Below are 57,671 nucleotides of genomic sequence, written 5' to 3'. Positions count from 1 at the left end.
CGGTGGCCACCAGGGCCTCGGCGATGCCGGGCGCCACGGTGGCCAGCGTGACCTGCTGCACGTTGGACAGGCCCACGAACGCATGCATGATGCCCCACACCGTGCCGAACAGGCCCACGTACGGGCTCACCGAGGCCACCGAGGCCAGGAAGCCGACATTGCCCTCGATCACGTCGAGCTCGCGTTGCAGGCTGGCGCGCATGGCGCGGCGGGCGCCGTCGAGCTGGGCCTGGCCATCGAGCCGGCGCTCGCGCAGCTTCAGAAACTCGCGCATGCCGCTGGCAAACAGCCGCTCCATCGGCGACGAGTTGAGCTTGTTGGCCACCGCGTTGTACAGGTCCGAGAGGTTCTTGCCGGCCCAGAACTCGCGCTCGAACTCCTCGTTGCCCTGGCGCACCGCGCGCAGGCCGATCAGCTTGCCGAAGATCACGGTCCAGCTGGCCAGCGAGGTGAGCAGCAGCCCGGCCATCACGAGCTGCACCACCAGGCTGGCGTGCAGCACGAGGGTGATGATGGAGAAATCCTGGTTCATGGCGTCGACAGCGGCGCAAGCCGTTCGGTGATCTGGGTGGGAAAGCGGCGGGGGCGGAAGCTGACGGCGTCGATGCAGCCGATGCGGATCGTGCCCTCGCACAGCAGCAGGTCGCCGCGCCAGGCCTGTTGGGCCAGGACCATCGAGGCGCGGCCGATCTCGGTGGGTGCCACGGTGATCTCGAGCAGGTCATCCAGCCGCGCCGGCGCGCGGTAGCGCAGGGCGGTGTCGCTGACGATGAAGATCGCGCCGGTGGCCTCGCGCAGCAACTGCTGGCCCAGGCCGAGCGCGCGCAGCCATTCGGTGCGTGCGCGCTCGAAAAACTTCAGGTAGTTGGCGTAGAACACCACGCCGCCGGCGTCGGTGTCTTCCCAGTACACGCGCACGGCGTGGCGGTGCACCACCGCGGGGGATGCGGCTGCAGCGTCGGACATCAGCGGGCCAGCACGCGCTGCAGCCGGTGCAGGGCCTCGTCGAGCAGCGGCGTGGCGGTGGCGAACGACAGCCGCAGCCAGCGCTGCGGATCGTGGCGGCCGAAGTCGCGGCCCGGCGTCAGCGCCACATGGGCCCGGTGCATCAGCTCGAACGCGAAATCCCAGCTGTCGGCATGGTGGGCGCTGCAGTCGGCCCAGGCGTAGAAGGCGCCATCGGGCGTCACCGGCACGGCCAGGCCCAGGGCCTGCAGCGCCGGCACCACGCGGTCGCGACGCTCGCGAAACACCTGGCGGCGGCGCTCGTATTCGGCAATCGATTCGGGGTGGAAGCAGGCCAGCGCCGCCTGCTGGGCCAGCGTGGACGCGCAGATGAACAGGTTTTGCGCCAGCCGCTCCACCGGTGCCACCAGGGCTTCAGGCAGCACCATCCAGCCCAGGCGCCAGCCGGTCATGTTGAAGTACTTGGAGAAGCTGTTGACGCTGACCAGGTGCTCGCCGAACTCGGCATCCAGCGCCAGCGCGCTGCGGCCGAACTGCGCGTCGTAGCTCAGGCCGAGGTAGATCTCGTCGACGATGGCCACGCCGTCGCGCGCCTTCACCACCTGGGCGATGCGGCGCATCTCGTCGGGGTGGATCGAGGTGCCGGTGGGGTTGGACGGCGAGGCCAGCAGCACGCCGCGCGTGGCCGGGCCCCAGGCCTGCGCCACCGCGTCGGCGTCGAGCTGGAAGCGGTGCTCGGCCGACGCCGGCAGCAGCCGTGCCACGGCATCGGCCGCGGCCACGAAATGCCGGTTGCAGGGGTAGCTGGGGTCGGGCATCAGCACCTCGTCGCCGGCCTCGAACAGGGCCAGGCAGGCCAGCTGCAGGGCGGCCGAGGCGCCGGCGGTGATGACGATGCGCCGTGCCGGCACCTGCAGCCCGAAGCGGCTGGCATACCAGCCCGAGATGGCCTCGCGCAGCTCGGGCAGGCCCAGCGCCTGGGTGTACTGGCTGCGGCCGTCGCGGATGGCGCGGGCGGCCGCCTCCTGCACCAGCGGCGGGGCGGTGAAGTCGGGCTCGCCGATGTTCAGGAAGATCATGCGCTCGCCGCCGCGGGCGGGGTCGCACTCGGGGCTGGCGGCGATCTGCTGTGCGGCCTTGGCGCACTCCATCACGTAGAAGGGTTCGATCCGATCAAGGCGCTGGGCCAGCTTCACGCAGTGTCGTCCTGGGCAGGGTGGGGGGAGGGATGGGGCCGCCAGCGGGTGCGGCGAGCCCGGTGCCTGGGCAGGCCGTGCCATTCTAGGAGCCCGCACGCCGCGGGCCGTGGCGCGGCGCGGTGGCTCAAGTCGGGCCCGAAGTGGCCGAAAGCCCGGATGCGGGTTGCGGCGCAGGCGCTATCGTTGCGCCTGTTGCCGACGGCCACCCAAGAAAGACGAGCAGCATGCATCAGCCGATGAACCGACGGATGTGGATGGGCACCCTGCTGGCCGGGGGCGCGGGCCCGGTGCTGGCCCAGACCGGGCTGACGCCGGTGTGGTCGCTCGCCGTGGTGCCGCAGTTTCCGCCCGCCAAGCTGCAGCGCGACTGGTCGCCGCTGCTCGACCGCATCGAGCGCGACAGCGGCATCCGCCTGGCGCTGCGCCTGCAGCCCAGCATTCCGCGCTTCGAGGCCGAAGTGCTGGCCGGCCAGGTCGACCTGGCCTACATGAACCCCTATCACCAGCTGATGGCGCGGCGCGCCCAGGGCTTTGTGCCGCTGGTGCGCGACCGCCAGGCGCTCAGCGGCATCCTGGTGGTGCGCCAGGACAGTCCGGTCACCAGCGTGCGCGCGCTCGACGGCCAGCCGCTGGCCTTTCCGGCGCCCAATGCCTTTGGCGCCTCGCTGTGGATTCGTGCGCTGCTGGCCGAGCGCGAAAAGATCCAGATCCGGCCCACCTACGTGCAGTCGCACAGCAACGTCTACCGCCAGGTGGCCAGCGGGCGCTTCGCCGCGGGTGGCGGCATTGCCCACACGCTGGCGCAAGAGCGCGACGAGGTGCGGCAGGCCCTGCGTGTGCTGCTGGAGACGCCCGGCGCGCCCTCGCACCCGGTCAGCGCGCATCCGCGTGTGCCGGCCGAGGTGCGCAAGGCCGTCACCGAGGCCTTGCTGCGGCTCACCGCCGACGCCGAGGGCCGCGAGCTGCTCAAGGCCGTGCAGCTGCCCGAACCGGTGGCCGCCGACCATGCCCGCGACTACGCGCCGCTGGCGCAGTACCGGCTCGAGAGCTATGTGGTGAGCGGCGAAGCGGCGCCGTCATGAACGGGCCGCTGGGAGGCCTGCGCGGCCAGCTGGTGGCGCTGATGGCCGGCTCGATGCTGGTCACGCTGGCGGCGCTGGCCTGGTACATGGTTCACCAGCAGACCGGGCTGGCCCGCGACGCGCTGGTGGGCCAGGTCAGCGCGGCGGCGCGCAGCATTGCCAATGGCAGCGAGAACGACCTGGTCACCGGCCGCCTGGACATGATCGAAGAACTGCTGCTGCGCACGGCCGACCTGCCCGATGTGCGCGGCGCGATGCTGCTGGAGCCCTCGGGCCGCGTGCTCGCCCAGGTGGGGCGCGGCGGCCCCAGAGACCGGCTGCGGCCGGTGTACCCGGCGCCGGGCACGCAGCTGGCGGTGCCGGCGCGGCCGGCCGAGACGCTGGAGGAAGGCCCGGGCGAGCGGCTCAGCGCCTGGCAGCCCATCGTGGTGGGTGGCCTGATCGCCTGGGTGCGGGTGGATGTGGGCACCGAGAGCCTGGCCTCGATCCGCCGTGGCATCTGGGCCGGCACGCTGGCCGCCTGCGGCCTGGCGCTGGCCGGCAGCCTGGTACTGCTGCTGGTGCTGCTGCACCGGCCGATGCAGGCGGTGCAGCGCGCCAGCGCCTTTGCCGCCGACCTGAGCCAGGCCAACGGCCGCCAGATGGACGACGAGGCCGGCGCGCGCGAGCTGCGCGATCTGCTGGGCGCGCTGAACCGTGCCTCCACCCAGCTGAGCGAACAGCGGCTGGCCATCCGCTCGCAGCTGCACCAGCTGCGCGAGCACGAACATGCGCTGGACGAGCGCAACCAGCGCCTGGCAATGCTGATCACGATGTGCCCCGACGGCATCGTGACCTTCAGCGCCGACGGCCTGATCGATCTGGTCAACCCGGCCTTTGCCCGCCTGCTGGAACGCCAGCCCGAGCACCTGGTGGGCCGCAGCCTGAGCTGGCTGGACGACACCATGCGCTCGGTGAGCGTGCAGCCCCAGGCCTGGACGCCGCTGGCCAGCCTGTTTGATGCCACCGGCAGCCACGACAAGGGCACACGCGCCACCGCCAGCCTGACGCGGCCCTGCGCGCTCGATCTCAGCCTGCACGGCGTGCGCAGCGAGGCGCCGTCGGCGGTGCGCCTGCTGTATGTGCGCGACGTGACTCACGAGGCCGAGGTCGACCGCATGAAGAGCGAGTTTCTGTCGATCGCCGCGCACGAGCTGCGCACGCCGATGGTCAGCATCTACGGCTTCAGCGAGCTGCTGATGCGGCGCGACTTCAGCGCCGAGCGACGCCAGGAGCTGGTGAGCACCATCCACCGCCAATCCGGGGCCATGATCGACATCCTGAACGAGCTGCTCGACCTGGCGCGCATCGAGGCCCGCGGCGGGCTGGACTTCGAGATGGTCGACGCCGACCTGGCTGCCGTGGTGCATGCCGCCATCGACGACTTTGCGCTGCCCACCGGCCGCCAGGCACCGCGCGTGCAGGCCGGGGCCGACACGCTGCCGGTCAGCGCCGACCTGGGCAAGCTGGCCCAGGTGTTGCGCAACTTGCTGTCCAACGCCTACAAGTACTCGCCGCAGGGTGGCGAGGTGCGGCTGGCCTGGCGGGCCGAAGACGGCAATGCGCTGGTGGAGGTGATCGACCAGGGCATCGGCATGACCGAAGCGCAGCTGGCGCGGGTGTGCGAGCGCTTCTACCGCGCCGATGCCAGCGGCGCCATTCCGGGCACCGGCCTGGGCATGAGCATCGTGCGCGAGATCGTCGAGATCCACGGCGGCAGGCTGGCGCTGCGCAGCGCGCCCGGGCAGGGCACGCAGGTCATCGTGAGCCTGCCGCTGCGCAGTGCGGCGGCGCCAGCGCCGCTGGCCCTGGCCGCACCCGCGGCCGTGCAGGCCGAGGCGCCGGAGCAGTCGCAGGCGGCCTGACGCAGCCTGGCCGGCCTCGAGCCGGTACGCCATCCAGCCCGCGGGTCGGGGCCTGGTTCAGTCGCGGGTCAGGCCGGTGATCAGGCGCTGGCGCGCCGCGCCGCCACCTCGGCCGGGCGCAGATCACCGGCGGCCTTGTCGAGCACGCCGTTGACGTACTTGTGGCCGTCGGTGCCGCCAAAGGCCTTGGCCAGCTCGATGGCCTCGTTGACCGCCACGCGGTAGGGGATGTCGATGCAGTGGGTCAGCTCGTACACGCCGATCATCAGCACGCCATGCTCCACCGGCGACAGGTCGCGCGTGGCGCGGTCGGTGTGGCGGGCCAGCACCGCGTCGATGGCCACCGCCTCGGCAATGCAGCCGTGCAGCAGCGCGTCGTAGTGCACCCGGTCGGCCTTGTCGTAGCCGTCCTGCTCGCGCAGGTGGGCGTCGATCTCGCCACCGTCGGCACCGCCCACCAGCCACTGGTAGAGGCCTTGCAGCGCCAGCTCGCGCGCACGGCGGCGGCCCGACTTGGCCTGCGGCTTGCGCGGCGCGGTCTTGCCGCCCTTGGCCGCGGGCTTGTGGCCTGCCGCGGGGCTGGCGGGGGCACTGGCCGGGGCGCCGGCAGCGTCGGCCGCCGGGTTGCCAGGAAGCTCGCTGGGGTGGTCGCTCGGGTGGTCGATCACGTCAGTGCATCCAGCAGATTGGCCATCTCCACCGCCACGCGGGCGGCGTCGCGGCCTTTTTCCTCGACACGGGCCCAGGCCTGGGCCTCGTTCTCGACGGTGAGGATGGCGTTGGCCACCGGCAGCGTGCAGTCGAGCGCCACGCGCGTGACGGCGGCGCCGCTTTCGTTGGCCACCAGCTCGAAGTGGTAGGTTTCGCCGCGGATGATGCAGCCGAGCGCGATCAGCGCATCGAACTCGTCGCTTTCGGCCATGGCCTGCAGCGCCACCGCCACTTCCAGCGCACCGGGCACGGTGACATGGCGCACATGGGCGTCGTGCACGCCCAGCGCGGCCAGTTCGGCCAGGCAGTGTTCGGCCAGCTTGCCGGTGATGTCGGCATTGAAGCGGGCCTGCACGATGCCGATGTGCAGGCGGTGACCGTCGAGTTGGGGCGCTTCGCCCTGGTTGGCATGTCGCATCGTGTGCTCCGATCAGGCTTGCGCCGGCTGGAAGCCGGTGACTTCAAGGCCGTAGCCCACCATGCTGGGCATGCGCCGCGGGCTGCCCAGCAGCTTCATGCGCGAAACGCCCAGATCGCGCAGGATCTGCGCGCCCACGCCATAGGTGCGCAGCGCCTGCTGCGTGGTGCGCACCGGCACCGTGTCGGCGCCCAGCAGCTGCGGCACCAGCACGTCGGCGTCGTGGCCGCAGTTCAGCAGCACGGCCACGCCGGCCGGCGCCGCCTGCAGCGCCGCCAGCGCGGCCGGCAGCGGCCACGAGTGCAGCGTGCGGCCGGTGTCGAGCAGGTCGAGCGCGGTGAAGGGCTCGTGCACGCGCACCAGCACCTCCTGGCCCGGCAGCCACTGGCCATGCCGCAGCGCCAGGTGCACGCCACCCGAGCGGTCGCGGAAGGTGACGCACTCGAAGTCGCCCTGCGCGGTGGTGAGGGTGCGGGCGCCGACGCGCTCGATCAGGGTCTCGTTGTGGCTGCGGTGGGCGATCAGGTCGGCGATGGTGCCGATCTTCAGGCCGTGCTCGCGGGCAAACACCTCGAGATCGGGCAGACGGGCCATGGTGCCGTCGTCGTTCATGATCTCGCAGATCACCGCGGCGGGCGTCAGCCCGGCCATGGCCGCCATGTCGCAGCCGGCCTCGGTGTGGCCGGCGCGCATCAGCACGCCGCCGTCCTGGGCCTGCAGCGGAAAGATGTGACCGGGTTGCACCAGGTCTTGCGGGCGCGCGTCGCGGGCCACGGCGGCCTGCACGGTGCGCGAGCGGTCGGCGGCGCTGATGCCGGTGGTGACGCCCTCGGCCGCCTCGATCGACACGGTGAAGGCGGTGCTGTGCGGCGTGCCGTTCTTCAGCGCCATCGGCGGCAGCGCGAGGTGCTCGCAGCGCTCGCGGGTGAGGGTCAGGCAGATCAGGCCACGGCCGAACTTGGCCATGAAGTTGATGGCCTCGGGCGTGACGTGATCGGCGGCGAGCACGAGGTCACCCTCGTTTTCGCGGTCTTCCTCGTCGACCAGGATGACCATGCGGCCGGCGGCCAGTTCGGCGACCAGCTCGGGAACGGGGGAAATAGGCATGCACCGATTGTAGGCGGGGCCTGCCCGCCAGAGCGTCACCGGGGCGATGCGCCGGCCGGTGCCTCGTGCCAGCCCTCGGGGCCCAGCAATTCGTGCGGGCGGAACTGGGCCTTGTAGAACATCTTGTCGCTCTCGGCGATCCAGTAGCCCAGGTACAGGTGCGGCAGCTTGAGCTGGCGCACCTGCTCGATCTGCCACAGGATGCCGAAGGTGCCCAGGCCGCCCAGGTGGTCGGGGTCGTAGAAGGTGTAGACGGCCGAGATGCCGTCGTTGAGCACATCGACGATGGCCACCATGCGCAGCGTGCCCAGCGCGCCGGTGTCGCGCGCGTCGCCGCCGGGCTCGGTGCCGGCATCAGCGCGGGCGTGGCCGCCGCCGGGTGCAGCGGCTTCGCCCGGCGCCGGCCCGGCGTGCCCCGCCGGCACCGCGTCGCGAAACTCCACCAGCCGCGTATTGACCCGGCTTTGCAGCAGGAACTGGGTGTACTGGTCGACGCTGTCGTGGTCCATGCCGCCGCCGGCGTGGCGGGTGCTCTGGTAGCGCAGGTAGAGCTGGTAGTGCTCGGGCACGAAGCACAGGCGCAGCACCCGTGTCGTGAGCCCCTGGTGCGCGGCCCAGGCGCGGCGCTGGCTGCGCGAGGGCGCAAAACGTGCCACCGGTATGCGCAGCGGCACGCAGGCGCGGCAGCTGTCGCAGTAGGGCCGGTAGGTGAACATGCCGCTGCGCCGGAAGCCGTTGGCCACCAGGCCCGAGTAGGCGTCGGCGTGGATCAGGTGGCTGGGCGTGGCCACCTGCGAGCGCGCCAGGCGATCGGGCAGGTAGCTGCAGGGGTAGGGCGCCGTGGCATAGAACTGCAACGACGACAGCGGAATTTCCTGGGGCTTGGTCACGCGCGCTGGGCTGGGGCCGACGCGGCCGGCACCGGCAACTCGATGCCGGCGTCCAGCTGCGCCCACAGGGCCGGATCATAAAACCATCGCGTCGGGGCGGCGGCCGGCACCACCTGGGCGAGGTGGGCCTCGAACAGCGCACGCGGCAACTCGCGCGCGCCAAACGAGGCCAGGTGCCGGGTGTGCTGCTGGCAATCGATCAGCGCGATGCCATGGCCGCGGCAAAAGGCCACCAGCGCGGCCAGCGCCACCTTGGAGGCGTCGGTGCGCAGCGCGAACATCGATTCGCCGAACACCATGCGGCCCAGGTTCACCAGGTACAGGCCGCCGGCCAGCTCGCCGTCGATCCAGGTTTCGACGCTGTGCGGGCGGCCGGCGGCGGCCTGCGCATCGTCGGCCGCGTGCCAGGCGACATAGGCGTCGATGATCTCGGGCACGATCCAGGTGCCGGACTGGCCCTCGCGAGGCGTGGCGGCGCAGTGCTGCATCACGCGGCGAAAGTCATGGTCGATGCGGATCTCGCAGCCCGGCGTGCGCGCAAAGCGCCGCAGCGTCTTGCGCATCGACGCGCTGAGCTGAAATTCGGCCACCGGCAGCAGCATGCGCGGATCGGGCGTCCACCACAGCGGCGGCTGGCCGGGGCTGAACCACGGAAAGACGCCGCGGCCATAGGCCTCGCGCAGCCGCGCCACGGTGACGGCACAACCGGCGGCCAGCAGGCCCGGCGCGTCGGTGTCATGGCCCAGCGCCAGGCGGCTGGGCGGCAGGGGGGTGTGGTCGTCAATCCAGATCAGGCCCATGCCGCCGATTGTGGCGGCCTTGGGCCGGGGGGCTCAGATCGTCACGCCGCCGTCGATCACCAGCGTCTGGCCGGTCATGTAGCGGCTGGCCGGGGCGGCCAGGTAGACCGCGGCGCCGGCGATCTCGTCGGGCTCGCCGATGCGGCGCAGCGGCGTGCTGCGCTCGCGCTCGGCCAGGCGTTCGGGGTCTTCCCACAGGGCGCGGGCGAAGTCGGTCTTGATCAGGCCGGGGGCGATGCAGTTCACGCGCAGGTTGTGCCGGCCGTACTCGTGCGCCAGGTTGCGCGCCAGCTGCATGTCGGCGGCCTTGCTGATGCAGTAGGCGCCGATGATGTCCGAGCCGCGCAGCCCGCCGATCGACGAGACGATGACGATCGAGCCCTCGCGCCGGGCCTGCATCTGCGGCGCCACCATGCCGATCAGCCAGTGGTTGGCGACGATGTTGTTGTCGAGGATCTTGCGGAACTGGTCGTCGCTGATGCCGGCCTGCGGGCCGTAGTAGGGGTTGCTGGCGGCATTGCACACCAGGGTGTCGATGCGGCCAAAGGCGGCCAGCGTGGCATCGACCAGCGCCTGCAGCGCGTCTTTCGACGAGATGTTGGCGGCCACCGCCAGTGCGGTGCCGGCGCCGTGGCGGGCATTGATGGCGGCGGCCACTTCGTCGCAGGCCGGCTGCTTGCGTGAGCTGATCACCACCTTGGCGCCATGCTCGGCGCAGCGCTCGGCAATGGCGCGGCCGATGCCGCGCGACGAGCCGGTGATCAGCACCACCTGGCCGCTCAGGTCGAACAGGGTGGGTGAGGGCATGAGGGTCTCCAGGGCTGTTGTGCGCGCAGCGTAGCGGCCCTGCGCCCGCGCGCTTGCCGCCCAGGTGACGGGGGCCGCCGCGGCGTTCCGGTATAACCCGCGGCCCAACGGCCCCGCCACTTTCAAGCGCACCCACCATGAACCTCGATTTTTCCGGCCGCGTGGCCATCGTCACCGGCGCCGGCGGCGGCCTGGGCCGCTGCCATGCGCTGGCCCTGGCGGCGCGCGGCGCGCGCGTGCTGGTCAACGACCTGGGCGGCGCCGCCGGTGGTGCCGCGCAGCAGGTGGTGGACGAGATCCTGGCCGCCGGCGGCCAGGCGATGGCCAACACCGCCTCGGTGACCGATGTGGCGGGCGTGGCGGCGATGGTCGACCAGGCCATGACGGCCTGGGGCCGCGTCGACATCCTGGTCAACAACGCCGGCATCCTGCGCGACAAGAGCTTTGCCAAGATGTCGCTGGACGACTTTCGCCTGGTGATCGAGGTGCACCTGATGGGCGCCGTGCACTGCACGCAGGCGGTGTGGCCGATCATGACGGCGCAGAAGTACGGCCGCATCGCGATGACCACCTCGTCGTCGGGCCTGTACGGCAATTTCGGCCAAAGCAACTACGGCGCCGCCAAGATGGCCCTGGTGGGCCTGATGCAGACGCTGGCCCTCGAAGGGGCCAAGAGCGACATCCGCGTGAACTGCCTGGCGCCCACCGCCGCCACCCGCATGACCGAGGGCCTGATGCCGCCTGAGGTGCTGGCCGCGCTGACGCCCGAGGCGGTGGTGCCCGCGCTGCTGTGGCTGGTGAGCGAGCAGGCGCCGACCCGCGCCATCGCCTGCGCCGGCGCCGGCACCTATGCGGCCGCGCACATCACGCTGACGCCGGGCCAGCACCTGGGCGTGAGCGCCGACACGCCCGAGCGCCTGGCCGCGGCCTGGGCGCAGATCAATGACCAGGCCGGCGAGAGCGTGCCCGGCAGCGGTGCCGAGCAGGGCCGCAACGAGGTGACGCAGGCGCTGTCCGCGCGGCGCTGAGCGCGCGCCGCCGCCGGCCTCGGGCAGCCCGTCAGATCAGCGTGGTCTGCTGGGCCAGCCAGGCCTCGTCGAGGCGCTGCGTGGCGGCGTCGGGCCAGGCCCACTGGCCAGTCGCGGCGGTCGCGGCGGTGGCGGCCGATGGGTCGCTGCCGGCCTGGGGGCTGTACAGGGTGCCGGCGTCGGCGCTGTCCAGGCCGGTGGCCCCGGCCGTCAGCGGATCGGCCAGGGCCGCGTCGGTCGCGCCGGGCAGCAGCTCGGCCGGCGCGGTGAGCAGTTCGCTCACGTCGGGCGTCAGCGTGCCGTCGGCCTTGGCAAACCACACGTCGGCCATCTCGCGGCGGGTGCCGTCGTCGGTGGTGTAGCCCGAGACCAGGCCGATCCAGTTGCCCTGGTCGGTGCGGGTCGAGGCGCTGGCCTGCAGGTCGAGGGCGCTGATGCCCAGATCGACCAGGCCACGCAGCTCGCCCAGGTCGGTGAGGCCGTCGCCGTCGCCGTCCACCCACACCTGCAGGTCGGCGTAGCGGGCGTCCCGGGCGTCGAGCTGGCCGTCGGCGTTGTCGTCCAGCTCGGCCAGGGCCTGGTAGCCGTTGGCCGCGCGCTGGCCGCTGGCCAGGCGGGTGCCGCCGCCGAACAGTTCGCTGCCGTCGTTGATCAGGCCGTCGCCGTTGCGGTCGAGCGCCAGCAGGCCGGTGCCGGCGTCGGTCCAGCCGTGCTGGGCGCTGCTGCCGGTGGCGTTGATGTCGAAGCCGTTGCCGGCGGCGGCGTCCACGGTGTGGATGCCGCTGCCGTCGAGGTCCAGCACGATGGGCGTGGCCAGCACCAGCGCGTCGATCTGCGCGTCGCTGAGGGCGGCCAGGTCGTCGCTGTCCAGCGCCGCGATCTGCGCCGAGGTGAAGGCGGCCAGCGAGGCCGTGCTCAGCGCACTGACCTGAATCGGCGACAAGGCCGCCACCTGCTCGGCGGTGAGGCTGCGCACCTGGGCGGTGCTGAAGGCGGCGAACACCGGTGCGTCGATGGCCGCCACCTGGGTGGTGGACAGCGCCGCCAGCTGCGCCGGCGTGAGGCCGCTGACCACCATCTCGTAGGCGGTGAGGGTGCCCAGCGCGCGGGTCGACAGGCCCTGCAGCTGCTGGCTGTCGAGCAGGCCGAAGGCATCGGCACCCAGCGCCACCAGCTGCGAGGCCGACATCGCGCCCAGCTGCGCCGAGCTGAGCGCCAGCACCTCGCCATAGCTCAGCGCCGACAGCGCCGCGGTGCCCAGCCCGGCCACCGCCGCCGTGCCCAGCGCGGCAAAGGCCTCGGGCTCCAGCGCGGCGATCTGCGGGCCGCTCATCTGCGCCACCTGCAGGCGGTTGAGCACCGCCACCTGCTCGGCGCTGAAACCGTGCACGGCCTCCTGGTCCAGCGCGGCCATCTGCGCCGGCGTGAGGGCCGCCACCTGGGCGCTGGACAGCGCGCGGATGTCTTCATGGCCGAAGCCGGCCAGCGCCTCGGGGTCGAGGCCGCGGATGGCGCTGGTGCCCAGCGCGGCGATGGCCTGGGTGCTCAGCGCGTCGAGCTGAGCGGCGCTGAAGCCCATGGCCTGGTAGTAGCTCAGCGCGGCGATGTCGGCCGGCTCGAGCACGCTGACCGCGGTGGTGCCCAGCGCCGCCACCTGCAGCGGCGACAAGGCCGCCAGCTGCGCCGTGCCCAGCGCCGACACCGCCTCGTGCCCCAGCGCCGCCACCGCCTGGGTGGTCAGGCCCGACAGCGCCGCGGTGCCGAGCGCGGCCACCTGGGCTGGGCTCAGCGCGGCCACCTGGCTGGCCGTCAGGCCGGCGGCCTGCAGGCGGGTCAGGCCCTGCAGCGTGCCAGTGTCCAGGCCGGCGATGGTTTCAGTGCCCAGCGCGCCGATCTGGCTGGCGGCAAAGGCGCCGCGCTGCTCGTCGCTCAGGCCGTCGATCTGCCCATCCACCAGGCTGGCCATCTGGGTGCGGCTGAGCCGGGCCAGCTGCGCGGTGGAGAACTCGGCCAGCTCGGCCGGCGCCAGGCCGTGCAGCGCACTGGTGGACAGGCCGCTCACGGCCGACAGGCCCAGGCTGCGGGTCTGGGCCAGGCTCAGTGCGGCCAGGTCGTCGGCGGCCAGAGCGGCCAGCTGGGTGGCGCCCAGCGCGGCCAGCGCGCTGCTGCCCAGGGCCTGCACCTGGCGGCTGTCCAGCCCGGCCAGCTGGGTGGTGGTGAGGCCGGCGGCGCCGCTGCTCGACAGCGCGGCCAGCTGGGCATGGCTCCAGCCGTCCAGCACGCTGGCCTGCACGGCATTGATCTGGCTGCTGCTGAGCGCGCCGATCTGGCCCACCGACAGCGCCGCCGATTGCGCGCTGCCCAGCGCCGCCAGGGCGGCGGCCGACAGCGCGGCCATGTCGTCGGTGCCCAGGGCCGCCAGCTGCGCCGGGCCCAGGCAGGCCAGCTGGCTGCTGCCCAGCGCGGCGATCTGCGCGGTGGTCCAGGCACCCAGCTGGGCCGGGGTGAGCTGGGCCAGCACGCCGGTGGCCAGCGCGGCAATCGCCGTGGTGCCCAGCGCGGCCCACTGGGCCGAGCCCAGCGCGCCGAGCTGGCTGCTGCCCAGCGCGGCCACCTGGCCGGCCGTGAGCGCGGCGATGTCGGCCGTCTCCCAGCCCGCCAGCTGCAAGGTGCCCAGGCCGCGCAGGGCCTGGGTGGCGATGGCGGCCACCTGCAGGGCGTCCAGCGCATCCAGCTGGGCGCTGCCCAGCCGCGCCAGCTGGGCCGAGCCCAGTGCCGCCATCTGCGCCGTGCCCAGCGCGGCCACGGCGCTCAGCGACAGCGCCTGCCACTGCGCGCTGCCCAGGCCGTTGAGGCTTTGCGGTGCCAGGGCCGCCACGGCCTCGACATCCAGCGCCGCCAGCTGGGCGGTGCCCAGCGCGGCCAGGTGCTGCGAGCCCAGCGCATTGAGCTGGGCCGTGCCCAGCGCATCGAGCGTGGTGGCGCTCAGGCCGGCCATCTGGGCGGTGGCCAGCGCGGCCACCTGGGCCGGGGTGAACCAGCCCAGGTCATCGGCGACCATGCCGTTGAGCTGGGTGGAGGTGAGCCCGGCCATGCCGCGGGCACTGAGCGCCGCCAGGTTGGCCGAGCCCAGGCTGTGCAGGCTGTCCTGGCTCATCGCGGCCACCTGGGCCGAGGTCAGGGCGGCCACCTGGGCGGTGCCCAGCACGCCGGCCTCGTGGGCCACGATGGCCATCATCTGCCGCGTGCTCAGCGCCGACAGCGCGGTGGGCGACAGCGCCATCAGCGTGGACGACTGCAGGTCGAGGATCTGGCTGGTGGACAGCGCCGCCAGCTGTGCCGAGCTCAGGCCGGCGGCCTGCACGCTGGTCAGCGCCTGCAGCGTGGCCTCGCCCAGGCCGGCCACCTGGCCGGTGCCCAGCGCGGCGATCTGCGCGCTGCCCAGCGCCTGCACCTGCTCGGTGCTCAGCTGGGCCAGCTGGGCCGTGCTGAGGCCGCGCAGCGCGCTGCCGGCCAGGGCCTGCACCGTTTCAGCGTCGAGGGCGGTCAGCGCGTCGCTGCCCAGCGCGCGCAGCTGGGCCGAGCCCAGGGCCTGCAGCTGGGCGCTGGCCATGGCGTCGAGCACATCGCCCGACAGGGCGGCCACCTGGGCCGTGGTGAGGGCGCGCACGGCGGCGGTGTTGAGCGCGGCCAGCGCGTCGCTGCCGAGTGCGGCCAGCACGGCCGGCGGCAGCGCGGCCACCTGGGCCGAGCCCAGCGCCTGGAACTGGGTGGTGGTGAAGCTGCCCAGCAGCTCGGCCGGCAGGCGCGCCAGCTGGCTGCTGGCCAGCGCCGCCACCTGGCCGGCGGTGAACGACTGCAGCTGTTCTTCAGTGAGTGCGGCGAGCTGGCGGGTGTCGAGCGAGCGCACCGCGCCGGTGCCCAGCGCGGCCAGGGCCTCAGGCGTGATGGCCGCCAGCTGCGCGGTGCTCAGCGCGGCCAGCTGCACGCTGCCCATGGCGGCCAGCTGCTGGCTGCCAAGGGCGGCCAGCGCGGCAGTGTCCAGGCTGGCCAGCTGGGCCGGCGACAACGCGGCGAACTGGCGCAGGCCGAGCGCGGCCAGGTCGTCGTGGCTCAGCGCGGCCAGCTGGGCGCTGGACAGCGCGCGCACCGCGGCGGTGGCCAGGGCGGCCACGGCATCGGGGGTCAGCGCGGCCAGCTGGGTGGTGTTGAGCACGGCGATCTGGGTGGCGCCCAGCGCCGCCAGCTGGCTGCTGCTGAGCGCGGCCAGCGTCTCGGGGCTCAGTGCCACCAGCTGGCTGGAGCTCAGCGCCGCCACCTGGGCCGTGCCCAGCGGGCTGCCGTCGTCCACGATCAAGGTCTGCAGCTGCGCGGCGCTGAGCGCACGCACGGCGCCGGTGGCGATGGCGGCCAGGCTGGTGTCGCGCATGGCGCTCAGCTGTTCGGCGCTGAGGGCGGCCACCTGGGCACTGGTGAGGGCGGCGGCCTGGCGGCTGCCCAGCGCGGCCAGCTCGTCGTCGGTCAGCGCGGCCAGCTGGGCCGTGCCCAGGGCCTTGATGGCGGCGGTGCTGAAGGCGGCAATGGCCTCGGTGCGCAGCGCCACCAGCTGGGCGGTGCCCAGCGCGGCCACCTGGGCACTGCCCAGGGCGCTGGCCTGGCTGGCGCCGAGGGCGGCCACGGCTTCGGGCGGCAGCGCGGCCAGCTGTGCGGGGGTGAGGGCGGCCACCTGGCGCGTGCCCATCGCGGCCAGGTCGTCGGCGCCCAGGGCCTGCAGCTGGCTGGCCGACAGCGCCCGCACCGCGGCGGTGGCCATCACCGCAAAGGGCATGGTGTCGAGGGCGCCCAGCTGCTCGGCCGACAGCGCCGCGATCTGGGTGCTGCCCAGCACCGACCATTGCAGCGAGCTCAGGCGCTGCAGCGCCTCGTCCGACAGGCCGGCCATCTGCGCCGGGGTCAAGGCATTGAGCTGCACGCTGGTCAGCGCCGAGAGCGCGCTGGCCGAACCTTCGGCCAGGCCGTTGAGGGCCTCGGCGGCCAGCGCGCGCAGCGCGGCGGTGGACAGCGCCGCTGCCGCCGCCGTGCCCAGCGCACCCAGCTGGTCGGCCGACAGCACCGCCACCTGGGCGCTGCTGAGCGCGGCCACCTCGCGCACCGTGAGTGCGCCGATGTCGTCCACGCTGAAGCTGGCCAGCTGGGCCGTGCCCAGCGCGCGCAGGGCCGCGGTGCTGAGCGCGGCCACGGCCTGAGGGCCCAGCGCCTCGGCCTGGGCCACGCTGAACGCGGCCAGCTGGGCCGACTGCAGCGCCGCCACCTGGGCCGTGCCCAGCAGGGCCACGGCTTCGGGCGACAGCGCACTGATCTGCGCGGTGCTCAGTGCCGCCACCTGGCGCACGCTCAGCTGGGCCAGCGTGTCTTGCGGCAGCGCGGCCAGCTGGGCGGTGGCCAGGCCGGCCAGCGCGGCGGTGCTGAGCGCCGCCGCGGCGTGGTCGAGCAGGGCATCGGTGCGCACGGTGTCGAGCGCGGCCAGCTGGGCGCTGCTGAGCGCGGCCACCTGCGCGGTGTTGAGGCTCTCGAGCGCCGCGGTGGACAGCGCCGCCACCTGTGCGGTGGCCAGCTGCGACACCTGGCGTGCGCTGAGCGGCGAGCTGCCGTCGGCGGCCAGGGCTTCGAGCGCCTCGCCGTCGAGCGCGCGCACGGCGGTGGCGCTGAGGCCGCCCACTGCGCTGCTGCTCAGCGCCAGCAGCTGGCCGGTGCTGAGCGCGGCCGCCTGGGTGGCGTCCAGCGCCGCGGCCTGGCGGCTGTTCAGGCCGCTCAGGCTGTCGCTGGCCAGGGCGGCCACCTGTTCGGTCTGCAGCACGCGCACGGCGGCGGTCGACAAGGCGCCGACCTGCACTGCCGACAGCGATGCCAGCTGTTCTTCAGACAGCACCCGCGCCTGCTGGCTGCCGAGCGCAGCCACCTGGGCATTGCCCAGCGTGTCGATCTGCGCCACCGACAGGGCCGCCACCGCGGCCGTGCCCAGGCCGCCCACCGCCGCCGCGCTGAGCGACTGCACCTGCGCCGGTGCCAGGGCCTCGAGCTGCGCCGAGCCCAGGCCGGCGGTCTGCTTGGCGGTCCAGGCGCCGAGCTGGGTGTTCTGCAGGGCTTCGAGCTGGTCGGCGTCGAGCACCGCCACCTGGCTGCTGGCCATGGCGGCAAGCTGGCGGTTGGACAAGGCCGACACCTGGGCCGTGGCCAGGCCGGCAATCTGCGCCGTGCCCAGCGTGGCAAACAGCGTGGGCGTGAGCCCGGCCGACAGGGCCGCGGGGTCGAGGGCGGCGAAGCGCTCGCCCGAGATGGCCGCCAGCTGGCGGGCACCGAGCGCGGCCAGCTGCCCGGCCGACAGCGCCGCGAGCTGCTCGTTGTTCAGCGCCGCGATGCTGGCGGTATCCAGGGCCTGCAGCTGGGTGGCAGTGAGGGCGGCAACCTGCTGGGGCGACAGCGCGGAGACATCGAGGGAGCTCATGACAGACTGGACTGCAGACGGCAATCGCCGGGCAGGCCAGTCTAGAAAGCGGCTCGGCAGCCGAAGTCGGCAACTGACGGCAAGTCTGTAGCCATTTCACGCGAGCTTTACGTGGCGGCTGTGATCTGGGGCCGCCAACCCGCCAGGGTGCCCGCTCAGGGGCCGCCGCGCGCCAACATCGCGGCGCCGGCGCGCCGGGCCCGGCCGGCCCGGGCTGCAAGCCGGGTGCGCAGCGCCGGCCGCCGACGCTGCGCCGAGGGTCAGCGCGGGCCGCCGCGCTCGCTGCGGGCCTGGGCCAGCAGGGGCTCGAGATCGGCGGGCTTCAGGCCCTTGAGCACGCAGAAGTTGGCCGCCGACAGCGGGCTGCGCTCGAACTCGCGCAGCAGCGTGGCGCGCGCCCGGCGGGCCTCGAAGGCCGCGCGTTCGGCCGGATCGGTGGGCAGCGGGCTGTTGTCCACCGGCTCGGCGGCTTCGCGCTGGCGCTGCGCATCGGGGCGGTGGTCGCGGGCGTCGTGCCGCGGGCCCGGGCGGCCATCCTGGCGCGGGCCGTCGCGGCCGGGTTCGCGCCGGCCGTCGCGGCGGGCGTCACCGCCACGCTCGGCCTGCGGCGAGCGCTGGGGCTGGTCGCCGCGCGGCGGGCGCGGGCCGCGTTCGCCACGCGGGCCTTCGCCCGCACCGGCACCCGGGCGCGGGCCGCGGCGCTCGCCCGCATCGGCGCGCGGCGGGCGATCACCGGCCGGGCGCTCGCCCGCGGGCCTGTCGCCTGCGGGCCGGTCACCGGCTGGGCGATCACCGGCCGGGCGATCGGTGCGGGGGCCGCGGTCGGGGCGCGCAGCGCCGCCGTCGCGGCGCGGGCCGCGTTCGCCGCGTTCGCCACGGGCTGCGCCATCCGGGCGCGGGGCGCGCGGCGGGCGTGCACCGGCAGTGCCGGCAGCCGCCTCGGCCGTGCCCGCGGCGCCGGCAGCGGCGTCCTGGGCGGTGGCCGTGCCATCGGCGGCGGGGGCACCCGGGGCGGGGCGCGGGCCACGGCCATCGGCACGCGGCGGGCGACGGCGGTCGCCGGCCGGGCGTTCGCCCTGGTTCTGGCGCATCTGCTGCTCGCGCTCGCGGCGCAGGGCGCGGCGGCGCTGCACTTCCTCGGCGGCCAGGTTGCGGTGTTCTTCGCTCAACTCGCCGGCCGGCTGGCCGTCGAGGTCGAAGCGCTCGCTGCCTTGCGACAGCGCGATCAGGTAGCTGGTGCTGCCGGTGTAGCGGTGGAAGAACACGCCCAGCGCACGCTTGGTGAACACGCCCGGCGCACGCGCCTGGATGTCGGACTGGATGCGCAGCTTCAGCGGCTTGTGGGCCGCGCCGAACAGTGCCGGAAAGTGCTGCTTGAGCGCCGCGGCCACGGCGTCGAGGTCGACATCCTGGCGGCGGCCACCGCCCTGGCCCTCAGCCGCGGGGGCGTCACCCGGCTCGGCCGCGGCGGCTTCGGGGCTGTCGCTGCCTTCGGCGGCGGCCGTGGCCAGATCGGCCTCGGCCAGCTCGGACGGCGCAGCGTCGGGCTGGGCCGCGGGGCTGGCAGCGGCGGCGGCAGGGGCCGCAGCGCCTTCAGCGGCCACAGCGGCCACAGCGGCTTCAGCGGCCACGTCAGCCACAACTTCAGCAGCAGCAGCAGCAGCAGCAGCAGCAGCAGCAGCAGCAGCAGCGTCAGCGTCAGCGTCAGCGGCCGCAGCCACCTCGGCCGCGGCCACGCCGGTGTCGGCCTGCACCGGCACAGGTGCAGGTGCAGCCGGCGGGCAAGCCTGGGCCGTATCAGGCAGGGTGCCCGCGGCGGTGGAGGGGGCAGCAGGCGCCTGGTCAGGGCCGGGCGTCAGGGGCAGATCGGACATGTCGGGGGCCGCTTCGGTCGGCGGCGCGCTGAAAAAGCAGCGCGCATTGTCGGTGCTTTCAGCCTCGCCGCGCGGCCCGCTTGATCCCCAGGATCACGCCGGCCGTTTGGCCACCAGGGTGAGGATGTCGTAGCTGGCCACCAGTTCACCCAGTTGGTTGCTCACTTCCACGTCCCAGGCCACCACGCCCTGGCCCTGGCCCTTGGCGTCGACCTTGAGCCGGTCGATCTTGCGCTTGGCGGTCAGGCGCGCCTGGATGGTGTCGCCAATGCCCACCGGCTTGACGAAGCGCAGGCTGTCGAGCCCGTAGTTGGCCAGCACCGGCCCCGGCGCCGGGCTGACAAACAGGCCGGCGGCCGCTGACAACACGAAATAGCCATGCGCGATGCGCTTGCCGAAGGGGCTGTCCTTGGCCGCGATCTCGTCGAAGTGCATGTAGAAAAAATCGCCCGACAGGCCGCCAAAGGCCACGATGTCGGCCTCGCTCACGGTGCGGCGGTGGGTGAGCAGGCTTTCACCGATCTGCAGATCCTCGAAGTGCCGGCGGAACGGGTGCACCTCGGTCTCGATGCGGGCGGCACCGCGCAGGTACTCGCCGGTGATGGCGCTGAGCATGCTGGGCGAGCCCTGCACCGCCGCGCGCTGCAGGTAGTGCTTGACGGCGCGCAGGCCGCCCAGCTCTTCACCGCCCCCGGCGCGGCCCGGGCCGCCGTGCTTCAAGCCCGGCAGCGGCGAGCCGTGGCCGGTGGATTCGGGGGCGGCTTCAGGATCGAGCACCAGCACGCGGCCGTGCCAGGCGGCCAGCTGTGGCACCAGCTGCGCCGCCACGGCCGGGCTGCGCGTGACCAGCGAGCCCACCAGGCTGCCTCGGCCGCGCGCGGCAATGGCCACGGCCTGGTCCAGGTCGTCATAGGGCATCAGGGTGGACACCGGGCCGAAGGCCTCGACATCGTGCACCACGTCGGTGGCCAGCGGGTGGTGGCAGGCCAGCAGCACCGGCGCATAAAACGCGCCCTCGGCCGTGCCTTCGCCCACGGGCTTGAGCGTCGGGTTGCCGTCGTACACCACCTCGGCGCCCTGGCGCAGCAGGGCCACGCGCTCGGCCACATCGGCGGCCTGGGCATGCGAGGCCAGGGCGCCCATCTTCACGCCCTCGGCCGACGGATCGCCGATCACCACCTTGGCCAGCCGCGCGCTGACGGCCTGGGCCACCGCATCCAGCCGCTCGCGCGGCACGATGGCGCGGCGGATGGCGGTGCACTTCTGGCCGGCCTTGACCGTCATCTCGCGCACCAGCTCCTTGACGTAGAGGTCGAAGGCTTCGTCGCCCGGCTGCACATCGGGGCCGAGGATGGCGCAGTTCAGGCTGTCGGCCTCGGCATTGAAGGGGATGCTGTGGCGCACGATGTTGGGGTGCACGCGCAGCTTGGCGGCCGTGTCGGCGCTGCCGGTGAAGGTGACCACGTCCTGGCCATCGAGCCGGTCGAGCAGGTCGCCGGTGCCGCCGATGATCAGCTGCAGCGCGCCTTCGGGCAGCAGGCCCGATTCAAGCATCACCCGCACCGCGGCTTCGGTGAGGTAGCTGGTGGCGCTGGCCGGCTTGGCAATCACCGGCATGCCGGCCAGAAAGCTGGGCGCAAACTTTTCCAGCAGGCCCCAGACCGGAAAGTTGAAGGCATTGATGTGCACCGCCACACCGCGCCGCGGCACCAGGATGTGGCTGCCGGCAAACCGCCCGGTCTTGCCCAGGCTTTGCGCCGGGCCTTCGTGCACCAGGTTGCCCGAGGGCAGCTCGTTGCCGCCCACGCTGGCATAGGCGAAGAGGGTGCCCGAGCCGCCCTCGATGTCCACCCAGCCATCGGCGCGCGTGGCGCCGGTGTGGGCCGAGATGACGTACAGCCGCTCCTTGTGCTCCAGCAGGTGCTTGGCCAGGCCCTTGAGGACTTGCGCACGCTGCTGGAAGTCGAGCTTCAGCAGCGCCGGGCCGCCCACCGTGCGGGCATGGGCCAGCGCCGCGCCAAAGTCGATGGCCTCGGCGTGCGTGGCATGCACCGGCTGGCCGGTGACGGCGCTGCGCAGGGTTTGCGCGGCCTGCTGGCCGATCCATTGGCCGGCGATGAAGCTTTGGAGGACGGGAGTGGACATCGTGGGTGCTCAGCAGTGGCGATGGCTCAGGGAACGTATTTCCACGTGCCGTTCTCGATGCGCACCATCACGCGGGCGCGCTGGTCGAGGCCCAGGTGATCCTTGGGCGACATGTTGAAGATGCCGTGGGCGCCAGCCAGCTCCTTGGTCTGCTCGAGCGCGTCGCGCAGCGCGGCGCGGAACTCGGGCGTGCCGGGCTTGGCCTTCTTCAGCGCCACCGGCACGGCGGCCTGCATCAGCAGGCCGGTGTCCCAGGCGTGCGCGCCGAAGGTGCTGACCGTGCCCTTGCCGTAGGCCGCCTCGTAGGCCGCCACATAGGCCATGGCGCTCTTCTTGACCGGGTGGTTGGCGGGCAGCTGTTCGGCCACCAGCACGCCGCCCGAGGGCAGGATGGTGCCGTCCACGTCCTTGCCGCCCACGCGCAGGAAGTCGGCATTGGCCACGCCGTGGGTCTGGTAGATCTTGCCGGTGTAGCCGCGCTCCTTCAGCGTCTTTTGCGGCAGCGCGGCGGGCGTGCCCGAGCCGGCGATCAGGATGGCATCGGGCTTGGCCGTCATCAGCTTGAGCACCTGGCCGGTCACCGAGGTGTCGTTGCGCGCGTAGCGCTCGCTGGCCACCACGTTCAGGCGCTTCAGTCCGGCGGCCTTGCCGAACTCCTGGAACCAGCCTTCGCCGTAGGCATCGGCAAAGCCGATGAAGGCCACGGTCTTGACGCCTGCATTGGCCATGTGCTCGGCAATGGCCAGCGACATCATGATGTCGTTCTGCGGCGTCTTGAACACCCACTTGCGCTTGTCGTCCATGGGCTCGACGATGCGCGCCGAGGCGGCCATCGAGATCATCGGCGTCTTGCCCTCGGACACGGCGTCGATCATGGCCAGCGAGTTGGGCGTGGTGGTCGAGCCCAGGATGATGTCGACCTTGTGCTCGGTGAGCAGCTTGCGCGTATTGGCCACCGCGGCGGTGGTGTCGCTGGCATCGTCCAGCACGATGTAGTTGACCTTTTCGCCGCCAATGGTCTTGGGCATCAGCGCGACGGTGTTCTTCTCGGGGATGCCCAGGCTGGCCGCCGGGCCGGTGGCCGAGACGGTGACGCCCACGGTGATGTCGGCCAGCGCGCTGCCAGCGACCAGGGCCGCGGCTGCGGCGGCGATCAGATGCTTGATGTTCATGTCTTGTCTCCTCGAAGGTGGGAACAGGTGGCAGTGGTACCAAGGGTGCGGTGCTGGCAACCCAGCGGTCGCCGTGGAGCCGGCTTTGCCGGGCCACTGGCGGCGCCCCCTGGGGGGAGGCAGCGAAGCCGCTTCGGGGGGGTCAACGTTCAATGGCCATCGCGATGCCTTGGCCGACGCCGATGCACATGGTGGCGATGGCCCGCCTGCCGCCGGTGCGCTCCAGCTGGCGCAGCGCGGTGAGGGCCAGGCGCGCGCCCGAGGCGCCCAGCGGGTGGCCGATGGCGATGGCGCCGCCGTTGGGGTTGACGCGGGCATCGTCGTCGGCCAGGCCCAGCTGGCGCGTGACGGCCAGGCCCTGCGCGGCAAAGGCCTCGTTCAGCTCGATCACGTCCACGCTGTCGAGTGACCAGCCGATGCGCGCCAGCAGCTTTTGCGTGGCCGGCGCCGGGCCGATGCCCATGATGCGCGGCGGCACGCCGGCCACCGCGCAGCCGATGACGCGGCCACGCGGCTTCAGGCCGTATTGCTTGACCGCGGCATCTCCGGCCAGCAGCAGGGCCACCGAGCCGTCGTTGACGCCCGAGGCGTTGCCGGCGGTCACCGAGCCATCGGGCCGCACCACGCCCTTCAACTTGCCCAGCGCCTCCAGCGTCGTGGCGCGCGGATGCTCGTCGGTGCTGAACAGCACCGGCTCGCCCTTCTTGGTGGGCAGGCTCACCGGCACGGTCTCGCCGCTGAAATAGCCCGCCTCGTGGGCGGCCTGCCAGCGCGCCTGAGAGCGCAGCGCAAAGGCGTCTTGATCCACGCGGGCGATGCCGAACTCCTGCGCCACGTTCTCGGCGGTTTCGGGCATCGAGTCGATGCCGTGGGCGGCCTTCATCGCCGGGTTGACGAAGCGCCAGCCGATCGTGGTGTCCTCGATCTTGGCTGTGCGCGAGAAGGCGCTGTCGGCCTTGCCCATCACGAAGGGGGCGCGGGTCATGCTCTCCACGCCGCCGGCGATCAGCAGCTGGCCGTCGCCGGCGGCGATGGTGCGCGCGGCCATCGCCACGGCATCCAGGCCCGAGCCGCACAGGCGGTTGAGCGTGACGCCGGCCACCGCGGCGGGCAGGCCGGCCAGCAGCGCGGCCATGCGGGCGACGTTGCGGTTGTCTTCGCCGGCCTGGTTGGCGCAGCCGTAGATCACGTCGTCGACGGCGGTCCAGTTGATGCCGGGGTTGCGCTCGATCAGGGCACGGATCGGGATCGCGCCGAGGTCGTCGGTGCGCACGCCGGCCAGCGCGCCGCCGTAGCGGCCGATGGGCGTTCGGATGCCGTCGATGATCCAGGCGTTGGCGGTCAGGCTCATGGTGCGGGGTGTTTCCTTGAAGCGCCGCAGGGCGGGGGTTGAATGGGTTGCGCCGGCGTTTGTAGCAGGGCGTGGGGCCGGTTCAGATAGGCGGTTTCACGGCTGGCAATCCGCCCAGAAACAGGTCGGCCACGATGGGCGCCATGGCCTCGTGGCTGAGGCCGCCATCGGGCCGCATCCAGGTGAACATCCAGTTGATCATGCCGAACAGCAGCATGGTCAGCGGCTTGGGCATCTGCTCGCCGTCCAGATCGGGGCGCACCGCCACCACGGCGCGGGCCATGCCGGCCACCACCTCGCGCTCGAGGCCCAGCACGCGCCGGGCATCCTCGGGCTCGAGGAACTTCACGTCTTCGGTGAGCACGCGGTGGGCATGCTGGGCATCGGCGTATTCGGCCACAAAGCGCTGGATCAGCCGGCGCAGGCGCGGCTCGGGCGCCAGGGCTTCGCCTTCGACCTCGGCCACCAGGGCGTGCAGGCGCTGCACATGGCCTTCGGCCAGCTGCACCAGCAGCGCGTACTTGTCGCGGTAGTAGTGGTACAGCGTGGCCTTGCTCAGGCCGCAGGCCTCGGCCACCTGGTTCATCGAGGTGGCGGCATAGCCGCGGTTGGCAAACAGCTCGCCGGCCCGCGCGAGGATCATCTCGCGCTGGTCGTCGTAGCCGGCGGATCGTCCGCGTCCCATCCGGTTCAGCTTCTCTCGTCGAAGGACAGCACCACGTGCTGGGTGACGGGATGCGCCTGGCAGCACAGCACGAAGCCGGCCGCCAGCTCGCTCTTGTCGAGCGCGAAGTTGCGCTCCAGCCGCACATCGCCCTCCAGCACCTTGGCGCGGCAGGTGCCGCACACGCCCGAGGTGCACGAGAAGGGCATCTCCAGGCCGGCGGCCGAGGCCGCGTCCAGGATGCTGGGCTGCTCGCGCCGGAAGTCGAACTCGCGGCGCAGGCCGTCGCGGATGACCACGATGCGCGACTGCTCGGCATCGCCCGGGCGGGCCTCGTGCACCACGGCGCCCACGGCCTGGCCCGCAGCGCCGCTGGCGCCCGGCGCCACGCCAAAGCGCTCGATGTGCACGCGCTCCTCGGGCACGCCGGCGTCCAGCAGCGCGGCCTGGGCCTCGTCGTTCATCTGGAAGGGGCCGCAGATGTAGGCGTGATCCACGCCGGCCGCCGGCACCACGCTGCGCAGGAAATGGCCCAGCTTGTCGCGGTTCATCAGGCCCATGTTCAAGGGCGCGTCGGTGGGCTCGTCGCTGAACACATGGTGCAGGGCCAGGCGGGTGAGGTAGCGGTTTTTCAGGTCTTCGAGCTCTTCCTTGAACATCGTCGACTGCAGCGAGCGGTTGCCGTAGATCAGCGTGAAGCGGCTCTTCGGCTCGCGCGCCAGCACCGTCTTCATGATCGACAGGATCGGCGTGATGCCGCTGCCACCGGCAAAACCCACATGGTGGCGTGCGCTGGCCGGCTCGATGGGCACGAAGAAGCGGCCCTGCGGTGCCATCACGGCCACGCTGGCGCCGGCTTGCAGGCGCTCGTGGATCCAGTGGCTGAACACGCCGCCCTTGACCTTGCGCACGCCCACGCGCAGCTCGCCATCGTCAACGCCGGCGCAGATCGAGTACGAACGGCGCAGATCCTGCCCATCGATGGTGGCGCGCAGCGTCAGGTACTGGCCCTGCGTGAAGCCGAACACCTCGCGCAGCGCCTCGGGCACCGCAAAGCTCACGATCACCGCCTCGGCCGTGTCGGGCTCGATGCGGCGCACCGTCAGGTCATGGAAGAGGGGGGTGCTCATATCGGTTTGAAGTGCTCGAAGGGTTCTTTGCAGGCGATGCAGCGGTACAGCGACTTGCAGGCCGTGCTGCCAAAGGCCGACAGGCGCTCGGTGTGGGCGCTGCCGCAGCGCGGGCAGGCGATGGCGGGTGCCTGGCTCACCCGGGCCATGAAGCGGATCGGTTGCTCGCCCTCGGCCAGCGCCGGGCCGGGCGGGGCGATGCCGTAGGCGCGCAGCTTGTCGCGGCCGGCTTCGCTGATCCAGTCGGTGGTCCAGGCCGGGGCGCGGCGCAGTGCCACGCTCACCGGGCCCAGGCCGGCCTCGGTCAGCGCATCGGTGATCGACTGGTTGATCACCTCGGTGGCCGGGCAGCCGCTGTAGGTGGGCGTGACAACGATGGTGAGATCGCCAGCATCGCCCAGCAGCACATCGCGCACGATGCCCAGATCACGCACCGAGATGGCGGGCACCTCGGGGTCGGGCACGGTGTCGAGCACGCGCCAGGCGGCCTCGACCTTGCTGAGCACCTCGGCGCCGCACATGTTCACCACACGCCGCCGGGATAGGCGCGCTGCAGGTATTGCAGCTCGGCCAGGATGCGACCCATGTGCTCGGTGTGCACGCCGGTGCTGCCTGTGCTGACGAACTGGCCCGCGGCCGGCAGGGCCAGGCCGCATTCGCTGAACACGACCGTGACCTCGGCCTCCCAGGCCTCGCGCAGCGCGGCGCGGGCGGGGCCCCAGCCGTTGGCGGCCGCTGCCTGGTCGGCTGCGTCGTCGGCAAACAGCTCGGGGATGTAGCGGGCCAGCGCGGCCAGCGCGGCATCGACGCGCTGGCGCGACGCATCGGTGCCGTCGGCCAGGCGCAGCACCCAGTCGGCAGCGTGCTGCTGGTGGTAGCGCGCTTCCTTCAGCGCCTTGCCGGCGATGCCGTGCTGGTTGTGCACCTCGACGTCGTAGACGCCGGTGCGCCCGCTCTTGCTCACCTCCACGCAGCGCGCGGTGAGCACATCGCCCAGCTGGCCCGGCGCCAGCAGCTCGATGGCGAAGCCCGAGGCCACGGTGACCTCGTTGTAGGCATTGCAGGCGTAGGCAAAGGCCGAGTCGGCCAGCGTGGCGATCAGGCCGCCGTGGCACAGCTGGTGGCCGTTCACCATGTCGTGGCGCACGGCCATGCTCACCGTGGCCGTGCCCGCGCCCACGGCCAGCACCTGCATGCCCAGGCCGCGCACGGCATGGTCGTTGGCCCACATCGCGTCGCGCACGCGCTCGGCCAGGCTGGGTTCGGGGCTGTGGCTCATGGGCAAGACATCAAGGGTGGCTGGGGGCCTCAAACAGGCGGGCTGCCCGGCCGGTGCCTGAGGGGCGATGGCGCCGCTTCAAGTTCTACCGACCGTTCGGTTGATCTTAGGCAAGCCGGGCTGGCAGGGCAAGCTGAAAACCCTCAGGGTTTGCCCCGAAGGCGAGGGAAGGCGCGCCGGCGTCGCCTGCAGGGGGGATGGATGGGCCGCGCCACCCCACGAACAGTGGACGCTGCATCCGCCCCGGATTGATACAAGCGGCACTCGGAGCAGGGGCATGGCTGGGAGGCTTGTTTTGCACAGCAGATTGGGTACACACACGGGGCGCCAGGCGGGCAGCCGCGGGCCGGAGGCCGGGCGGCGCGCCGTGCCCGGCATGGGCGCTGGCCGCCTGGTGATGTTGGGGCTGAGGCTCGGCTTGGGGCTGGCGGGGGCGGCGCTGGCCCAGGCAGCGGCTGCCTCATCGGCCGCCGCACCAGCGGCCACACCCACACCCACGGCCGCGGCCGCAGCGGCTGCCACCGCGCCCAGCGTGGATGTGCAGCGCTACGAGCTGGCCGGTGCCACGCTGCTCGACCGTGCCGAGCTTGATGCCCGGCTGGCCCCGTTCTTGGGCCCGGCCACGCTCGAGAGGCTGCGTGCGGCGGCCCAGGCGGTGCAGGCCCTGTACCGCGAGGCCGGCTATGGCGGCGTGGTGGCCTTTGTGCCCGAGCAGGACCTGCGCGGCGGCGTGGTGCTGATCCGCGTGGTCGAGGGGCGTCTGGCCCAGGTGGTGCTCAGCGGCCAGCAGCAGTTCAGTGCCGCCAACATCCGCGCCAGCCTGCCTTCGCTGGCGGAGGGCGCCACGCCGCATGTGCGGCGCATCGACGCCGAGATCCAGATCGCCAACGAGAACCCGGCCAAGCAGGTGCAGGTGCTGCTGCAGCCGGGCAGCAAGCCTGGCGAGGTGGATGCCGCGCTCAGCGTGGCCGAGCTGCCGGTGTCGCGCTTCAATGCCCGGCTCGACAACACCGGCGGCGGCCAGGTGGGCCAGTGGCGCGCGGCGCTGGGCTGGCAGCACGCCAATGTGCTGGACCGCGACCATGTGTTCGCGGCCGAGCTGCTCACCGCGCCGCAAGACACCTCGGCCGTGGCCTCGCTGAGCGGCAGCTACCGCGCACCGCTGTATGGCCAGGCGCTGGCGGTCGACCTATACGGCGCCTGGAGCAATGTGGATGCCGGCAAGGTGGGCACCGCGGCCGGTGATCTGCAGTTCTCGGGCAAGGGCACCATCGTCGGCTCGCGCCTGTCGGTCTACCTGCCGCGCCAGGGCAACATCGACCAGCGCCTGATGCTGGGCCTGGAACTGCGCGAAAACAAGAACAGCTGCCAGATCGACGGCCTGGGCAGCCAGGCCTGCGGCAGCGCCGGCGCCAGCGTGTCGGCGCAGCCGGTGTCGATCAGCTATGCCGCGCAGGCCACCGCGCAGTGGCGCTGGTCCTTCAGCCTGGGCCTGCACGCCAACCTGGGGCTGGGCGGCCGCCATGGCGAGGCGCAGGATTTCGAGGCTGCCCGCAGCGGCAGCCGGCGCCGCTATGCGCTGATGCGCAGCGCGGGCCAGCTGTCGCTGCCGCTGGGTGACGAGTGGCAGGCCACCTGGCGCGCCAGCGGCCAGTGGAGCGACCTGCCGCTGGTCTCGGGCGAGATGTTCGGCGTGGGCGGTGCGCAATCGGTGCGCGGCTACGAAGAACGCGAGCTCAGCGGTGACGCCGGCCTGAGCATGAGCTTCGAGCTGCAGGGCGCCAACCTGCTGCCCGAGGCCTGGCGCGGCGCCGATCTGCGGCCGCTGGGGTTTGTCGACCTGGGCACGGTGCGCGTGCACGGCGGCTCACCCTGCCTGGGCACCCGCGCCAGCTGCCACCTGGCGGCCGTGGGCGCCGGCCTGCGTGCGCAATGGCAGCAGGCCACGCTGCGCTTCGATGTGGCCCTGGCCCAGCGCGATGCGCCCACCACGCGCGAGGGCGATCTGCGCGCCCATCTGTCGCTGACGCTGAACTTCTGAGGTTGATGCCATGCAAGGCCTTGTCCATCCCGCCGCCCGCACCCCCGGCCACGGCAGTGCTGCCGGCGCCCGCCCAGGCCAGGCGCGCCGCCGCCCGGCATTCAGTCCTCGGGTTCTGACGCCGCTGGCACTCACGCCGCTCGCTCGCGCCATCCTGGCCGCCGGCCTGCTGGCCAGCCCGCTGCTGCTGCAGGCCGCCGGCCCGCTGCCGGCCCTGGCCAGCGGCGCGCTGCCCACCGGCCTGCAGGTGCGTGCCGGCCAGGCCGCGGTGCAGACCACGGGCCAGCAGATGGTGGTGCGCAACAGCCCGGGCGCCATCCTGAACTGGAAGAGCTTCGACATCGGCGCCGCGGCCTCGGTGCGCTTCGACCAGGCCAACGCGGCCAGCAAGGTGCTCAACCGCGTCACCGGCGACGACCCCAGCCGCATCCTCGGCCGCCTGTCCAGCAATGGCCAGGTGTGGCTGCTCAACCCGAACGGCGTGCTGTTCGGCCAGGGCGCCCGGGTGGATGTGGCCGGGCTGGTGTCCAGCACGCTGCGCCTGGGCGACAGCGATTTTCTGGCCCAACGCTACCGCTTCACGGCCGATGAAGGCCTGGCCGCCACGGTGCGCAACGAGGGCGCGCTGCAGTCCAGCTTTGGTGGCCAGGTGCTGCTGCTGGGCGGCCGGGTCGAGAACCACGGCGACATCCTGGCCCCGGGCGGCCAGGTGGCGCTGGGCGCGGCCAGCGCGGTGGACCTGGTGGACACCGGCCTGCCCAATCTGGCGGTGCGGGTGGCGGTGCCGGCGGGCGAGGTGCTCAACCTCGGCCGCCTGGCCGCGGCCGGGGGCCGGGTGGATGTGTACGGCGCCATCGTCAACCAGCAGGGCCTGGTGTCGGCGCTGAGCCTGGGGCAGGGCGCCGAAGGCCAGCTGGTGCTGCGCGCCAGCGACACCCTGAGCCTGGGCGCCACCAGCCGCACCGAGGCCAGCGGTCTCGATGTCGGCCAGCGCGGCGGCGACGTGACTTTGCAGGGCCGGCACATCGCGCTGGCCGCAGGCGCCACGGTGGAGGCCTCGGGCGACGCCGGCGGCGGGCGCATCCGCGTGGGCGGCGGCCTGCAGGGGCGCGACACCGACCTGGCCAACGCGGCCACGGTGCAGGTGGCCGCCGGGGCCCTGCTGGCGGCCGATGCGCTGGGCCAGGGCCGCGGCGGCCAGGTGATGGTGTGGTCAGACCAGCTGACTCGGTTCGAGGGCCTGCTGCGCGCCCGTGGCGGCGCGCTGGGCGGCGACGGCGGGTTTGCCGAGGTGTCCAGCAAGGGCGAGCTGGGCTTCAACGGCCTGGCCGATCTGCGTGCCGTGGCCGGCGCGGCGGGCAGCCTGCTGCTCGACCCGTCGTTCCTGACCATCGCGGCCACCGGGGCCAACCTGTCGGGCCAGGGCGACGATCTGGGGTCGGGCAGCGTGCTGTTCGGGCAGTACCCGCGCATCAACAGCGTCATCACCGCCGGCGCGCTGAACACCCAGCTGGCGCTGGGCAACGTGCTGCTGCAGGCCGACAACGACATCACCGTCAACGCGCCGGTGGAGGGCAGCAACGCCCTGACGCTGCAGGCCGGCCGCCACATCCTGGTCAACAGCTCGGTGCGTGCGGCCAGCGGCATCCACCTGTCGGCCAACGACCCCGGCGGGGCCGACAGCGGCTTTGGCGTGGTGCAGATGGCCGCCAGCGCCAGCCTGGATGCCGGCAGCGGCACGCTGACCATCAGCCACAACGGCGGCAGCGGCACGCACCGCCTGGCGGGCGCCCTGAGCGCCGGCACACTGGCCATCGAGGGCCCGGTGCAGCTGATGGGCGCCAGCACCTGGACCCTGAGCGGCGACAGCACCGTGGCGTCGGCCATCTCGGGCAACCAGGGGCTCACCAAGGCCGGCAGCGGCACGCTCACCCTGGCCGGCAGCAACAACTACGGCGGCGGCACCACGGTGGCCCAGGGCACGTTGGCCACGGCAGCCGCCGATCAGCTGCCCGACCTGGGCACGCTCACCGTGGCGGCGGGCGCCAGCCTGGCGCTGGGCGGCAACGACAGCATCGGCGCGCTGGCCGGTGCCGGCAACGTGGTGCTGGGCGACGCCAGCCTGGTGTCCGACGCGTCCAGCAACACCAGCTTCTCGGGCCGCATCAGCGGTGCCGGCGGCTTCACCAAGCAGGGCAGCGGCTGGCTCACGCTGAGCGGCAGCAACACCTACACCGGCATGACCACGGTGCGCACCGACAGCGGCCGGCTGATCGTGGCCGGCACCGGCGAGGCCTTGCCGGGCGCGCTGACCATCGACGGCGGCCGCGTGGTGCTCGACAACAGCAGCCGGCTCACGCTGCCCAGCCTGTCGATGGTGGGCGGCTGGCTCTCGGGCACCGGCGAGGTGCTGGTGTCGGGGCCGTTCACGGTGTCGGGCAGCAGCGCCGAGATCAACGGCAGCGGCAGCTTTGCCACACGCGGCGCGTCCAGCATCAACCTCGAGCGCGCGAACAGCGGCTTCCTGGGCGTCAGCAAGCCCTGGACCAATACCGGCACGCTGACCCTGGCTGGCGACGACTATCTCTTCTTTGGTTATTCGCAGGGCACGGGCGGCTCGCTCACCAATGCGGCTGGCGGCAGCGTGGTGCTGGCCACCTCGGCGGCCAGCGCGATGCGGGTGTACACCGGCGCCAGCAATGTGTTCAGCAATGCCGGCAGCTTGCGGCAGACCGCCACCGGCGCCCACGCCATCGACCTGAACACCTTCACCAACACCGGCACGGTGGAGGTGCAGGCCGGTACGCTGGAACTGTCGGCCAACGGCACCGACAGCGGTCTCTACCGCATCGATGCCGGCGCCACGCTGGCCGTGACCGGCGGCACGCGCCAATTCGCCAGCGGCATCGGCGTGTCGGGCAGCGGCACGCTGCAGGTGGCCGGTGGCACCCTGAACCTTGGCAACGGCAGCGCCATCACGCTGGCCAACCTGCAACTGAGTGGCGGCGAGCTGACCGGCAGTGGCGATCTGATCGTGAGCGGCGCCTTCTCGGTCGACCGCAGCCAGGTCAGCCTGGGCGGCAGCGGCACGCTCACCACCGAGGGCAACAGCACGGTCAACCTGAGCGCCGGTGGCTCGTTCCTGGGCCTGGGCCGCACGTGGGTGAACCGCGGCATCCTGTCGATCTCGGGCGACGACTTCATCTACCTCGGCTATCCCAGCGGCGGCTCGCCCAGCCTGCTCAATGCCGCGGGAGCCACGCTGAACCTCGACACCAGCGCCGCCACGCCGCTGGCGCTGTACACCGGCACGCCCAGTGTCATCAACCAGGGCACGCTCAACCACAACACGGCGGCCCGGCAGCTGGTGAACGTGCTGTTCAGCAACAGCGGCACGCTCAACCAGAATGCCGGCACGCTGGTGCTGTCGGCCAACGGCAGCGACAGCGGCCGCTACAACGTGGCCAGCGGCGCCACGCTCGAGATTGGTGGCGGCACGCGCGTGCTGGGCAGCAGCGCCAACGTGGCCGGCGCCGGCAGCCTGCTGGTGAGCGGCGGCACCACCACCATCGAAGGCGCGCTCGACCTGGCCAACACCGGCGCGGCCATCGGCGTGAGCAATGGCACGCTGAACTTCGGTGGCTCGGCCAGCGGCAACTTCGCCCCGGTGACGGTGAGCGGCGGCACGCTGAACTTCAACAACAGCGCCACGGTCACCGTGCCCAGCCTGACGCTGAGCGCCGGCACCCTGGGCGGCTCGGGCAACCTCACGGTGAGCGGCGCCTTCGACGTGACCGGCCGCCATGCCAACCTTGATGGCAGCGGCACGCTCACCACCCGGGGCAGCAGCACGGTGGACATGGCCGAGGTCAACGGCGGCTACCTGGGCATCGGCCGCAACTGGCTGAACGAAGGCACGCTGACATTCGGCGGCAACGACTTTGCCTACATCGGCTACCCCAGCGGCAGCGCGGTCACGCTGACCAATGCCGCAGGCGCCACGCTCAACCTCAACACCAGCGCCACCAATGCCCTGGCCCACTACTCGGGCAGCACGGCCATCGTCAACCAGGGCACGCTCAACCACAACGCCGCAGGCCGGCACACGGTGAGCGCGGCAACAGCGGCACGGTGCAGCTGAACGCGGGCACGCTGGAACTGTCGGCCAGCGGCAGCGACGCCGCTACAACGTGGCCAGCACGCTCAGTTTGGCGGCGACGCGCGTGCTGGGCAGCGGCGGCTGGCCGGCGCCGGCAGCCTGCTGGTGAGCGGCGGCACCACCACCATCGAAGGCGCGCTCGACCTGGCCAACACCGGCGCGGCCATCGGCGTGAGCAATGGCACGCTGAACTTCGGTGGCTCGGCCAGCGGCAACTTCGCCCCGGTGACGGTGAGCGGCGGCACGCTGAACTTCAACAACAGCGCCACGGTCACCGTGCCCAGCCTGACGCTGAGCGCCGGCACCCTGGGCGGCTCGGGCAACCTGGTTGTGAGCGGCGCCTTCGACGTGACCGGCCGCCATGCCAACCTCACCGGCAGCGGCACGCTCACCACCCAGGGCGGCAGCACGGTGGACATGGCCGAGGCCAATGGCGGCTACCTGGGCATCGGCCGCAACTGGCTGAACGAAGGCACGCTGACATTCGGCGGCAACGACTTTGCCTACATCGGCTACCCCAGCGGCAGCGCGGTCACGCTGACCAATGCCGCAGGCGCCACGCTCAACCTCAACACCAGCGCCGGCAATGCGCTGGCCCACTACTCGGGCAGCACGGCCATCGTCAACCAGGGCACGCTCAACCACAACGCCGCAGGCCGGCACACGGTGAGCGCGCCCTTCAGCAACAGCGGCACGGTGCAGCTGAGCGCCGGCACGCTGGAACTGTCGGCCAGCGGCAGCGACAGTGGCCGCTACAACGTGGCCAGCGGCGCCACGCTCGAGTTTGGCGGCGGCACGCGCGTGCTGGGCAGCAGCGCCAGCGTGGCCGGTGCCGGCAGCCTGCTGGTGAGCGGCGGCACCACCACCATCGAAGGCGCGCTCGACCTGGCCAACACCGGCGCGGCCATCGGCGTGGGCAATGGCACGCTGAACTTCGGCGGCTCGGCCAGCGGCAACTTCGCCCCGGTGACGGTGAGCGGCGGCACGCTGAACTTCAACAACAGCGCCACGGTCACCGTGCCCAGCCTGACGCTGAGCGCCGGCACCCTGGGCGGCTCGGGCAACCTCACGGTGAGCGGCGCCTTCGACGTGACCGGCCGCCATGCCAACCTTGATGGCAGCGGCACGCTCACCACCCGGGGCAGCAGCACGGTGGACATGGCCGAGGTCAACGGCGGCTACCTGGGCATCGGCCGCAACTGGCTGAACGAAGGCACGCTGACATTTGGCGGCAACGACTTTGCCTACTTCGGCTACCCCAGCAGCGGCACGGTCACGCTGACCAATGCCGCAGGCGCCACGATCAACCTCAGCACCAGCGCCGGCAGCCCGTGGATTTATTACTCGGGCACCCAGGCGGTGGTGAACGAGGGCACGCTGAACGTCAGCGCCGAGGCCCGGCAACTGCTGAGCGTGCCCTTCAGCAACAGCGGCACGGTGAACCTCCTCTCGGGCAGCCTGGCGCTGTCAGGCCATGGCAGCGATACGGGGCGCTATGCCCTGGCCCCCGGCAGCACGCTGGAGATTGCCGGCGGCACGCGCAGCCTGGCCAGCGGCGCCCGCGTGTCGGGCTCGGGTGCGATGGCCGTGACCGGCGGCACCTTGAACGTCGATGGCCAGCTCGACTTCAGCGCCACGGCCATGGCCGTGAGCGGCGGCACGCTGAACTTCAACAACAGCGCCGCGGTCACCGTGCCCAGCCTGACACTGAGCGCCGGCACCCTGGGCGGCGCGGGCAACCTGATCGTGAGCGGCGCGTTCGATGTGACCGGGCGCCATGCCAACCTCACCGGCAGCGGCACCCTCACCACCCGGGGCAGCAGCACGGTGGACATGGCCGAGGTCAGCGGTGGCTACCTGGGCATCAGCCGCAACTGGGTCAACGAAGGCACGCTGACATTCGGCGGCAATGACTTTGCCTACTTCGGCTACCCCAACAGTGGCACGTTCACGCTGACCAATGCGGCGGGGGCCACGATCAACCTCGACACCAGCGCCGGCAGCCCGTGGATTTTCTACTCGGGCACCCAGGCGGTGGTGAACCAGGGCACCTTGAACCACAACGCCGCGGGCCGGCATGTGCTGAGCGTGCCCTTCAGCAACAGCGGCACGGTGAACCTGAACGCCGGCAACCTGGTGCTCTCGGGCAATGGCAGCGATTCGGGCGCCTATGCCCTGGCGGCCGGCAGCACGCTCGAGCATGGCGGCGGCACACGCCAGCTGGCCAGCGGCACCAGCCTGTCGGGGGGCGGCGCGCTGGTGGTGAGCGGTGGCGTGCTCCAAGTCGACGGCGCGCTCGACTTCAGCGCCACCCAGCTCACGGTGAATGGTGGCACGATCAGCTTCAACGGCAGCCAGGCCGTCACGCTGCCCAGCCTGCGCCTGCTGAGCGGCACCCTGACCGGCTCGGGCGACGTGACGGTGAGCGGCAGCTTCGATGTCACCGGCAGCTATGCCAATCTCAGCGGCAGCGGTGCGTTCGTCACCCAGGGCAGCAGCAGCATCGACCTGGCCGACGTGCGCCAGGGCTACCTGAACCTCAGCCGGCGCTGGCAAAACGCCGGCACGCTGCGCCTGGGCGGCGACGACCTGATCTACCTGGGCGTCTCGGGCAGTGACAGCGCCTTGAACAACCTGGCCGGCGGCGTCATCACGCTGAGCACCAGCCATCCGTCACCGCTGCTGCACTATGCCGGCACGGCCAGCATCGACAACGCCGGCACCTTGATCCTGTCGGCACCCGGCGCCCATTCGCTGAGCCAGGGCTCGCTGGCCAACAGCGGCAGCCTGCAGGTGCGCGACGGCCAATGGAGCGTCGGCAGCAGGCTCAGCCAGCGCGGCCTGCTGCAGATCGACAGCGGCGCCAGCCTGGGGGTGTCGGGCAGCCTCACCAACCAGGCCGGCGGCACGCTGGCGGGCTCGGGCACGCTGCAGCTCGGCTCGGGCACCCTGACCAATCAAGGCCTGATCAGCCCCGGCGGCGATCTGCAGGCCGGCACGCTCACCATCGACGGCAACCTGGCCCTGGCCACCGGCAGCCTGAACCTCGACCTGGGTGGCACCGCGGCCGGCGCGTCCGACCGCCTGGTGGTCAACGGCAACCTCAGCCTGGGCGGCAGCCTGCGCGCGCAGCTGATCGGTGGCTACCAGCCGGCAGCCAGCGAGCATGTGCCGGTCATCACCGCCAGCGGCACGGCCAGCGGCCTGTTCGGCAGCACCGCGCTGGCGGGCTTTTCCACCGGCTACAACCTGGCCGCGGGCGAGGCACTGCGCCTGATCTATGCCGGCAGCGGCACCAAGGTGTTCACCAACGCCGCCAACAACCTCGACTGGGGCACGCCCGCCAACTGGGATGGCAGCCTGCCCGGCAGCGGCGACACGGTGCTCATCAGCAGCGGCCATGCGGTCACGCACGACCGCGGCATCGACACAGTGAGCGCGCTCACCGTGGCCAGCGACAACGCGCTGACCATCTCCGGCGGCTCGCTCACCGTGACCGGCGCCACCCAGCTGGGTGGCCGCTTCACCGTGTCGGGTGACGGCGCGGCCACGCTGCAGGGCGACCTGGACGGTGCCGGGCGCGTGCAGCTGCGAGGCGGCAGCCTCACCCTGAATGGCCATGCCGGCATGGCCGAGCTGAGCCTGGACGGCGGCACCCTGGCCGGCCGCGGCAGCCTGCGGGTGGACACCAGCTTCGCGCGCGGCGCCAGCGGCGTGATCGGGGCCGATTTCAGCCAGATCAGCCTCACCCAGCGCCAGGGCGATCTGAACCCGGGCGCGCTGTCGGCCGGCAGCCTGGTGCTGACCACGCAGGACAGCACCGCCCGCCTCACCATCACCGGCCCGCTCAGCAGCAGCAGCGGCGCGCTCACCGTGCAGGCCGCCGGGCCGATGCAGGTGCAGGGCAGCAACGCGGCGCTCAGCGCGGCGGGCGAGCTCAACATCTCGGCGCTCAGCCTCGATCTGGCCGGCCCCTTGAGCGGCCAGCGCCTGGTGGTGCAGGGCATCAACGGCGTGCGCCTGCGCGATGCGGCGGTGCTCACCGCCGCCGCCGGCAGCGGCGATGCCATCGTGCTCGATGCCGCCGGCACCGGGCCCTTCATCAACGAGGTGGGCGCTGCGGCGCTGCGCACCGGCGGTGGCCGCTGGCTGGTGTATTCGGCCGATCCGCGCGCCGACACCGTGGGCGGCCTGGACGCCGGCTTCCGCCAGTACAACGCGCCCTATGGCAGCACCGTGCCGCTGGGCAGCGGCAACGGCCTGCTCTACAGCCTGGCACCCACGCTGAGCATCGGCCTGCAGGGCACGGTGGGCAAGGTGTATGACGGCAATGCCGTGGCCGTGCTGAGCGCCGCCAACCTGGTGGCCAGCGGCCTGCCCGACATCGACCGGGTGAGCCTGGGCACGCCCGCCACCGGCCTGTACGCCAGCAAGAACGTGGGCGACGGCGTGCTGGTGCAGGCCAGCGGCCTGAGCGCCACGGTCACCGACAGCGTGGCTGGCTACCCGGTCTACGGCCTGCAGTTCAGCACCTCGGCCAGCGGCGCCATCGGCCGCATCACGCCGGCACCGCTGGCGGTGCAAGGCCTGAGCGCGCTCGACAAGGTCTACGACGCCAGCCGCAACGCCAGCCTGGCGGGCACCGCCAGCGTGGCCGCGCTGGGGGGCGACAGCGTGGCGCTGTCGGGCACGGCCGCGGGCCTGTTTGCCGACAAGAACGTGGGCAGCGGCAAGGCCATCACGCTGAGCGGCCTGACCCTGGGCGGCGCCGACGCCGGCAACTACACGCTGCAGTGGCCGGCCCTGGCGGCCGGCATCCAGCCGGCCAGCGCGCAACTGCTGAACCTGCTGGCCGAGGCCAAGGTCTACGACGGCAGCACCAGCGCCCGGCTGGGTGCCGGCCTGGGCGGCATCGTGGCGGGCGACGGGGTCACGCTCGATCTGAGCGGCCAGTTTGCCAATGCCGCGGCCGGCGCCGCGCGCGATGTCAGCTGGAACGCCCAGCTGCGCGGCCCCGATGCGCTGAACTACCGCCTGCCCGCGGTCTCGGGCACGCTGCAGGCGGCCATCCAGCAGGCGGTGCTGAGCTATGTGGCCAACGCGGCCACCGGCACCAGCGGCCAGCCGCTGCCCGGCCTGGGCGGCAGCGTGAGCGGCTTCGTGGCCGGCGAGTCGCTGGCCACGGCCACCGAGGGCACGCTGCAATGGCTGAGCCCGGCCAGCAGTGCCAGCCCGGCCGGCCGCTATGAGGTGCTGGGCAGCGGCCTGGCGGCCGCCAACTACCGCTTCGAGCAGGCGCCCGGCAATGCCAGCGCGCTGCTGCTGCAGGCGCCACCGCCACCGCCACCGCCGCCGCCGCCGCCGCCGCCGCCGCCGCCGCCGCCGCCGCCGCCGCCGGCCGCGGCCGACCCGGCCACCCAGGCCAACACCGTGACCACCCGTGCGGCCCTGCAGGCGGTGCAGCCGCTGCTGGCCATGTCCACCCCCACCCAGGGCCGGGTGCTGGATGTGACCCTGGCCCTGATCGCGCCCGATGCCGCCGGCCAGCGCGCACTGGCCAGCGTGGAACGCGCCAGTGGCGACCAGGCCGCGTTGCCGGCCAGCGCCGTGGCGGCGGCTGGCGCCCAGCGCAGTGCCGAAGAGCTGGCGGCGATGGCCCAGCGCCTGGGCACCGGCCTGGGCAGCGAGGGCGATGGCCTGGGCTATGCCGAGCTCGATCTCTCGCGCCTGCCGCGCGACGAGGTGCAAAGCCTGCTGGCAGCGCGGGCGCGCTACAAGCTCAAGGTGTTTTCCAGCGGTGTGCACCGCGTGCAGCAAGACCCTGCGCTGGCCGATGTGCGGCCCTGCGTCAACGTGGCCGAACTCGACAGCGGCGCCTGCATCATCACCGACCTGCTCAAGCGCGAGATCCAGGCCGCGCAGGCCAAGGCGGCCCAGCTCAAGGCGCGCGACGACAAGCTGCGGCGCGTCAAGAGCGCCGCGCTGCCGGCCATCGAGCGCAAGCTGGCGCTGGTGATCGGCATCAACAAGTACGCCGACAAGCGCATTCCCGAGCTCAGCGGCGCCATCCCCGATGCCCGCGCACTGCGCGACATGCTGCAGCTGCGCCTGGGCTACGAGCCCACGGTGGTCGAGAACGCCAGCCGCGAGGCCATCATCAAGGCCTTCAACAAGCTGGCGCTCGAGGCCGAGCCCAACGACTCGGTGATCGTCTACTACGCCGGCCATGGCGTGGTGGTGCCGGTGGACGGGGCCGACACCGGCTTCTGGGTGCCTGCCGACGGCGACAGCGACAAGCCCGACACCTGGGTCTCCAACGCCGACATCGCACGCATGGTGTCGGCGGTGTCGGCGCGGCAGGTGATGCTGGTGTCCGACAGCTGCTACTCGGGCCGTCTGGTGGGCCAGGACCGCCTGCAGACCACCGCCACCGACGCCGACGAGCTGCTCAAGCGCCGCGCGGTGGTGGTGATGTCCAGCGGCGGCGACGAGCCGGTGGCCGACCAGGGCCGCAACGGCCACTCGGTGTTTGCCTGGCACTTCATGCGCGCGCTCGACGGCCTGGACGCCTGGCAGGCGGGCGGCAGCCTGTTCGGCCGCATCCGCCAGAGCGTGGTCAAGGAGTTTCCACAGACGCCGCAGTACGGCAGCAGCCGCGCCGGCGGCCACGAGGGCAATACCGACTACCTGTTCGAGCGCCGCGAGCTTCAGGCGCTGCGGCCCTGAGCGAAGGGAGCCGGACGCTGGACGCCGAATGCTGAATGCTGAATGCTGTGCTGCTTCAGCCGGCCGGCACCTTGCGGGCGGCCAGCGCCTCGCGGGCGGCCAGCAGCTCGCTGGCGGTGGCCAGGCCGCGTGAGGCCCGCGCCCACCAGGCCGAGAACGAATCGCAGGCCGTCTCGACCGGTGCAAACAGCGGCGCGGGGGCCTCGCAGCGCGCCAGGCGCGGCAGGCTGGCGGCCAGATGCGGTTCGGCCACGCTGCGCACGCTGCGCGCACCCGCCAGCGCGCTGCGCAGCGTGGCAGCGCCGGCATGCCAGCGCAGGGGCGTGATCTCGGCCATGCGGTGGTTCACAAAGCGCCAGCGGCGCTCGCTCCAGGGCCAGGCCTGGTGGAAATCGGCCAGGTACAGGCCGATCACCAGCGTGTCGTGCGGCAGGCCGGCGGGCAGGGCGCCAAGGTTCCATGGATGCACCAGCCAGACATCGCGGCCGCGCACCGTGGCGGCGGAGGCCGGGCTGAGCCCCAGCGCGCGCGAGGGCGTCTCGAACAGTGGCGGCTCGGCCAGCGCGCTCGGCAACGGCAGTGCCGCGGGGGCCGGGGCGGGGGCCGGGGTGGGGGCGGTGGCCGGCCACCAGGCCGCCTGCTGCGGCGCGCGGCGGGCGAGTTGCGCGAGCGCGTCGTACGAGGTGTCGATCACCGTGCCGGGGCTGTGCCAGGCAGCGGGCGCAAAACGCGCCACGTTCTCGGCATTGAACAGGTAGGGCTTGCGGCTGCCGGTGGCCGCCACCCATTGCCAGCTGAGGTGGTTGCTGGCCAGGTCGCCATCCAGCAGATGGCCGTACAGCCAGTCGGCGCCCACCCGCCAGTGCACCTGGCGCACATGCACCACATAGCTGGCCAGCCACAGCCGGGCATGGTTGTGCAGCAGGCCGGTGGCATACAGCGTGCGCACCGCCTGGTCGATCACCGGCACGCCGGTGCAGGCCAGGCGGATGTCGGCCGGCAACTCGTCGCCGTAGGCATCGTCGGGCAACACGCCGCCGTGCAGCGAGCGCAGGATGCCATCGCCCCGGCGCTGCCAGACGTGGCGGAAGAAGCTGCGCCAGCCCAGCTCGGCCACGAAGCGGTGCTGCATCTCCAGCGGATGGCGTGCGTTCACGCCGGCCAGCACCTCGGCCTGCGACACCAGGCCGTGGGTGAGGTAGGGCGACAGGCCGCTCACTGCGCCGTCCAGCGCATTGCGCGTGCGGGCATAGGCCGCGGGCCGCACCGCGGCAATGCGCGCCTGCGCCGCGGCCAGCGTGGGGGCCGGGTCATCCGGCATGGCGGGCGGCTGCTGCGGGGGCGCTCGCCAGCGGGCCCACCTCGCCGCGCCGGATGGCGGCGGCGCGATCAGTCACCGCCTGGCGCTGGGCCGGGTCGAGCCGGGCCAGGTTCTTGACCTGCAGCGCCATGCGCGGGTTGCGTGCCAGGCGGGCCTCGTGGCGCATCAGAAAGTCCCAGTACAGCGTGGTGTACGGGCAGGCCCGATCGCCGCTGCGCTGGGCCGGGTCGTAGCGGCAGCTGCTGCAGTGCGGGCTCATGCGCTGGATGTACTTGCCAGTGGCCACATAGGGCTTGCTGCCCATCAGGCCGCCATCGGCGTACTGGCTCATGCCCAGGGTGTTGGGCAGCTCCACCCATTCCACCGCGTCCACGTACACCGCCAGGTACCAGGCATGCACCTGCTGCGGCTGCACGCCGTACATCAGGGCAAACAGGCCGGTCACCATCAGGCGCTGGATGTGGTTGGCATAGCCGTGGGCCAGGGTCTGCGCCAGCGCGTCGCGCAGGCAGGCCAGGTCGGTGGCGCCGGTCCAGTACCAGGCGGGCAGGGCCTCGTGCGCTTCAAGCGCGTTGGCCTCCAGATAGGCCGGCATGCGCGTCCAGTAGATGCCGCGCACGTACTCGCGCCAGCCCAGGATCTGGCGGATGAAGCCCTCGGCGCTGGCCAGGCCCACGGCGCCGCGGCGGTAGGCGGCCTCGGCCGCGGCCACCACCTCGCGCGGGTTCAGCAGCTTGAGGTTCAGCGCCGCCGACAGGTGCGAGTGGTACAGCCAGGCGTCACCGGGCCAGATCGCGTCCTGGTAGCGGCCGAACAGCGGCAGGCGCTCGTCGATGAAGGCCTGCAGGGCCTGCAGCGCCTGGTCCCGGGTGACCGGCCAGGCAAAGCTGTCGAGCGAGCCGGGGTGATCGGCGAAGCGCTTGTTCACCAGGGCCAGCACCTCGCGCGTCAGCGCGTCGGGCGCGCAGCGTGTGCGTGGCGGCAGCAGGCCGGGGCCGGCGGCGCCGAAGGCCTCGCGGTTCTCGGTGTCGAAGTTCCAGCGCTCGCCCTCGGGTTGATCACCGTTCATCAGCACCGCATGCCGTTGGCGCTGCTCGCGGTAGAAGAACTTCAGCCGCAGCGACTTGCGCGCCCGGGCATGCGCCGCAAACTCGCGCACCGTGCAGTAGAAGTGCCGGTCTTCGCGAATCTCCAGCGGCAGGCCGGCAGCCGCTGCCACGGCCTTGAGCGCCTGCAGCACGCGCCAGTCGCCGGGGGCGGTCATCAGCAGGGCGGCGGGCCGCAGGCGGGCGATGTCGGCCTGCAGCTGCGCGGCCAGGCTGCCCAGGGTGTGGGCCGCATCCAGCTGGGTGTAGTGCAGCGGCCGGCCGGCGGCCTGCAGCGCCAGCGCAAAGTGGCGCATGGCGGCCAGAAACAGCGCGGTGCGCGGCTTGCTCGACCAGACATGGGTCGACTCCTCGGCCACCTCGGCCATCCACACGGCATCGTGGCCGCCATCGAAGCCGTCAAAGGCCGCCGCCTCCAGATCGAGCTGGTCGCCCAGCACGATGACCAGGCTGCGCAGCGGCGCCGGCGGCTGCGTCGACAGCGGCGCCGACGAGGGCATTGGCAGCCAGGCCTCAGCCATGACGGGCCACCTTGCGCTGGCGGCAGGCGTCGGAGCAGAACTTGACCTCGGTCCAGTTGCGCGCCCAGCAGCGGCGCCAGCTCATCGGCCGGCCACAGGCCCGGCAGGGTTTGCTGGGCAGCGCGGCCTTGTTGCCGCGAAAACCGGTGGCGGCGGATTTCATGGCAGGCATGGCGTTGGGGCGGCGTCCACCACCGCATCGGCCAGGGCCTGCGCCGACAGCCAGGCGCCCTCGGCGCCCGTGCCGCCCAGAAAATCGCCACACACGCCCAGGCCCTGCGTGGCGTCCCACCAGCAGCTTTCGCTGGGCTGGCCAGCGGCACGCGGCGGCAAGGCATAGCGCCAGCGGTGCACGGTGCTGTGCAGCCAGGCCACGGGCTGGCCGAGCACCGCCCCGAGCGCGGCCTGCAGCTGCGCCAGCACCTGATCGGGCGTTTGCTCGAGCCGGCGCCGGCTCCAGCCCGCCCGCGCATGGGCCACCCAATGCGCCTGGCCCGGCACCCTGGCGCGGCCGGGGCGCAGATCGCTGCGCATCACGCAGGCCAGCGGGCCGCGCCGCGGCAGGGCGAGGCTCCAGTCGGCGGCGTGCAGTGGGTGGTGGGCGGCGGTGTCGGCCACGCCCATCAGCGTCCAGCAAGGCTGCATGTTCGTCACGGCGGCATGGCGTGCCCAGCCCGGGCGGTGCGGGGCCAGCAGCGGTGCCGCCTGGGCCGGAGGCAGCGTCAGCAAAACGCGATCAAAGCGCCGGGTGCTGGGCTGGTCGGGCACCACCACCTGCCAGCCGCCTGCGTCACGCTGCAGCGCCGACACCGGGGCCGACCAGTGCGTCGGCAGTTCACCCAGCAAATGGCGGCACAGCGCGGGCATGCCGGGCACCGGCACCATCAGGCGGCCGGCGCAGTCCAGCGGCAGGCTGTCGGGCGCCAGGCGGGGCTGCCACTCGGCCAGCCAGCCCGCCTGCAGCGCCTGCGCCACAAACGCCTGGAATCGCCCCGTGCGGGCGCCGATGCCCGGCGCGCCATGGTCGAGCGCGGTGGTGTGGATGACGCCGCGGGCATCGGCCCACATGGCACGCCGCGTGGCCAGCCGGCCGCCCGGGCCGCGGGCCTTGTCGAACACCTGCACCGCATGCCCCGCCCGGGCCAGCGCCGCCGCCAGGCTGGCCCCGGCCAGGCCCGCGCCGATCACGGCAATGTGTTGGGGTGCAGGCATCGACATGCGGCGAATGCTACGCTTGAGACGGGTCAATCACGTTTCATTGGCCGATTCTCTGGGTGTTGTGCAGTGATATTCGGCGTCAAAACGGCGTCATTGGCCAGACGACAGGATGCAGGAAGGAACCCGCATGAACCGCCGCCGCAGCAAGAGCGATCCCCCGACACCGCCATCCTTGGCCGCGGATGAGGCGCTGACGCCCCGCAGCGGCGCGAAAGCCGACGCGCCTCTGCACCGCAGCGGCGCGGTGGCCCGCATGCTGCGCATGCCGGTGGCCACGCTGCGGGTCTGGGAGCGGCGCTATGCCTTGTCGCAGCCGGCCCTGTCGGCCAGTGGCCAGCGGCTTTATTCGGCCGCCGAGGTGCAGCGCCTGGCCTTGCTGAAGCAGCTCAGCGACCTGGGCCATGCCATCGGCAGCCTGGCCGGGCTTGACATGGGCCAGTTGCAGGGCGTGGCCGCCACCCATGCCGGGCTGCTGGCCGCCAACCGGCGCGACGGGGCCGCCTCGGCCGGCAACGCCGCCGTGGATGCTGCCGCTGGTGCCGCCGCTGGTGCCGCCGCTGGTGCCGGCCACCCGGCACCGCACAGGCCATGGCGCCTGGCCGTGGTGGGCCCCGCGCTGGCGGCACGCTGGCAGCGTGCCGGTGGGTGGCCCGGGCTGCGCCAGCCGGTGCAGCTGCTGGGCCCGTTTGACGATCTGGCCCAGGCCGGTGCGGCCCTGGCGGCCGAGCCGGTGGATGCGCCGCCGGTGGATGCGCTGCTGGTGCATGCGCCCGAGCTGCAGCCGGGCTGGGCTGCTGCTGCGGCGGTGCAGGCCCCGGCGCTGGCCGGCCTGGCCACCGCGGTGCTCTACCGCTTTGCCGCCGATGCGGTGTGCGACGAACTCGCCGCCGCCGGCATGGCGCTGCTGCGCGAGCCGCAGCCCGATGCGGTGCTGGCGCAGTGGCTGCAGGCGCTGCAGGCCCGCAGCAGCCCGGCCGCCCAGGCCCCGGCGGCCGGCATGGCGGCCGATGGCTGGGCGGCCAGCGGCCCTCGGCCCCAGCCGCCGCGGCGCTGGGACGACGCCGCGCTGGCCGACTTTGCCGGCCTGTCGTCGACCATCGCGTGCGAGTGCCCGCGCCACGTGGCCGAGCTGCTGATGCAGTTGTCGCACTTCGAGGCCTACAGCCTGCAGTGCCGGCAGCGCAGCCGGGCCGACGCCGAGCTGCATGCCTTCTTGCAAAACGTGGCGGCCACGGCCCGGGCGCAGTTCGAGCTGGCGCTCGAACACGTGGCTCGCCACGAGGGCCTGCTGCTGCCGGCCCCCGTGCCCGGCCCACCGGCACCCGAATGAGGGACGCGGCCCGGCCGGGCCGATGGCGAACTGTCAGACTGCCGACTTGCGCTGCGGCTTGGGGCCGTGCAGTTGCCCTGGAGCAGTCATGACAAGTCGATCCACCCGACCGGGCTTGAGCCGTCGCCAATTGCTGCGGGCAGCCAGTGCCGGTGCCCTGCTGGCCAGCACCGGGTCGCAGGCCCAGGGCATGGCCAGCCCCGGCGTCACCGACCGGCAGATCCTGATCGGGCAGAGCATGGCGCTGCAGGGCGGCAAGAACGACTACGGCGTGGCCATCCGCGATGGCGTGGAGGCCGCGCTGCGGCAGATCAACGGCGCCGGTGGCGTGGCCGGCCGGCAGCTGGTGCTGCGGGTGCTGGACGACGAAGGCCAGGCCACGCGGGCCGAGGCCAATGCCCGCAAGCTGATCGACGAGGGCGTGTTCATCCTCTTCGGCAGCGTGGAAGGCGGGCCGTCGAACGCGGTGATGAAGGCCGCGGCCGACAAGCGGGTGCCGCTGTTCGGCCCGATGGCCGGCTCGCCCACGCTGCGTCTGCCGTTCCAGCCACTGGTGTTTCCGGTGCGGGCGGCGCACCGCGACGAGTTCATGGCGCTGCTGGCCCATGCCAAGCGCCTGGGCATGCAGCGCAGCGCGCTGTTGCACGCCGACACCGACGTGGGCCGCCAGCATCTGGCCAATGCCGGGCTGGCCGCGCGCGGCCTGGGCATGGCCGAGCTGCTGGGCCTGCCGGCGGGCGGCGATGTGAGCGATGCGCAGATCGACGCCCTGGTGCGCAAGCTGTCCGAGCAGCGCATCGAGATGGTCTTCAACCACGGTTCGGCCGCGCTGTTCGAGCGGCTGATCCGGCGCACCCGCGCGGCCGGCCTGAACACGCAGTTCTATGGCGTGAACTCGGGCTCCACCCAGCTGGCGCGGCGCCTGGGCGCCATGGCGCACGGCATGGTGTTCACCCAGGTGGTGCCCAGCCCGTGGGAGCGCAAGACCGCGCTGACGCGCGAGTACCAGGCCGCCTTTCGCGCCGCGTTCAGTGATCAGGATTTTTCGTACGGCAGCCTGGAGGGCTACCTGACCACCCGCGCGCTGGCCGAGGCGCTGAAACGCCCGGGCCGCAAGCTCAGCCGCGCCAGCCTGCTGCAGGCGCTGGCCGATGCCAGCTTCGACATCGCCGGTTTCAAGTTCCGCTACACCGCCACCGAGCACACCGGCTCAGGCTTTGTCGACACCGCCATCGTCGACCGCGACGGGCGCTTTCGGCACTGAGCCGGGCCGGGCCCCTGGCGCCCGTTCAGGCGGCCTCGTAACGCCCTGCCACCGCGTCCTGCAGCAGGCCGGCCCAGTCGTCCACCAGGCGCTCGGTGGGGCTGTCGATGCGCATCCAGCGGCCGAAGACCACGGCTTCCACATCCAGCACCTGGGGCTCGCGCGCCAGGGCCTGCCGGTCCACCAGCAGCACCACGCGCTGCCAGGTGGGCATGTCGTCGTCGCGGCTGCTGTCGCTGTTGTCAACGCCCCAGCGGATGCCGCTGCGGCGCCGCACGATCAGCTCGCCCAGCAAGATGGCCAGGTCGAGCAGCAGCGCATGCATGATCTGCGGCCCGCTGCGGCTGCTGGCCAGCCAGGCCTGCCGGTCGGGGCGGGCCGTGCCGCGCACACCGGGCCAGCACGCCAGCGCCCACTGGTGCAGCGCGGCAAGCAGCGGGCCGGTGTCGCCGTGGTCGAGCACGGCCTCGAACTGGATGCCGTGCCCGGCCAGCAGGCCTTGCAGCGCGGCCAGACGCTGCTCACGCTGCTGCATGAAGCGCCCAAAGTTGTCGGCCGCCTGCGCGGCCGTCCACCGGCTGGCCGGGCCCGGGTGGGCGGCCGGGCAGGGCGGGTAACTGGCCAGTTGGCGGGCCAGCAGGCTGCTGGCCGCGGCCGGTTCGGATGGTTTCAGGAGTCGGGAGAACCAGCTGGCCATGGCGTGCAATGGGTGACGGGACGAAGCGGCCTGTGCTCAGGGGCCTCGGCGCACTGTATCGAAGGTGGCGCGTCCGGCGGCGTCACCGCCCCAGGCGCCGCCCACACCGCCGATGATGGCACCGATGGCCGTGCCAACGCCGGGCAGGATGGCCGTGCCGATGGCTGCGCCGGCCGCCGCGCCGCCCCAGCCGCCCAGCGCGCCGCCGGCCACACCGCTGGCCGCGCGGCCGGTGTTCTGGCCGATCCGGTTGCCGTCGGCACGGTAGGCCTGGCCGATCTCGATCACGTCCATCGCCAGGCCCACCGGCCGGGCCACGCGGCCCACCACCTCGAGGGTGTTGCCGGCCTGGCGCACCGTGCGGTTGACGCGCAGGGCTTCAGCGTCGCGCAGGGCTTCGCTGGTGATGTGGCCGGTGGCGCCATCCAGGCCGGTGCGGCCCACCTTCGATTCGATCTCGATGCGCTGGCTGTAGCGCGGGTCGGCAGCCGGCACGTCGACCACCACGTCGACGATGCGGCCGTTGGCCCGCGGCTGCTGGGTGCTGACCACGGTGCCGGGCGAGCTGTAGCGCGCGGCCGTGGCCTGTTCAGCCAGGGCGCCGTTGACGTTGTTGGCCACCCCGGACGACACGCCCGAGCGCGGGCCCAGCGAGCCGGCCGGTGAGGCGTGGATGCGGTCGGCCACCTCGATGCCACCGCCTTCGAGCAGGTTGGTCAGGCCGCTGGTGAAGCCGCCCTTGCCGGTCCAGGCGCTGGTGGTGCCTTCCCAGCGCTTGATGAGGATCGGGTTGTCGACCAGGGTCTGCCGCCCGAGGCCGGCCCAATGCTGGCCGGCGGCCCACACGCCACCCGGGCCGGGCACCGAGTTGCTGGCGTCGCTGTAGAGCGAGGGCGAGCCGCTGCCAAGGCCCGAGCCAAAACCCTGGTAGCCGGTCTGCACCAGGCTGCCGCTCATGCCAGGCGAGTAGCTGGCCTGCATGAAGCCACCCGACCAGGCGCCCGACGTCTGCGCCTGGGCCAGGGCATTGGCCTCGGCGATCTTGGCCGCCGCGGCTTCACGCGCACGCTGCTCCAGCTCGGCCTTCACCGCCAGGCCGTTGCTGTTGCTGGCGATCAGGCGGCCGCCGGTGCGGGCCAGGGCCGCCAGGTCGGCATCGGAGCGGCCGCCCAGGTCGGGCATCACCAGCTCCTGGCCCACGCGCAGCATCGGGCTGCCCCACTGGTTGAGCTTCAGGCCGTTGTCGATGGCCATCTGCGCCAGGCCGGCGCGCCAGTGGTCGCCATAGTTGGCGCGGGCGATGGCCTCGAGCGTCTGGCCGCGGCTGACCACGGTGGTGGCCGGGGCGCTGGGGGTGGCGGCTGTGCTCGGCGGGCTGTCATCGGGCGCCAGCGCGGCCGGGGCGGTGTCGCTGGCGGCCACGGCCGCCGGCGTTTCACCCGCATCGGCCTGCCGGGCCTTGGCGAGGGCGGCCTGTGCCTCGGTATCGGCATCGGCATCGGCCTTGGCCTGCAGCTGGGCCTGCTCGGCGGCACGCTGGCGCGCGCTGATCTCGTCGGCCTGCTGGCTGGCAGCCTGGGCCGAGGCCATGCCCTGGGTCAGGCTTTGCGCGGCGTCCAGATTGCCCTGGCTGAGCGCCTGCACGGCGCGCAGGCCGGTCACCACCTCGCTGGCGGTGGCGATCTGGCCGGCGTAGGTGTGGTCCTTGCCGAGCGCGCCACTGGCCAGGCCCAGCGTGCCGCTGAGCGCGCCCAGCGCATCGCCCCCGCGCACGGCGGCGCGCACGGCCAGGCCCTGCTGCACATAGCCGCCCACGGTCTGCAGCGTGGCCAGGGTGGACGAGGCCTGCGTGCCGCTGCCGAAGGCGCCGCCGGCCAGGCTGAGTGCCGCGCCGATGTCCTTGTTGGCGATGGCGTTGTAGGCCATGTTCAGCTTGCTGGCCGCGCTGGCCACGGCCTGGATGTTGGCCACCGTGCTGGCGCTGGCGCCCAAGCTGCCGGCAATGTTGGCCGCGCCGCCGGCCACGCTGGCCACCGCGCCCAGCACCGCACCCCAGCTCTTGTTCTTGATGCCCTGGTAGGCCATGTAAGCCGCGCGCACCACGTCGACGATGCGCACCGCCAGCTGCACCACCGGGATCGGGATGAAGCGGCAGATCATCAGCACCGCCGCAAACAGCTTGCTCTGCATCAGCTGCTTGAAGCCTTCCTTGACGGCCGAGATCACCGCCTTGGTGGTCTCCTTGACCGCCTGCACCACGGCCTTGACGGTGGTCTTGACGGCCTGCACGCCTTGCTTGAAGCCTTCGCGCACGCGCTGGAAGTTCAGCGTCATCAGGCCGGTGGCCACCTTGAAGGTGGACTTGACCAGGCCGACCGTGCCCTTGACCACGGCCTTGACGACCTTCTTGAAGCCACCGGAGATGGCCTTGCGCAGCTTCTTGAACCAGCCGTATTCCACCTGCACGCTGCGGCCGTTGAGCATCACGGTGCCGTGGTCGTTGTCGGCCTTCATGTCGGCCAGCTGCTGGGCGCTCACGGCATCGCCATGCATCAGCTTGGCGAAGATCTCGCCTTCGTCGCCGGCCGAATCAACGGTGTTGATGCGGGCGTCGATGGCGTGGCCCAGCTCTTCCATGAGCAGGCGCTGGGCGGTGTCGGCATCGCCGTGCAGGGTTTCGCGGCTGATGTAGATCGTGTCTTCGGCCTGCACATAGGCGCCGCGGGCGGCGCCGTCGGCGGCCTGGGTGCCCGACAGGTCAGACAGTTGCTGGGCCGAGGCGATCTGGACTTTGGGCGCCCACGAGAAGTCACCGGCCAGGGCCTGCTGGCGCAGGGTTTCGGCCTTGGCGGCGTCGAACTTGTCACCAAAGGCCTGGCGCAGCGTGGCGTTGAACGCACCGGCATCGGACGCCGAGGCGGCAAAGCGCTGCTGCATGGCGCTGGAGACGCGGCTCAGGGCCAGGGCATCGGCCGCGGCAGCCTGCTGGGCCTGCAGGTTGACCACCGTGCCTTGCAGGCGCTGGCGCACCAGGCCCAGGCGCGAGAGCCAGCCGAACTTGCCGCGCACCGGCAGGCTGCCTTCGGTGGGGCGCAGCGCTTCGTGGCGCAACTGGGCGCCGTGCTCGGCCCTGTCGGCGCGCTGCTGCAGTGCCGCGCGAATGCGGCTGAGCCAGGCCCCGCGCACCGGCTGCGCGCGCACCATTCCGTGCTTGAGCATTCGGCCGGCCCAGGGCGCCGCCGTTTCGCGCCGGGCGGCTGCGTGGCGAAACCAGCGCGGCGTGCGGCTGGTGGCCAGGGCAGGGGCCTGGGCGTTGGCCTGGGCTGTGGCCGGAGCGTTGGCCTGGGCGGTGGCCGCGTTCACGGCGCCAGCCAGGGCACCGCTGGCGTTCGGGTCGATCTGCATGGATCCTCCTCGCTGATTTGCGCCTCACGCATGGTGTGGCAGTAGGCGACAAAGTACGCGTCCAGTTGGCCGGCGCAGTTTCCCTGTCCTAGGCGATTCTTCGAGGATCCTGGCTTGGAGGCGAGAGGTTCAGATCAAACATCTGTATCCACATGCTGCGCTACATGGATGATAGGGATGCGTTTGCCTGAAGCGCTCGGCATCACGTCGGTCGGTTATGTCGATGGCTCAGGAACTGGCGGTGTGGATACGGATTTCCGGTGCACGGCAATGGGTCGCGTTCGCAATCCCGTGCCTATTCAGCCTCTTCGCTGATCTGGCGGGACATGGCCTGCGCCGTGCTTCGCAGACCGCAGTCCTCGGTCTGCGTTGCGGGGCTGTTGGCGACGGTGGATAACAGATCAAGGACTTCCCGCCGCGACACGGCACCGTTGTGCACGGCGGCGGGCATGGTCTCCAGGGCTTTGCGCAGGTCTGGCCAGTAGCCATCGTCATTCCAACGTGAGCTGGTGCAGACCAGAGTCAGAACGCGCAGATCCTGCAAGTCCAGACGAAAGTCTGCAATGGCATCGGCGGTCAACTCGACGGTGCCGGGTTCCATGCGCGGGTCAAGCATCAATCTGCAAAACGCCGACGTGACGCTCGCCCAGCCAGCCGCGCCATGAACACCCGGCAGGTACAGACAGTCGATCAGCAGGCAAAGCCGGGACTCATCCCAGTCGGTGTGCAGGCGTTCCAGTTGTGCTTGCACCCAGGCCGAACTGACGCCCAGTTCCTTTGCTTGCGAGAGAAACTCGGCGTCCGTCACCGCGCCCCGGGACGCCTCATCCAGCAGACGGGAGAGGGCGGCATTGTTCGATGGAGCGCTCGCGGTGCTCATGGGTGGTTCTGGACGGCGGTCCACGCGGTGCTGGCTGCGGCAGAGCCGAGTTTGTACCCGGAAACGCCCCCCACCAGGCCGCCAACGAAGCGGCTGGCTGCGCACAAGAACGGCATGTCACCGACCGCCATATAGGCGCCAGTCCGTGACCGGCTTCGTGGCGCAACTGGGTGCCGTGCTCGGCCCGGTCGGCGCGCTGCTGCAGGGCGGCGCGAATGCGGCTGAGCCAGGCCCCGCGCACCGGCTGCGCGCGCACCATCCCGTGCTTGACCATTCGGCCGGCCCTGGGTGCCGGCGTTTCGCGCCGGGCGGCTGCGTGGCGAAACCAGCGCGGCGTGCGGCTGGTGGCCAGGGCAGGGGCCTGGGCGTTGGCCTGGGCTGTGGCCGGAGCGTTGACCTGGGCGGTGGCTGCGTTCACGGCGCCAGCCAGTGCGCCGCTGGCGTTCGGGTCGATCTGCATGGGTTCTCCTCGGTTGAATGCCGCTCGATGGCGCCATGGCATGACGGTCAAAGTGAGCGGTCAGCCTTCATGCATCGGGAAGGCCTGTCGGCGCATTCTTCGGGCCGCGGTGCACGCCGTCTTCACGCGATCTCAAACATCTGTATCGACTTGCGCCGCCCGGATCCAAGTCGCGTACGTGTCCACGCGCAGCACACCCTCACGGCCACCGCCCCGAACCCAGCTCAGCGCAGAAACTGGGCCCACAGCCGCAGTGCACCGCCACCGTCGGTGCCCGCCTGGCTGGCCGTGGGCATGGCGGTATAGGTGTTGGCGGTCACTGCCAGGGCCAGGCCGCCACGGTTGAGCAGCAACTGGCTGTCGGCCGGGGCAAACAGCGGCGAGGCGGTGCCCAGGGGGTAGTCGGCCGCCACCGCCGTGGCGGTGCCCGGCGCCCCCTTGAGCAGGCGGTTGTCGCTGCGTCGGTAGTAGCCCCACTGGCCCATGTGGCCGCCCCAGTGCAGGCCCACGTAATCGCCTGCGCGGTTGAAGGCGTAGAGGCCGCCGCTGCGGTCGAGTCCGCAATGCTCGGGCAGGGTGATCAGGGTGTCTGACCAGGCGCCGGCCACCCAGCGGCTGAGGCGGCAGCCGCCATACAGCAGAAACTCGCCGCCGCTGGTGTCGGTGCCCACCAGGCGGGTGTTGCCCCAGATGGCGAAATCGATGCTGGGCTCGGCCGCCAGCCAGCGCTGCAGCACGGGTGACCAGAACGTGATCTGCTCGGGGCGCAGCGGCTGGCGCGTGCCCGGGTCGGCCTGCGCGGTGAACGCGGCAAAGCCATCGCTGGTGGCCAGCTCGTTGAACCATGGCTCGGCGTTGGCCGGGGTGTCCGCGGCCCAGCGCTCGGGCACGGCACTGATGCTGGAGCGCATGCCGACCACGCCCGTGCCCATCAGGGACTGGATGCGCCCGGCCACCACCAGCCGGCCGCTGTCGTCCAGCGCGGTGTCAATGCCCTCGGCCAGGGTTTCGCCGAAATCAAAGCTGCTGCGCAGGCCGTTCAGCACGATGTTGCGGAAGGCTCCGTCGGCCGCGGCACGCAGACCCAGCAGGCTGCGGGTGCTGCTGGAGCCGGCCGCCGACATGCCCACATAGGTGATCGCCACGTCACCGGCGGCATTGATGCGCACGCGGTGGTCGTGCACCTTGCTGGGCGGCGATGCGCCGACGACCTGGGGTGTCTCCCAGGCGCTGGCGCCGGCCCTGCGGCGCGTGGCCACCATGTAGCGGCACAGCTTGCCGGCGGGGCTGAGTTCGTACGCATCGGCGGTGCAGGCCCGTTCGGTGATCCAGCTCACCACCGCATGGCCCGAACTGGACACAGCCAGCCTTGGCCTGTGGTCTGCCAGCAGCGGGGCGGCATCGTCGAGCACCACCGGCGCGGCCCAGCGCGCCGCCTGACCGGCCGCACCGGCCTGGCCTTGCACCACCTGCACGGCCAGACGCCCCGCGCCATCGGCCTGGGCAAAGGCGACCCAGGCACTGCCGTCATCGGCAAGCCCAGCGTCAAAGCCCGTGTTGCCGCTGGCGCCGGAGGCCACGCGCAGCCCGCCGGTGCCCAAGGTGTTCAGGGTGGTCGGGCTGTCCCAGCTGAGGCTGGTCTGGTTGCCGGTGGCCGTGGATGAGCTGGCGGCCACCTGCGTGGGCGTGGTGATCAGGCAATCTGGCGCAGCGGCAGTTTGCGACTTCACGAGCAGGCCATTGGCACTGCCTGGCTCGGCCGGGTTCTGCCAATGCAGGCTCATCTCGGCGCCCGAGGCAATGCCCACTGTCAGGCTGATCGAGAAGCCCGAGGCGCTGCTGGCCTGGACGGTCTTGTGGAACGTGGCGCCCGAGCCCGAAAACGACAGGGTGAGCCGGTTGCTCGAACGATTGGTGCTGTACCAGACCTGGCCACTGGCGTCGTAGCGCAGGGCGCACAGGCTGCCATCGTCGGTGGCGCGGCCTTCGTAGAGGCCCTGCATGCAACTGGCCACTTCGTTGAAGCGCGATCCCGTGGGGCAGGCCGCCAACTGCGCCTGCAGCGCGGCCAGGCCGGCGCCCGGTGATGAGCCACCGCCCGAGCCGCCGTTCGATCCACCATTGCCCGCGCCGTTGCCACCCGAGTCGCTGGCCGGTGCGCCGCCACCACCGCCACCGCAGGCCGCCAGCCAGGCACCCAGGCTGATGGCCAGGCAGGCGGCAGCAGCCCGTGTTGCCAGGCGATGCGTCACACCACGCTTGCTCATGCTTCAAGACCTCCCACGCCTGCCCCTTGGCACGGCCCGGCAGGTTCTAACCGCTGCGCTCAGGGGTGCCCGGTGTGCCGTCGTAACAGCCGCTGGGCAGGTGTTTCAGGAGGCGAGCGTCCAGAGTGGCATTGCCCGGTTGTGGCGGCTGCCGCCGCACCCGCGGTGTAGACGAGACTTCTGGGACAAAGCGGCGACCGAAAGCCAGTGGGGCAGCCTGAACCGTGGCCGGCTGTACGGCAGAAGGTTCGCCACCCGGCGAGAGGCGATTCTTTGCGGCCGATGGCATGGATGCGAGTTGCGCAGACCCAGCATCGGTATCCACATGCTGCGCCACATGACCGCTACGAACGCCTCGTCTGAACGGCGTTGGGCGTCAGGTGTCCAGCTGAGCGTCCAGGCCGGCGGCACGGCAAAGTACTGGTCGTACTCCTTGCGCGCGGCTGGTGGCAGGCCTGACCAGAACGCGTGGGCCTGGCTGAGGCAATCCTCGCCTCGGCCCATGCGCCAGAAGAGGTCGGCGGGGTCGATCTCGGGGTGCTGGATCCAGGGCGGCGCCACGAAGTTGGCTGGCGCCGGTGGCAACTCGGCGCGAACCTGTTCAAGCAGTCGCCCGAGCCTGTTCAGGCCATGGCCATCGCCGCCATCGCCCCAGTAGGCGTCGTTGGCCGTGTGCTCAACGAGCATTGCGCCGCGCGTGGAGGCCAGCACGCTGGCCAGATCGGCATGCTGCGCGAACTTGGCGCGCAGGGCGGTGAGCATGACCTCGTCGCGCACGACGGGCCAGTCGGGGCGCATGGATCGCCGCGTGCGGTCGCGGCCGATCTGTGCTGCCGCAAAAGGCGTGGGTGCGGCATGGACGGCATCGACATCGCCGGCATCGCTGAACTTCGCGGCCTGGAAGAAGTGCTCCGTCGTGGCCCAGGTGCGGCCGCCCGCTGCGACGGGGTGGCGCGAGAAGTTCGAGAAGCAGCCGTAGGCCTTGTTCGTCTCGTAGAAGTGCAGGGTGATCATGGCAGGCGGGTGAGCTGTTCGTGGCACGCGGAGCCCAAGCGCGCCGGCTCAGCCATGACCTTGTTCCGCGTCGGGCCACCAGGGTGGGAGCCCCTCGTTGGCCCGATATCGGTTCAGGAACGCGACAAAGTCCCCGGCATCCGCCTCGCGAGCGTGCCACTTCGGCTCGCCGAGATCGATGCAGCAGACGGTCTCCGGGTCGACTGCATCCAGGCAGTACAGGATGTCGTTGTTGGCGCCACGCGCGAACGGTACGAGCTTGCGCTGCGTGGCCTTGCGGATCAGGCGCATTTCGCCTGGCACATCGATCGCACGCAGGATGCTCAGCGCATGGCCGTCGCCCCCGTGATCGAAGTCCATCTCTGCCCACAGCACAGCCTCGACAAAGTGCCGTGGATACGCGAACGCAAAGCCGAGTTGCGCATGGTCAGCGCAGTACTTCGCTTGGGCTTCGAAGTGCGCGGATTCACGTGGGGCGGTCATGTTGGTGGCTCAGGGCTTGCCGGTGATCTTGGGGTGAGTGGCAACGACGCCTTGGTTCGCAAGACACGCCTGGCAATTTGCTCAACGTTTGCCGGCGTATCAGTGTGCAAGCCTATGGACGCCGCATCCGACCGGGTCAAGGGCCCGGGTGCTCTCTCACGCCGCTGACTGGTGCGCCGCCCCATCGGCATTCCAGTAGCGCCAGTCTCCAGCCTCGCGGCCGTCCTGGTAGTGCCCTTCGGAGGCCATGCGTCCATCGGGGTAGAAGGTACGCCACAGACCTTCTTCCTTGCCGTCCACGTAATGCCCTTCGGCAATGACTTGACCATTGCTGTGGTACTCGCGGAACAGGCCATGCCGGATCCAGTGGGTTCCATCGGTAGCCATCACACGGGAGTATCGGAAGTGGATCTCACCGGTTTCATAGGGGATCTCTGCGATGTTGAGTTCGGTGGTCATGATCGCTTCCTGATGGGGAAATCGCTGGGTTTGTACAGTTCGCGCGAGCGACGCAGGTCTTGCACAAGGCCGTTCGGCCTGTCATTGAATTCGCGGGCGGTGTACTTCAAGTTCGGAATGGCCCAAAGCAACAGGCGGCCTGTCGTCGCCAATATCCGAGACTTCCCGCGAGCAAGACCCCGATGGGTCGGATGGCCTCAAGAAACAGGAGGGCTCAGGCTGTCGTCAAAATATTGCAAGCCATGCGCGTCTCTGAGCGCATAGACCCTCTCGTACTCGAAAGAGAGAACAAAGAACTTGCTCGTCCGCTTCGCCAGCGCATCGAGCAATTGCCGCGCATCTCGATTGCACAAGTCATACCGGTCCAGCAAGTAGCCGAGGGACACGCGCAGCCCGACCGTCCAGGCAGCCGGGTAGGGCATGCCTTCTGCACGGACGGCATGCCGTCCATCTTGCGAGTGAACGAACAAGTCCAGACCGGATTCAGCAAACACGGCCAGCGTGCCGTTGGGATGATCATCTGATGGCGACACGGCCCCGCAGTCAAATGCAGCCTGTCTCAAGTGGTCTTCGTGGATGCCAGATTCGAGTTCCAGCGAAAGCGCCATCGACATGGTTTCTCCGTGTTACGTCGGTCGTGCGGTGCTACTGAAGAGGGGCAACGACGCCTTGGTTCGCAGGTCTTCTGTCCTCGCTGCCGAGGCCGACACTGTGAATCAGCGGCGGAACGGCGGGTCGGTAGGCCTGCCGGTCAACCACGGTCACTTGTCCGTTCTTGACGATGTAGAGGGTGTTGAAGGGGACCGGATTGTCCTGGAGATGTCGTGCCAGCTGGGCTGCCGTCGCGGGCAAGTCATTGAGACTGACAATGACGTTCGGAGCCTGGGTCTCGATCTTCTGGGCCACGTTGTCCCTGATGGTCCAGAGGTTTCCGGTTGACGGTGCGTAGACATCCGCCAGTTGTCCGTTGATGCCAGCGTCGGGGTTCTTGACGCCCCGGGCACCCGCGTTGGGCAACTGAACAACTTCAAAGCCCTGCTTTCCTGCCAGAAACGCCAGCGTCTCGTTCTGGCGCTGAATCGAGCGAAGCTGATCGGGGTTTGAGTTGCGCGGAGCGACCTCCGGCTCACCGGCCAGACTGCCCGGTTGGTGTCCTGGCATCAGTGGTACGCGCACGGGTTCGATGATTCGAGACTTGAATCCACCGCCTGCGGCCGTCATCCCGACATCGACAGTGACCTGTGTCACTGCTTCAACGACTGGCTCCGCAGGCGGTGAGAGGAGGGGG

At 71.8% G+C, this 57,671-nt stretch carries 39 protein-coding genes and 1 pseudogene (1 of these 40 only partly in view); 8 read left to right on the top strand and 32 right to left on the bottom strand.

The features are described 5' to 3' along the window. The 3 genes in view from tolQ to N4G63_RS12915 are tightly spaced (each overlapping or abutting the next) and all read right to left on the bottom strand, a layout consistent with a single transcriptional unit that may run on beyond the window. A protein-coding gene (gene tolQ, locus N4G63_RS12925) for a protein TolQ (RefSeq protein ID WP_260785890.1) crosses the window boundary here: on the bottom strand, positions 1–532 show its 5' portion. Its footprint begins 170 nt before the window's first position; the window shows 532 of its 702 coding nt (coding positions 1–532); the start codon lies at positions 530–532; its stop codon lies off the left edge, out of view. Then, positions 529–966 carry a tol-pal system-associated acyl-CoA thioesterase gene (ybgC, locus tag N4G63_RS12920; protein WP_314599778.1) on the bottom strand — a complete coding sequence of 146 codons (438 nt, stop codon included), beginning with the start codon at positions 964–966 and terminating at the stop codon, positions 529–531. The genes tolQ and ybgC overlap by 4 nt, the downstream gene beginning before the upstream one ends. After that, the gene (locus tag N4G63_RS12915; RefSeq protein WP_260785888.1) at positions 966–2,162 is read right to left on the bottom strand and encodes a pyridoxal phosphate-dependent aminotransferase; all 1,197 of its coding nucleotides are present in this window, start codon (positions 2,160–2,162) and stop codon (positions 966–968) included. Before N4G63_RS12915 ends, ybgC begins: the two co-directional genes overlap by 1 nt. A 239-nt stretch (positions 2,163–2,401) precedes the next feature. Here N4G63_RS12915 and N4G63_RS12910 point away from each other — a divergent pair, with 239 nt between their 5' ends. Both N4G63_RS12910 and N4G63_RS12905 read left to right on the top strand, forming a co-directional pair. Then, the gene (locus N4G63_RS12910; protein ID WP_260785887.1) at positions 2,402–3,247 is read left to right on the top strand and encodes a phosphate/phosphite/phosphonate ABC transporter substrate-binding protein; all 846 of its coding nucleotides are present in this window, start codon (positions 2,402–2,404) and stop codon (positions 3,245–3,247) included. Beyond that, positions 3,244–5,151 carry a sensor histidine kinase gene (locus N4G63_RS12905; protein ID WP_260785886.1) on the top strand — a complete coding sequence of 636 codons (1,908 nt, stop codon included), beginning with the start codon at positions 3,244–3,246 and terminating at the stop codon, positions 5,149–5,151. The genes N4G63_RS12910 and N4G63_RS12905 overlap by 4 nt, the downstream gene beginning before the upstream one ends. An 80-nt stretch (positions 5,152–5,231) precedes the next feature. On the opposite strand, the gene nusB is transcribed toward N4G63_RS12905, so the two are convergent. From nusB to N4G63_RS12875, 6 genes are read right to left on the bottom strand one after another with little or no spacing between them, the layout of a single operon-like run. Further along, on the bottom strand, positions 5,232–5,819 hold the full coding sequence (gene nusB, locus N4G63_RS12900; protein ID WP_314599777.1) for a transcription antitermination factor NusB: 588 nt from the start codon (positions 5,817–5,819) through the stop codon (positions 5,232–5,234). Next, positions 5,816–6,280, bottom strand: a complete 465-nt coding sequence (gene ribH, locus N4G63_RS12895; protein ID WP_260785885.1) for a 6,7-dimethyl-8-ribityllumazine synthase — start codon at positions 6,278–6,280, stop codon at positions 5,816–5,818. The genes nusB and ribH overlap by 4 nt, the downstream gene beginning before the upstream one ends. A 12-nt stretch (positions 6,281–6,292) precedes the next feature. Then, positions 6,293–7,387, bottom strand: coding sequence for a bifunctional 3,4-dihydroxy-2-butanone-4-phosphate synthase/GTP cyclohydrolase II (ribBA, locus tag N4G63_RS12890; protein WP_314599776.1), 1,095 nt, complete (start codon positions 7,385–7,387; stop codon positions 6,293–6,295). Between the two features lie 35 nt (positions 7,388–7,422). Continuing rightward, the gene (locus N4G63_RS12885) at positions 7,423–8,277 is read right to left on the bottom strand and encodes an arginyltransferase (RefSeq protein ID WP_314599775.1); all 855 of its coding nucleotides are present in this window, start codon (positions 8,275–8,277) and stop codon (positions 7,423–7,425) included. Further along, positions 8,274–9,077, bottom strand: coding sequence for a leucyl/phenylalanyl-tRNA--protein transferase (locus N4G63_RS12880; protein ID WP_260785882.1), 804 nt, complete (start codon positions 9,075–9,077; stop codon positions 8,274–8,276). The genes N4G63_RS12885 and N4G63_RS12880 overlap by 4 nt, the downstream gene beginning before the upstream one ends. A gap of 33 nt (positions 9,078–9,110) precedes the next feature. Next, positions 9,111–9,884, bottom strand: a complete 774-nt coding sequence (locus tag N4G63_RS12875; RefSeq protein ID WP_260785881.1) for an SDR family NAD(P)-dependent oxidoreductase — start codon at positions 9,882–9,884, stop codon at positions 9,111–9,113. Positions 9,885–10,021: 137 nt separating this feature from the next. Between N4G63_RS12875 and N4G63_RS12870 the strand changes: the two genes are divergently transcribed. Further along, positions 10,022–10,912 carry an SDR family NAD(P)-dependent oxidoreductase gene (locus N4G63_RS12870; RefSeq protein ID WP_260785880.1) on the top strand — a complete coding sequence of 297 codons (891 nt, stop codon included), beginning with the start codon at positions 10,022–10,024 and terminating at the stop codon, positions 10,910–10,912. Between the two features lie 31 nt (positions 10,913–10,943). Here N4G63_RS12870 and N4G63_RS12865 read toward each other — a convergent pair whose 3' ends face one another. The 9 genes from N4G63_RS12865 to paaI form a co-directional block, all read right to left on the bottom strand. Further along, complete coding sequence (locus tag N4G63_RS12865; protein WP_260785879.1) at positions 10,944–17,417, bottom strand: SPM autocatalytic domain-containing protein; 6,474 nt, start codon at positions 17,415–17,417, stop codon at positions 10,944–10,946. 260 nt (positions 17,418–17,677) lie between these two features. Beyond that, positions 17,678–19,291: a ProQ/FINO family protein gene (locus tag N4G63_RS12860; RefSeq protein WP_314599774.1), complete on the bottom strand. Its 1,614-nt coding sequence runs from the start codon at positions 19,289–19,291 to the stop codon at positions 17,678–17,680. Between the two features lie 93 nt (positions 19,292–19,384). Further along, a complete protein-coding gene (gene paaZ / locus N4G63_RS12855) occupies positions 19,385–21,436 on the bottom strand; it encodes a phenylacetic acid degradation bifunctional protein PaaZ (RefSeq protein WP_260785876.1) in 2,052 nt (683 codons plus the stop codon). Between the two features lie 26 nt (positions 21,437–21,462). Then, the gene (locus N4G63_RS12850; protein ID WP_260785875.1) at positions 21,463–22,608 is read right to left on the bottom strand and encodes an ABC transporter substrate-binding protein; all 1,146 of its coding nucleotides are present in this window, start codon (positions 22,606–22,608) and stop codon (positions 21,463–21,465) included. A gap of 142 nt (positions 22,609–22,750) precedes the next feature. Next, positions 22,751–23,959: a 3-oxoadipyl-CoA thiolase gene (gene pcaF / locus N4G63_RS12845; RefSeq protein ID WP_314599773.1), complete on the bottom strand. Its 1,209-nt coding sequence runs from the start codon at positions 23,957–23,959 to the stop codon at positions 22,751–22,753. 82 nt (positions 23,960–24,041) lie between these two features. After that, the gene (locus N4G63_RS12840; protein WP_314599772.1) at positions 24,042–24,644 is read right to left on the bottom strand and encodes a TetR/AcrR family transcriptional regulator; all 603 of its coding nucleotides are present in this window, start codon (positions 24,642–24,644) and stop codon (positions 24,042–24,044) included. 5 nt (positions 24,645–24,649) lie between these two features. After that, positions 24,650–25,753, bottom strand: a complete 1,104-nt coding sequence (gene paaE / locus N4G63_RS12835) for a 1,2-phenylacetyl-CoA epoxidase subunit PaaE (RefSeq protein ID WP_260785871.1) — start codon at positions 25,751–25,753, stop codon at positions 24,650–24,652. Beyond that, on the bottom strand, positions 25,750–26,274 hold the full coding sequence (gene paaD / locus N4G63_RS12830; RefSeq protein ID WP_260786691.1) for a 1,2-phenylacetyl-CoA epoxidase subunit PaaD: 525 nt from the start codon (positions 26,272–26,274) through the stop codon (positions 25,750–25,752). The genes paaE and paaD overlap by 4 nt, the downstream gene beginning before the upstream one ends. A 2-nt stretch (positions 26,275–26,276) precedes the next feature. Beyond that, complete coding sequence (gene paaI / locus N4G63_RS12825) at positions 26,277–27,032, bottom strand: hydroxyphenylacetyl-CoA thioesterase PaaI (protein WP_314599771.1); 756 nt, start codon at positions 27,030–27,032, stop codon at positions 26,277–26,279. A 376-nt stretch (positions 27,033–27,408) separates the two neighbouring features. Here paaI and N4G63_RS12820 point away from each other — a divergent pair, with 376 nt between their 5' ends. The 3 genes from N4G63_RS12820 to N4G63_RS12810 all read left to right on the top strand — a co-directional run bounded on the left by N4G63_RS12820 (position 27,409) and on the right by N4G63_RS12810 (position 39,958). Next, on the top strand, positions 27,409–29,073 hold the full coding sequence (locus N4G63_RS12820; RefSeq protein ID WP_314599770.1) for a ShlB/FhaC/HecB family hemolysin secretion/activation protein: 1,665 nt from the start codon (positions 27,409–27,411) through the stop codon (positions 29,071–29,073). A 10-nt stretch (positions 29,074–29,083) separates the two neighbouring features. Continuing rightward, on the top strand, positions 29,084–33,214 hold the full coding sequence (locus N4G63_RS12815; protein WP_314599769.1) for a beta strand repeat-containing protein: 4,131 nt from the start codon (positions 29,084–29,086) through the stop codon (positions 33,212–33,214). Between the two features lie 123 nt (positions 33,215–33,337). After that, positions 33,338–39,958 carry a YDG domain-containing protein gene (locus N4G63_RS12810; protein ID WP_314599768.1) on the top strand — a complete coding sequence of 2,207 codons (6,621 nt, stop codon included), beginning with the start codon at positions 33,338–33,340 and terminating at the stop codon, positions 39,956–39,958. Between the two features lie 55 nt (positions 39,959–40,013). Here the strand turns inward: N4G63_RS12810 and N4G63_RS12805 are convergent, their stop codons facing one another. Genes N4G63_RS12805 through N4G63_RS12790 form a run of 4 tightly spaced genes read right to left on the bottom strand, consistent with a single transcriptional unit; the run spans position 40,014 to position 44,124 of the window. Further along, positions 40,014–41,279, bottom strand: a complete 1,266-nt coding sequence (locus N4G63_RS12805) for an FAD-binding domain-containing protein (protein ID WP_260785868.1) — start codon at positions 41,277–41,279, stop codon at positions 40,014–40,016. Beyond that, positions 41,269–42,885, bottom strand: coding sequence for a cryptochrome/photolyase family protein (locus N4G63_RS12800; protein ID WP_260786689.1), 1,617 nt, complete (start codon positions 42,883–42,885; stop codon positions 41,269–41,271). Before N4G63_RS12800 ends, N4G63_RS12805 begins: the two co-directional genes overlap by 11 nt. A gap of 13 nt (positions 42,886–42,898) precedes the next feature. Continuing rightward, complete coding sequence (locus N4G63_RS12795; RefSeq protein WP_260785867.1) at positions 42,899–43,069, bottom strand: DUF2256 domain-containing protein; 171 nt, start codon at positions 43,067–43,069, stop codon at positions 42,899–42,901. After that, a complete protein-coding gene (locus N4G63_RS12790) occupies positions 43,066–44,124 on the bottom strand; it encodes an NAD(P)/FAD-dependent oxidoreductase (protein WP_314599767.1) in 1,059 nt (352 codons plus the stop codon). Before N4G63_RS12790 ends, N4G63_RS12795 begins: the two co-directional genes overlap by 4 nt. A 127-nt stretch (positions 44,125–44,251) precedes the next feature. On the opposite strand from N4G63_RS12790, the gene N4G63_RS12785 reads away from it, so the two are divergent. Then, positions 44,252–45,454 carry a MerR family transcriptional regulator gene (locus N4G63_RS12785; RefSeq protein WP_260785864.1) on the top strand — a complete coding sequence of 401 codons (1,203 nt, stop codon included), beginning with the start codon at positions 44,252–44,254 and terminating at the stop codon, positions 45,452–45,454. A 115-nt stretch (positions 45,455–45,569) separates the two neighbouring features. Beyond that, positions 45,570–46,718: an ABC transporter substrate-binding protein gene (locus tag N4G63_RS12780; protein ID WP_260785863.1), complete on the top strand. Its 1,149-nt coding sequence runs from the start codon at positions 45,570–45,572 to the stop codon at positions 46,716–46,718. 25 nt (positions 46,719–46,743) lie between these two features. Here the strand turns inward: N4G63_RS12780 and N4G63_RS12775 are convergent, their stop codons facing one another. The 10 genes and pseudogenes from N4G63_RS12775 to N4G63_RS12730 all read right to left on the bottom strand — a co-directional run bounded on the left by N4G63_RS12775 (position 46,744) and on the right by N4G63_RS12730 (position 57,631). Continuing rightward, positions 46,744–47,415 carry a hypothetical protein gene (locus tag N4G63_RS12775; RefSeq protein WP_260785862.1) on the bottom strand — a complete coding sequence of 224 codons (672 nt, stop codon included), beginning with the start codon at positions 47,413–47,415 and terminating at the stop codon, positions 46,744–46,746. A gap of 36 nt (positions 47,416–47,451) precedes the next feature. Continuing rightward, the gene (locus tag N4G63_RS12770) at positions 47,452–50,820 is read right to left on the bottom strand and encodes a glycine zipper domain-containing protein (RefSeq protein ID WP_314599766.1); all 3,369 of its coding nucleotides are present in this window, start codon (positions 50,818–50,820) and stop codon (positions 47,452–47,454) included. A 295-nt stretch (positions 50,821–51,115) separates the two neighbouring features. Continuing rightward, positions 51,116–51,700, bottom strand: coding sequence for a hypothetical protein (locus tag N4G63_RS12765; protein WP_260785860.1), 585 nt, complete (start codon positions 51,698–51,700; stop codon positions 51,116–51,118). Continuing rightward, complete coding sequence (locus N4G63_RS12760) at positions 51,645–52,160, bottom strand: hypothetical protein (protein WP_314599765.1); 516 nt, start codon at positions 52,158–52,160, stop codon at positions 51,645–51,647. The genes N4G63_RS12765 and N4G63_RS12760 overlap by 56 nt, the downstream gene beginning before the upstream one ends. Before the next feature lie 224 nt (positions 52,161–52,384). Next, entirely contained in the window at positions 52,385–54,427 is a 2,043-nt protein-coding gene (locus N4G63_RS12755) for a hypothetical protein (protein WP_260785858.1), read from the bottom strand. 594 nt (positions 54,428–55,021) lie between these two features. After that, a pseudogene (gene ybiA, locus N4G63_RS12750) lies at positions 55,022–55,441 on the bottom strand (riboflavin biosynthesis intermediates N-glycosidase); the annotation flags it as partial. Positions 55,442–55,489: 48 nt separating this feature from the next. Continuing rightward, on the bottom strand, positions 55,490–55,924 hold the full coding sequence (locus N4G63_RS12745; protein ID WP_260785856.1) for a hypothetical protein: 435 nt from the start codon (positions 55,922–55,924) through the stop codon (positions 55,490–55,492). 156 nt (positions 55,925–56,080) lie between these two features. Continuing rightward, positions 56,081–56,383, bottom strand: a complete 303-nt coding sequence (locus tag N4G63_RS12740) for a toxin-antitoxin system YwqK family antitoxin (RefSeq protein WP_260785855.1) — start codon at positions 56,381–56,383, stop codon at positions 56,081–56,083. A 197-nt stretch (positions 56,384–56,580) separates the two neighbouring features. Beyond that, positions 56,581–56,997, bottom strand: a complete 417-nt coding sequence (locus N4G63_RS12735; protein ID WP_314599764.1) for a hypothetical protein — start codon at positions 56,995–56,997, stop codon at positions 56,581–56,583. Positions 56,998–57,028: 31 nt separating this feature from the next. After that, positions 57,029–57,631 (bottom strand): CdiA C-terminal domain-containing protein, encoded by a 603-nt coding sequence (locus N4G63_RS12730; RefSeq protein WP_260785853.1) that lies wholly within the window; start codon positions 57,629–57,631, stop codon positions 57,029–57,031. Positions 57,632–57,671: the final 40 nt, after the last annotated feature.

It is taken from the genome of Aquabacterium sp. OR-4, assembly GCF_025290835.2.
Classification (GTDB): Bacteria; Pseudomonadota; Gammaproteobacteria; order Burkholderiales; family Burkholderiaceae_C; genus Pseudaquabacterium.
This window is presented reverse-complemented; position numbering and strand designations above follow the sequence as displayed.

Bases quoted from the DNA above. Each gene is read 5' to 3' on its own strand.
- ybgC (WP_314599778.1), bottom strand. From the start codon at position 966: ATGTCCGACGCTGCAGCCGCATCCCCCGCGGTGGTGCACCGCCACGCC.
- N4G63_RS12910 (WP_260785887.1), top strand. From the start codon at position 2,402: ATGAACCGACGGATGTGGATGGGCACCCTGCTGGCCGGGGGCGCGGGC.
- N4G63_RS12905 (WP_260785886.1), top strand. From the start codon at position 3,244: ATGAACGGGCCGCTGGGAGGCCTGCGCGGCCAGCTGGTGGCGCTGATG.
- ribH (WP_260785885.1), bottom strand. From the start codon at position 6,280: ATGCGACATGCCAACCAGGGCGAAGCGCCCCAACTCGACGGTCACCGC.
- ribBA (WP_314599776.1), bottom strand. From the start codon at position 7,387: ATGCCTATTTCCCCCGTTCCCGAGCTGGTCGCCGAACTGGCCGCCGGC.
- N4G63_RS12880 (WP_260785882.1), bottom strand. From the start codon at position 9,077: ATGGGCCTGATCTGGATTGACGACCACACCCCCCTGCCGCCCAGCCGC.
- N4G63_RS12875 (WP_260785881.1), bottom strand. From the start codon at position 9,884: ATGCCCTCACCCACCCTGTTCGACCTGAGCGGCCAGGTGGTGCTGATC.
- N4G63_RS12870 (WP_260785880.1), top strand. From the start codon at position 10,022: ATGAACCTCGATTTTTCCGGCCGCGTGGCCATCGTCACCGGCGCCGGC.
- N4G63_RS12865 (WP_260785879.1), bottom strand. From the start codon at position 17,417: ATGAGCTCCCTCGATGTCTCCGCGCTGTCGCCCCAGCAGGTTGCCGCC.
- N4G63_RS12860 (WP_314599774.1), bottom strand. From the start codon at position 19,291: ATGTCCGATCTGCCCCTGACGCCCGGCCCTGACCAGGCGCCTGCTGCC.
- paaZ (WP_260785876.1), bottom strand. From the start codon at position 21,436: ATGTCCACTCCCGTCCTCCAAAGCTTCATCGCCGGCCAATGGATCGGC.
- N4G63_RS12850 (WP_260785875.1), bottom strand. From the start codon at position 22,608: ATGAACATCAAGCATCTGATCGCCGCCGCAGCCGCGGCCCTGGTCGCT.
- pcaF (WP_314599773.1), bottom strand. From the start codon at position 23,959: ATGAGCCTGACCGCCAACGCCTGGATCATCGACGGCATCCGAACGCCC.
- N4G63_RS12840 (WP_314599772.1), bottom strand. From the start codon at position 24,644: ATGGGACGCGGACGATCCGCCGGCTACGACGACCAGCGCGAGATGATC.
- paaE (WP_260785871.1), bottom strand. From the start codon at position 25,753: ATGAGCACCCCCCTCTTCCATGACCTGACGGTGCGCCGCATCGAGCCC.
- paaD (WP_260786691.1), bottom strand. From the start codon at position 26,274: ATGTGCGGCGCCGAGGTGCTCAGCAAGGTCGAGGCCGCCTGGCGCGTG.
- paaI (WP_314599771.1), bottom strand. From the start codon at position 27,032: ATGAGCCACAGCCCCGAACCCAGCCTGGCCGAGCGCGTGCGCGACGCG.
- N4G63_RS12820 (WP_314599770.1), top strand. From the start codon at position 27,409: ATGGGCGCTGGCCGCCTGGTGATGTTGGGGCTGAGGCTCGGCTTGGGG.
- N4G63_RS12815 (WP_314599769.1), top strand. From the start codon at position 29,084: ATGCAAGGCCTTGTCCATCCCGCCGCCCGCACCCCCGGCCACGGCAGT.
- N4G63_RS12805 (WP_260785868.1), bottom strand. From the start codon at position 41,279: ATGCCGGATGACCCGGCCCCCACGCTGGCCGCGGCGCAGGCGCGCATT.
- N4G63_RS12800 (WP_260786689.1), bottom strand. From the start codon at position 42,885: ATGCCCTCGTCGGCGCCGCTGTCGACGCAGCCGCCGGCGCCGCTGCGC.
- N4G63_RS12795 (WP_260785867.1), bottom strand. From the start codon at position 43,069: ATGAAATCCGCCGCCACCGGTTTTCGCGGCAACAAGGCCGCGCTGCCC.
- N4G63_RS12790 (WP_314599767.1), bottom strand. From the start codon at position 44,124: ATGTCGATGCCTGCACCCCAACACATTGCCGTGATCGGCGCGGGCCTG.
- N4G63_RS12785 (WP_260785864.1), top strand. From the start codon at position 44,252: ATGAACCGCCGCCGCAGCAAGAGCGATCCCCCGACACCGCCATCCTTG.
- N4G63_RS12775 (WP_260785862.1), bottom strand. From the start codon at position 47,415: ATGGCCAGCTGGTTCTCCCGACTCCTGAAACCATCCGAACCGGCCGCG.
- N4G63_RS12770 (WP_314599766.1), bottom strand. From the start codon at position 50,820: ATGCAGATCGACCCGAACGCCAGCGGTGCCCTGGCTGGCGCCGTGAAC.
- N4G63_RS12765 (WP_260785860.1), bottom strand. From the start codon at position 51,700: ATGAGCACCGCGAGCGCTCCATCGAACAATGCCGCCCTCTCCCGTCTG.
- N4G63_RS12760 (WP_314599765.1), bottom strand. From the start codon at position 52,160: ATGCAGATCGACCCGAACGCCAGCGGCGCACTGGCTGGCGCCGTGAAC.
- N4G63_RS12755 (WP_260785858.1), bottom strand. From the start codon at position 54,427: ATGAGCAAGCGTGGTGTGACGCATCGCCTGGCAACACGGGCTGCTGCC.
- N4G63_RS12745 (WP_260785856.1), bottom strand. From the start codon at position 55,924: ATGACCGCCCCACGTGAATCCGCGCACTTCGAAGCCCAAGCGAAGTAC.
- N4G63_RS12740 (WP_260785855.1), bottom strand. From the start codon at position 56,383: ATGACCACCGAACTCAACATCGCAGAGATCCCCTATGAAACCGGTGAG.
- N4G63_RS12735 (WP_314599764.1), bottom strand. From the start codon at position 56,997: ATGTCGATGGCGCTTTCGCTGGAACTCGAATCTGGCATCCACGAAGAC.